44 protein-coding genes (1 of these 44 running past the window's edge) are annotated in these 57,671 nt (G+C 41.0%); 20 read left to right on the top strand and 24 right to left on the bottom strand.

What is annotated here, in order from left to right; translation table 11 throughout:
- Positions 1-2 precede the first annotated feature (2 nt).
- Positions 3-1,436, top strand: coding sequence for an RNA-guided endonuclease InsQ/TnpB family protein (locus tag AB0756_RS14215; protein WP_050046228.1), 1,434 nt, complete (start codon positions 3-5; stop codon positions 1,434-1,436).
- Positions 1,437-1,847: 411 nt separating this feature from the next.
- On the opposite strand, the gene AB0756_RS14210 is transcribed toward AB0756_RS14215, so the two are convergent.
- Positions 1,848-2,009, bottom strand: a complete 162-nt coding sequence (locus AB0756_RS14210) for a hypothetical protein (protein WP_153021512.1) — start codon at positions 2,007-2,009, stop codon at positions 1,848-1,850.
- Positions 2,010-2,289: 280 nt separating this feature from the next.
- On the opposite strand from AB0756_RS14210, the gene AB0756_RS14205 reads away from it, so the two are divergent.
- Positions 2,290-2,934, top strand: a complete 645-nt coding sequence (locus AB0756_RS14205; RefSeq protein WP_038092301.1) for a GNAT family N-acetyltransferase — start codon at positions 2,290-2,292, stop codon at positions 2,932-2,934.
- Between the two features lie 478 nt (positions 2,935-3,412).
- Here the strand turns inward: AB0756_RS14205 and AB0756_RS14200 are convergent, their stop codons facing one another.
- From AB0756_RS14200 to AB0756_RS14190, 3 genes are all read right to left on the bottom strand, one after another.
- The gene (locus AB0756_RS14200) at positions 3,413-4,612 is read right to left on the bottom strand and encodes an alpha/beta fold hydrolase (RefSeq protein ID WP_050046229.1); all 1,200 of its coding nucleotides are present in this window, start codon (positions 4,610-4,612) and stop codon (positions 3,413-3,415) included.
- Positions 4,613-4,687: 75 nt separating this feature from the next.
- A complete protein-coding gene (locus tag AB0756_RS14195; protein WP_237266111.1) occupies positions 4,688-5,290 on the bottom strand; it encodes a Crp/Fnr family transcriptional regulator in 603 nt (200 codons plus the stop codon).
- Positions 5,291-6,223: 933 nt separating this feature from the next.
- The gene (locus AB0756_RS14190; protein ID WP_050046230.1) at positions 6,224-7,846 is read right to left on the bottom strand and encodes a right-handed parallel beta-helix repeat-containing protein; all 1,623 of its coding nucleotides are present in this window, start codon (positions 7,844-7,846) and stop codon (positions 6,224-6,226) included.
- A gap of 437 nt (positions 7,847-8,283) precedes the next feature.
- On the opposite strand from AB0756_RS14190, the gene AB0756_RS14185 reads away from it, so the two are divergent.
- The 3 genes from AB0756_RS14185 (at position 8,284) to AB0756_RS14175 (ending at position 13,397) form a co-directional block, all read left to right on the top strand.
- Positions 8,284-8,565, top strand: a complete 282-nt coding sequence (locus AB0756_RS14185) for a hypothetical protein (RefSeq protein WP_038092304.1) — start codon at positions 8,284-8,286, stop codon at positions 8,563-8,565.
- Positions 8,566-9,852: 1,287 nt separating this feature from the next.
- Positions 9,853-11,571, top strand: coding sequence for a diflavin flavoprotein (locus AB0756_RS14180; RefSeq protein WP_038092307.1), 1,719 nt, complete (start codon positions 9,853-9,855; stop codon positions 11,569-11,571).
- 113 nt (positions 11,572-11,684) lie between these two features.
- A complete protein-coding gene (locus AB0756_RS14175; RefSeq protein ID WP_038092216.1) occupies positions 11,685-13,397 on the top strand; it encodes a diflavin flavoprotein in 1,713 nt (570 codons plus the stop codon).
- Positions 13,398-13,515: 118 nt separating this feature from the next.
- Here the strand turns inward: AB0756_RS14175 and AB0756_RS14170 are convergent, their stop codons facing one another.
- A complete protein-coding gene (locus AB0756_RS14170) occupies positions 13,516-15,978 on the bottom strand; it encodes a DOMON domain-containing protein (protein ID WP_038092214.1) in 2,463 nt (820 codons plus the stop codon).
- Positions 15,979-16,447: 469 nt separating this feature from the next.
- Positions 16,448-17,614 (bottom strand): PucR family transcriptional regulator, encoded by a 1,167-nt coding sequence (locus AB0756_RS14165; protein ID WP_038092212.1) that lies wholly within the window; start codon positions 17,612-17,614, stop codon positions 16,448-16,450.
- A gap of 241 nt (positions 17,615-17,855) precedes the next feature.
- Between AB0756_RS14165 and AB0756_RS14160 the strand changes: the two genes are divergently transcribed.
- From AB0756_RS14160 to AB0756_RS14145, 4 genes are all read left to right on the top strand, one after another.
- Entirely contained in the window at positions 17,856-18,638 is a 783-nt protein-coding gene (locus tag AB0756_RS14160) for an SDR family oxidoreductase (protein ID WP_038092208.1), read from the top strand.
- A 13-nt stretch (positions 18,639-18,651) separates the two neighbouring features.
- Positions 18,652-19,752, top strand: a complete 1,101-nt coding sequence (locus AB0756_RS14155; protein WP_038092206.1) for a serine hydrolase domain-containing protein — start codon at positions 18,652-18,654, stop codon at positions 19,750-19,752.
- Positions 19,753-19,896: 144 nt separating this feature from the next.
- The gene (locus tag AB0756_RS14150; protein WP_038092203.1) at positions 19,897-21,270 is read left to right on the top strand and encodes a DUF2252 domain-containing protein; all 1,374 of its coding nucleotides are present in this window, start codon (positions 19,897-19,899) and stop codon (positions 21,268-21,270) included.
- A 369-nt stretch (positions 21,271-21,639) separates the two neighbouring features.
- The gene (locus AB0756_RS14145) at positions 21,640-22,023 is read left to right on the top strand and encodes an SH3 domain-containing protein (protein ID WP_050046231.1); all 384 of its coding nucleotides are present in this window, start codon (positions 21,640-21,642) and stop codon (positions 22,021-22,023) included.
- A 78-nt stretch (positions 22,024-22,101) separates the two neighbouring features.
- On the opposite strand, the gene AB0756_RS14140 is transcribed toward AB0756_RS14145, so the two are convergent.
- The 3 genes from AB0756_RS14140 to AB0756_RS14130 all read right to left on the bottom strand — a co-directional run bounded on the left by AB0756_RS14140 (position 22,102) and on the right by AB0756_RS14130 (position 25,041).
- Positions 22,102-23,346, bottom strand: a complete 1,245-nt coding sequence (locus tag AB0756_RS14140; RefSeq protein WP_038092201.1) for a hypothetical protein — start codon at positions 23,344-23,346, stop codon at positions 22,102-22,104.
- A 9-nt stretch (positions 23,347-23,355) separates the two neighbouring features.
- A complete protein-coding gene (locus tag AB0756_RS14135) occupies positions 23,356-24,582 on the bottom strand; it encodes a serine hydrolase (RefSeq protein ID WP_038092198.1) in 1,227 nt (408 codons plus the stop codon).
- Between the two features lie 204 nt (positions 24,583-24,786).
- Positions 24,787-25,041: a hypothetical protein gene (locus tag AB0756_RS14130; RefSeq protein WP_408103996.1), complete on the bottom strand. Its 255-nt coding sequence runs from the start codon at positions 25,039-25,041 to the stop codon at positions 24,787-24,789.
- 167 nt (positions 25,042-25,208) lie between these two features.
- Here AB0756_RS14130 and AB0756_RS14125 point away from each other — a divergent pair, with 167 nt between their 5' ends.
- Positions 25,209-26,207 (top strand): RpnC/YadD family protein, encoded by a 999-nt coding sequence (locus AB0756_RS14125; protein ID WP_038092195.1) that lies wholly within the window; start codon positions 25,209-25,211, stop codon positions 26,205-26,207.
- A 66-nt stretch (positions 26,208-26,273) separates the two neighbouring features.
- On the opposite strand, the gene AB0756_RS14120 is transcribed toward AB0756_RS14125, so the two are convergent.
- The 9 genes from AB0756_RS14120 to AB0756_RS14080 all read right to left on the bottom strand — a co-directional run bounded on the left by AB0756_RS14120 (position 26,274) and on the right by AB0756_RS14080 (position 36,378).
- The gene (locus AB0756_RS14120) at positions 26,274-28,553 is read right to left on the bottom strand and encodes a dynamin family protein (RefSeq protein ID WP_038092192.1); all 2,280 of its coding nucleotides are present in this window, start codon (positions 28,551-28,553) and stop codon (positions 26,274-26,276) included.
- 54 nt (positions 28,554-28,607) lie between these two features.
- On the bottom strand, positions 28,608-30,689 hold the full coding sequence (locus tag AB0756_RS14115; RefSeq protein WP_038092188.1) for a dynamin family protein: 2,082 nt from the start codon (positions 30,687-30,689) through the stop codon (positions 28,608-28,610).
- 2 nt (positions 30,690-30,691) lie between these two features.
- Positions 30,692-31,030 (bottom strand): DUF3040 domain-containing protein, encoded by a 339-nt coding sequence (locus AB0756_RS14110; protein ID WP_038092185.1) that lies wholly within the window; start codon positions 31,028-31,030, stop codon positions 30,692-30,694.
- 485 nt (positions 31,031-31,515) lie between these two features.
- Entirely contained in the window at positions 31,516-31,929 is a 414-nt protein-coding gene (locus AB0756_RS14105) for a hypothetical protein (RefSeq protein ID WP_050046232.1), read from the bottom strand.
- 5 nt (positions 31,930-31,934) lie between these two features.
- Positions 31,935-32,090: a hypothetical protein gene (locus AB0756_RS14100; protein WP_202048756.1), complete on the bottom strand. Its 156-nt coding sequence runs from the start codon at positions 32,088-32,090 to the stop codon at positions 31,935-31,937.
- 208 nt (positions 32,091-32,298) lie between these two features.
- Complete coding sequence (locus tag AB0756_RS14095) at positions 32,299-33,498, bottom strand: argininosuccinate synthase (RefSeq protein WP_038092182.1); 1,200 nt, start codon at positions 33,496-33,498, stop codon at positions 32,299-32,301.
- A gap of 343 nt (positions 33,499-33,841) precedes the next feature.
- A complete protein-coding gene (locus AB0756_RS14090; RefSeq protein WP_038092180.1) occupies positions 33,842-35,521 on the bottom strand; it encodes a sodium:solute symporter family protein in 1,680 nt (559 codons plus the stop codon).
- 9 nt (positions 35,522-35,530) lie between these two features.
- Positions 35,531-35,785, bottom strand: coding sequence for a DUF4212 domain-containing protein (locus AB0756_RS14085; protein ID WP_038092177.1), 255 nt, complete (start codon positions 35,783-35,785; stop codon positions 35,531-35,533).
- A 302-nt stretch (positions 35,786-36,087) separates the two neighbouring features.
- Positions 36,088-36,378: a hypothetical protein gene (locus AB0756_RS14080; RefSeq protein ID WP_137986445.1), complete on the bottom strand. Its 291-nt coding sequence runs from the start codon at positions 36,376-36,378 to the stop codon at positions 36,088-36,090.
- Between the two features lie 548 nt (positions 36,379-36,926).
- Between AB0756_RS14080 and AB0756_RS14075 the strand changes: the two genes are divergently transcribed.
- Positions 36,927-37,502 (top strand): pentapeptide repeat-containing protein, encoded by a 576-nt coding sequence (locus AB0756_RS14075; RefSeq protein WP_038092174.1) that lies wholly within the window; start codon positions 36,927-36,929, stop codon positions 37,500-37,502.
- Between the two features lie 170 nt (positions 37,503-37,672).
- The gene (locus AB0756_RS14070; RefSeq protein ID WP_038092223.1) at positions 37,673-39,643 is read left to right on the top strand and encodes a DICT sensory domain-containing protein; all 1,971 of its coding nucleotides are present in this window, start codon (positions 37,673-37,675) and stop codon (positions 39,641-39,643) included.
- 201 nt (positions 39,644-39,844) lie between these two features.
- On the opposite strand, the gene AB0756_RS14065 is transcribed toward AB0756_RS14070, so the two are convergent.
- On the bottom strand, positions 39,845-40,327 hold the full coding sequence (locus tag AB0756_RS14065) for a molybdenum cofactor biosynthesis protein MoaE (RefSeq protein ID WP_038092171.1): 483 nt from the start codon (positions 40,325-40,327) through the stop codon (positions 39,845-39,847).
- Between the two features lie 440 nt (positions 40,328-40,767).
- Between AB0756_RS14065 and AB0756_RS14060 the strand changes: the two genes are divergently transcribed.
- The 5 genes from AB0756_RS14060 to AB0756_RS14040 all read left to right on the top strand — a co-directional run bounded on the left by AB0756_RS14060 (position 40,768) and on the right by AB0756_RS14040 (position 48,945).
- A complete protein-coding gene (locus tag AB0756_RS14060) occupies positions 40,768-43,584 on the top strand; it encodes a PAS domain S-box protein (RefSeq protein WP_038092168.1) in 2,817 nt (938 codons plus the stop codon).
- Between the two features lie 216 nt (positions 43,585-43,800).
- A complete protein-coding gene (locus tag AB0756_RS14055) occupies positions 43,801-45,942 on the top strand; it encodes a GAF domain-containing protein (protein ID WP_408019870.1) in 2,142 nt (713 codons plus the stop codon).
- A gap of 109 nt (positions 45,943-46,051) precedes the next feature.
- Entirely contained in the window at positions 46,052-46,498 is a 447-nt protein-coding gene (locus tag AB0756_RS14050; RefSeq protein ID WP_202048757.1) for a response regulator, read from the top strand.
- Positions 46,499-46,515: 17 nt separating this feature from the next.
- Positions 46,516-48,408: a hybrid sensor histidine kinase/response regulator gene (locus tag AB0756_RS14045; RefSeq protein WP_038076718.1), complete on the top strand. Its 1,893-nt coding sequence runs from the start codon at positions 46,516-46,518 to the stop codon at positions 48,406-48,408.
- 147 nt (positions 48,409-48,555) lie between these two features.
- Complete coding sequence (locus AB0756_RS14040; protein ID WP_038076715.1) at positions 48,556-48,945, top strand: nuclear transport factor 2 family protein; 390 nt, start codon at positions 48,556-48,558, stop codon at positions 48,943-48,945.
- 74 nt (positions 48,946-49,019) lie between these two features.
- Here AB0756_RS14040 and pyrR read toward each other — a convergent pair whose 3' ends face one another.
- The 3 genes from pyrR to AB0756_RS14025 form a co-directional block, all read right to left on the bottom strand.
- Complete coding sequence (pyrR, locus tag AB0756_RS14035) at positions 49,020-49,568, bottom strand: bifunctional pyr operon transcriptional regulator/uracil phosphoribosyltransferase PyrR (protein WP_038076712.1); 549 nt, start codon at positions 49,566-49,568, stop codon at positions 49,020-49,022.
- 161 nt (positions 49,569-49,729) lie between these two features.
- Positions 49,730-50,722, bottom strand: a complete 993-nt coding sequence (gene cbiB, locus AB0756_RS14030) for an adenosylcobinamide-phosphate synthase CbiB (protein ID WP_038076704.1) — start codon at positions 50,720-50,722, stop codon at positions 49,730-49,732.
- A gap of 82 nt (positions 50,723-50,804) precedes the next feature.
- On the bottom strand, positions 50,805-51,248 hold the full coding sequence (locus AB0756_RS14025) for an Rrf2 family transcriptional regulator (protein ID WP_038076748.1): 444 nt from the start codon (positions 51,246-51,248) through the stop codon (positions 50,805-50,807).
- Positions 51,249-51,637: 389 nt separating this feature from the next.
- Here AB0756_RS14025 and AB0756_RS14020 point away from each other — a divergent pair, with 389 nt between their 5' ends.
- The gene (locus AB0756_RS14020) at positions 51,638-52,051 is read left to right on the top strand and encodes an AbrB family transcriptional regulator (RefSeq protein WP_038076701.1); all 414 of its coding nucleotides are present in this window, start codon (positions 51,638-51,640) and stop codon (positions 52,049-52,051) included.
- 63 nt (positions 52,052-52,114) lie between these two features.
- On the opposite strand, the gene AB0756_RS14015 is transcribed toward AB0756_RS14020, so the two are convergent.
- Complete coding sequence (locus AB0756_RS14015) at positions 52,115-54,022, bottom strand: chloride channel protein (RefSeq protein ID WP_038076698.1); 1,908 nt, start codon at positions 54,020-54,022, stop codon at positions 52,115-52,117.
- Between the two features lie 727 nt (positions 54,023-54,749).
- Between AB0756_RS14015 and AB0756_RS14010 the strand changes: the two genes are divergently transcribed.
- A complete protein-coding gene (locus AB0756_RS14010; RefSeq protein ID WP_038076697.1) occupies positions 54,750-55,121 on the top strand; it encodes a hypothetical protein in 372 nt (123 codons plus the stop codon).
- A gap of 44 nt (positions 55,122-55,165) precedes the next feature.
- Here AB0756_RS14010 and AB0756_RS14005 read toward each other — a convergent pair whose 3' ends face one another.
- Complete coding sequence (locus AB0756_RS14005; protein WP_038076692.1) at positions 55,166-56,776, bottom strand: ArnT family glycosyltransferase; 1,611 nt, start codon at positions 56,774-56,776, stop codon at positions 55,166-55,168.
- Positions 56,777-57,005: 229 nt separating this feature from the next.
- On the opposite strand from AB0756_RS14005, the gene AB0756_RS14000 reads away from it, so the two are divergent.
- Positions 57,006-57,671, top strand: partial view of a hypothetical protein gene (locus tag AB0756_RS14000; RefSeq protein WP_038076688.1) — the beginning only. Its footprint extends 891 nt past the window's final position; the window shows 666 of its 1,557 coding nt (coding positions 1-666); it begins with the start codon at positions 57,006-57,008; the stop codon falls past the right edge of the window.

Raw genomic sequence — 57,671 nt, 5'->3', positions numbered from 1 at the left:
AATTGTACAAAACTTTACCAGTTAAAGCAAGGTTTACAGATATTGAAGAAGCTTTTTGGCTCGACCAATGCCAGCACGCTAACAGTTTGATTAATTGCGCTCTTTATCATGTTCGTCAAACTCATTATGCAAGGCTAGAAGAATCGGGTAACGCTTTTACAACTTATTGGCGTGGTGATGATTTACGTCATGGCTGGAAAACGTACAAATGCTTTACCACTTATCCCGAACTGGATAAAATTTTTAAAGACAATCCACATTACAAAGCCCTTGCCGCACAAGCCGCACAGCAAACATTGAAATCTGTGGGTGAGTCAATTACTAGTTACAACGGATTGGTAAACGCTTATTACAGAGGCGAGGTAGACAGACCTTCGTTACCACAATACAGAAAAAGCGGTGGACTTGCAGCAGTCACATTCCCAAGACAAGCACTGACCTATAAAGATGGCTGTTTTTATCCGTCAATTAGCAGAGAAACCAAACCACATTTGTTAACGGAAATTGCTTTACCATTACCAGAATTCATTGATTCAGATTGGGTTAAGGAAGTGACAGTGCGTCCTTGTTACGGTCAGTTGTGGATTGATTGGGTGATTGATGACGGTAAGCAGATTGTCGAAATTAATCCCAACCTTGATTACACTCAAGCATGGAGTTTTGACCACGGTGGTAATAATTGGCTAACAGGTGTTTCAACATTGGGACAAAGCTTAATCATTGATGGTAGAAAGCTACGTTCAATGAATCAAGGTTATTGTCGTTTGGTTGCCAAATGTAAACAAGGCAAATCAGAATTTTACTGGGATGCTAACCTCGACAGAATTCAACGCAAACGTAATAATCAGATGCGAGATGCCATCAACAAAGCAGCAAGGTTCATTATTAATCGATGCCTTGCTGATGCTGTTGGAAATCTCATTATTGGTTGGAATGAGGGTCAAAAAATCGGTTCTGACATGGGTAAACGCAACAATCAGAACTTTGTCCCAATTCCAACAGGTAGATTGATTGAACGGCTTAAACAACTAGTACCAGAATACGGAATTGTTTTGACAATTACTGAAGAAGCGTATACTTCAAAAGCGTCATTTCTTGATGGTGACTCACTACCGAAATACGGTGAAAAACCCGAAGGATGGAAGGCATCAGGTGAGAGAATTGAGCGCGGTACTTACAAGACCAAAAAAGGTTTTTTAATTAATAGTGACTGCAACGGTGCAGCCAACATCATGAGAAAAGTAGCCACACAGCTAGGACTTGTTCTAGTTAAGGTGGGTAGAGCAGCCTTGAGTCTGCCGCATCGGTATGATTTGTTCTGCGATCTAAAAAATTCATTTCGTAATACGTTACGGAGTGCAGCTTTAGGAGGCACTGCGTTGGGCGGCTCCGCCGACTTGAAGCAAGTGCCGTCTCACGGAGTAACATCCATGTAGAATCCCTCGTGTTTTAAACCGAGGGAGAACTCAACAGAGTACGCTCAACCAAAGTTTCCCCAACAAAAAGTTATCTTTCATCTCCTAAAAAGCACATTTTATCAAGAAAGGCAGAGGGCAGCTTTGCTGGAGGCAGAAGGGAATACTGGCTCCGCCCTCAGAGAGTGAGCGAATGTTCAAGGGTCTAAAACCCCACCGTCACTTGCGGTGCGCCCCATTGGTTGAGGTTTGAATCCACGGGCGTAAGTGTACATAGCTGCCCTCTGCCCGATAGCATTGCTGCCTTCTTCAAAACCCTGATACAGCAAGGCTTTCAGAAAATGAAAAAAATGTGTGTCTTAGGAGCGCCCCACTGGCGGCGTTTGCCACCCCCTATAAATGAAACAAACACGAGCAATTTTTGACTAAGCCTTATTTTACAGGCTTTTTGGCTCGTGTTTCTTGAAAGTTATCAGAAAAACGACTGAAAACCCTTGCAGATGTAGCTCTGAGGATGGCGGCGATCGCCATTTGAAAAATCGTGTTTTCTATCTTATTTTTGGCAGATTCTTCAGGACTATTGCTTATTGACAACTTACTTATGACCTTAACTTATCATTTATGATAAGTACCTGGGCAAAATTAATTTCATACTTACATCGCCTGAAATGCTTATCAAACGCTCATTTTAGGTTTTAAAAATGTGTAATTAATTTTGCATGACTACTTAATTGCTTTGTTAATAAACACTTATTGTGCGATTTTTAGCTAAACTCATTTTTCTTTTATTTAAGTCTCATTAAGAAAAATGATTCAGAACTATTTTTTGTGGTATTTTTCCAGATGTGCTGATTATAGTATAGAGATAAAATAAGTGAAAATTTTAAATGAAAAGCAAGGAATAAAATTCCGAATTATTCAACCCAGTGATTTTGAACAAACTGTTGATTTATGTTCTCAAATATTTACAAAATATGAACCCATGACTAGAACTGTGAAAATTAACCATAAAGAGTTTAAAACTTTAGCTGAACCTTATTGCCAAAAAGCTATTGAAGATGAAATTTCTATTGTTGCCACAGATTGTAATGAAAAAGTTGTTGGTTTTACTATATCAAAAGATTTGATGACAGAACCTGCCAATCTTAATGAAATTAACGATAAATTTGAACCAATAACAGCTTTTTTACATGAATTAAATTTCAATTATAAATTGAAAAACTCTTTGCAATTGGGTCAGGTATTGCATATTTTTTTACTAGGAGTTAAAGAAGAATATAAAAATCAGAAAATTGCCAGTACTTTAGTTGAAAACAATTTAAGAATTGCCAAGTTAAAAAATTTTTCTTTAGCAATTACTGAAGCTAGTGGACTCATATCTCAGCATATATTTCGGAAATTAGGTTTTAGAGAAGAGGTCAATTTATTTTACGATTCCTACACGTTTAAAGGAGAGAAAATATTTTCATCTATAAGTGATTCTGCAAGTTGTATATTGATGTCACATTCAATTTTATGAAATTTTTCATTCCTACAAAAGAATTTAGGAGTCTTGACCCCTTGGGCATAGTTTCTGTGTCGGCGACAGCAAATTGACAAGCTTCTTTACGAAGAAATTCGAGAACAACGCTCTAAGGATTCACCCATCTGGCATACAGACTTTTCCAAGCATTTCCAAGCCCCAGGCAATGCTGATTCGATAACGGTAGATCCTTATAAATTCGGGTACATTCCTCACCCAACAGGAGCATTATGCTATCGCTATTCAGCCATACGTGATTTGCTGACCTTCGCTGCTCCTTGTATGTACCACGGCGAAGCAGAACCCACAGTTGGCATTTATGGCTTGGAGGGGTCAGGTCATTTTAGAAGGCTGATGCGACAAACCTCTACGAAATAGAACTGTTTAACCTGTGCGATAGCGTTCCCCTTACCGAGCGACATAAAAACTTTAGACCAAAAGTGCCATTGTGCTGCTTGTCTGGTGTTCTTGCTATTTAAGGAAGTAAGCTTTGTTCCTGAATCATGCGCTCAAGCCAATTAGCAATAAAGCGAAGAGATAAGCCTAAATTGCCAACATGAACATGGTTTTGTGCCTGTTCAGCGCTGGTGAAAACTCTCGTAGTGAGCGATCGCACATTTCTTAAGGCTTCTGCTTGTCGATACAACTGATGGAGTGGGACATAATGATCCTCACTGCCTGCTAGCAATAACACATCTGCCCTAATGCGATTCGATACCTCAATTGTATTGTAGGCTTGGGTAGCTTGAAGAAACTCGTAGGGAGTGGTTGTACCCATTACGTGCATTCCCTGTCGGATTCCCCAATCTAGAATGGGACTTTGAGGCATAAGTTTGTTCAACAACGTATTAAGCTCCTCGGCAGCCTGCTCAGTTAAATACTGTTTAACTTGCGCTGTTAATGTTACAGGAAGCGATCTTAAAAGGACTTCAAGGGAATCACAAAAAATGTCATCTGCAACGACATAGCGAATTCTTGGCTCAAAAGCTGCGGCTCGAATCACCAGTCCCCCACCAAGAGAAATGCCCATAAGAATAATGTCGTTGAGTCCAAAATAATCCAACACTATTTTAACTGGCTCTTCCCAGTTTGGAACCATTGCTAGACCTGCATCTTCTAAAGCACCCCCTTGCCCCGGACCTTCAAATATAACAACTTCGTATCCGGCTTCAACAAAGAAAAAAGCGATTGGAAAAAACTCTTCAATATAGCTGTCATACCCTCCAAAGAGAACAAGGGTGGCTTTGGATTGTTCCACAGTGAAGCGATAAGCTGGGAGAAAGCCTGTTTGGTAAGGAATTTGGTAGTGCTCGTTCTCAGTGATGCCATAGCACTGTCGCATCATTTGAATAAAGCGATGGCGCATGGGACGCTTCTGGGGATCGTCTGCCCAAACAAAGAATTCAGCTGTGCGTAGGTAGTAGGCAGCCGGTAAGGGGCGATCCCGGTCAATGGCTTGCTCGCTAAGAGCCAAAAATTCGCGTCGCAAGTCTGCATAGGTTTTGATCTTTGGTGCAACAGTTTGCATATCTTCTAAAACAGATGCTTCTCCAAGCCATTGAACCCAACGATTAAATTGAAAGTTGAGGCTGATATCGGGATGCAGATCGTAGTAGCCAACATGAGCGATCGCCTTTTGAACGAGTTGTTGACGTGAGAGAGGTTGATCTGTCATATTGACCTTCTTTGCTGGTTTAAAGACTATGCTTCAACCTTATAAAATGGCATAATAGCTTGTCATTGACGTGGGTTAAGATGCACTGAGTTTGGTTTGCGATCGCGACGAGATACGCCGTTTCAAGCGACTTAAAGACTCTGGCTCAAGTCTCAAGTAGGAAGCCAGATAGTATTGTGGAATTCGCTGCAATAACTCTGGCTTAGTCTGAAGCAATTTAAGGTACCGTTCCTCCGGTTTGTCCATGTAAAGGGACAGCAATGAATCACGGAATCTGAAAAAGAGTATTTCTACCACCAACCTTTGAAGTCGTTGCCCGTTTTGCGATTCCTCAAACAGCAGATTGAGGCAAGCGTCGTTCAGAATCAGGAGCTTTGAGGTTTCAACCGCTTGAAAATAAAATTGTGTCGGCTGTTTGCGGAAGTAACTTTCGTAGTCGCAGATCGGCTGATCCTCTACAAAAAAGTCAAAGGTGATTTCCTTGTCATCCTTAAGAATAAAGATGCGGAAACAGCCCTTGATGATGAAACCAATGAATTGGCAAATCTCTCCTGCCGCGAATAAATAATCTCCTTTGTTGAGATCCCGTGTCTTAAGATAGCGATCGACCTTAGCAAGTTCAATCTCATGCTCGGGCAGAAGCTTAGAAATAAAGTCATAAAATTGTTGTTGCATCATCCGCTTTTTAGTTATATTTTGAATCCCAAAGTTTAGTATCCAAACACTTTGCCTCCGCGCTATTAATTTGCGTAACAGCCCGTTTGTAATTCCATTTTGACAGATATGCTCTATTTTGCTTGACCTAACTTTTTTGTATTGTACCCTTGTGAACCTGAAAAGCGAGAAACACAACTAAGCAAAGAAATTCTTGCAGACGTGCTCCAAGAAATAGTAAATATCGTACAAACTCGTACTCGGCGAAGAGATAGTAAAATTCCCTTACCATAATTAAAGCAGAAAAGTAACTAGTACGTAAAGGCAGAAGTACGTAGGCAGAGGGCAGAAGGCGCAAACGCTTATTACTAAATTTTTTCTCTCAATCCTAATGGTATAGTTATTTCCGCCGTCCTGTACTAGTACATAAAGGCAGAAGTCCGCTCGTCAGAGGGCAGAAAGCGCAAAAGCTCTAACGGCAAGCTTTTTGTCTATTACTAATAGTTACCTTATTTACGCCATGCTGTACTGGATCTTTGAGTTTTTTTGGCATTGTCTCGACAACATTTTTCTGTTCCAAAAAATTGGTCTGTAAACTACTATTTTTTAGCGATTGCGCGGAGCGCAGACACCAGAGGCGTATCGCAAAACTTTTCGGTCTACTGAGTGTTGGATGAAGTGCGTTGTTGATATTAGTCAACAACGCACTTTACAACTGGACGGTTAAGATACGCCTGCTACAAAGAAATTTGATGTTTGCCTTGAATTGAAAACAGCCTATTAACGGCAGTCTTATCAATTAAGACTTGAATTTGTAGGCACCAATTAGCGCCCATTACCCTAATTGTGTTCTACACCTTATTGAACTTTGCACACTCGTCAATGTTTTTGCAGCCACTATCAATGACTGGTGAACCTAATGAGAGTAGGCAATTTTTGCCGTCCTAATTGATAAAGTCATATAGAACTCACAGTTTTGTTGTTGGTATTTACGAAGTTGTCAAGACCAGTGCCACCATCATATAGCCTCTCAAACTCATCAGTGAACGTGTTACCATCTAAGGTTAAATTGCTGACATCTTCAAGCGAACCGTTGCGATAGGAGCTATCGGCAAAGGTATTATTACGAATCAAAACGTCTTTAGTTTTATAACCGCCAGTGAAATCGGAACCATCAACTTCAAAGGCTTGGACGTTATTGGTAACAGTATTGTTGAGAATATCAACGTTACGGACATTACTGGTAACGCCAATACCTCGACCAGAATTCATTCCTTCTCGTCCATTGTCACTAACAATGTTGTTATAAACTCGGATGTCTCTGACTTCTCCAATACTAGGAACTTCATCTGCAACTACAATACCATCAGCAGTATTGCCGCTAACGACGTTGTCGTAGACATCAATATTGAACATATCAGCACGATTGCCTTCTATGTAAAGAGCAGGACCGCCTTGATAGCCTTGATATGTACCGGAAATTGAGGCTTGACCTGTAATAAAGTTGTTATGAACACTACCATTGCGAGAACCTGTTTTGATATCAATCCCTTCACGTGTTCCATCTTTCACAGTATTACCTGCTACCTCAAAGCCATCTACACCCCAGATGCTTAAGGACTCTTGAGTTCCTAAGGGGTCATAGATAGAGTTATCACCACCACCACCTTTCCATCTAGCATTGGCTTTTTCGACGGTGTTATTCAGCACTTTGATATCCTTACTAGTTACTTCTTGTTCTCCACCTTGGTAATAGCTGTCAGGCATAACGATGATTCCTGAGGAACCAGTGTTGTAAGTAGAGTTGTTTTGAACAACCATGTTGTTGGCATCACGTAAAGAAATCCCTGCCCAAGAGGTGTTCTCAACGTGGAAGCCATCGATTACCCAATAGCCTTGGCCTACTGACTGAATCACGCCCTCTCTAAAACCACCTTCCACGGGGTCAGGGTCGCGCAATGTTACATCGCCATTGGCTTTGAGTGTGATATGACCGAGCTGACTGTCGCCAGATTTTTCAAGGTTCACTAGTTCTGTATAAGTCCCAGGTTGAACCAAAACAGTATCGCCAGCTTTAACTGGAGAGTCTTCACTGACGGCATAGTTAAGGCTTTTCCAGGGTTTATCGACTGTGCCTGGATTATCATTACTTCCATCTGGTGAAACATAGTATTTTGTTCCATTGCCAGAATAGTTAGATAGAGCAACTGGAGAAGCTGAAGATACAGGCTTTGAGTTCTCCATGAGTGGGTCTTGTTCGCCAACAATTAGAGTATCTTTGCCTCCCACTAGAAGGTCTTGATTGTTGCCATTTTTGCTATCTAACTGATTTCCAGTACCACCAACGAGGCTGTTAATTTGTTGCCCATTGATTGAGTTGTTTTTGGTATCGCCAATAGAGTTGAGATCGCCAGAACCACCTTGGAGCCATGTATTGATGGTATCTTGCGTGCCATTATCAATCGTACTACCCGAATTCTTTGGACTTGAGTTGAAATCTAGAGGGCTGCGTGAATTGTTGTTTGTACCGGAATCTGCCAAGATATTAGCTTGACGCGCATCGAATTGTGTGTAGTCCATTGTTTTTGCCTCCATCAAGTTTTTTGTGAATGCTGCAACTGAAATTGACGAGAACAAAAGCAGAACCCTGAATAGTAAATATGAAACAACGCCATCGGAACCTTAGTAGAAATTCTCTCGTCCTAAATGTAGAGCGTGCTGAAGTGTGCCTTTAACGTAGGAAGCAAATCTTCCCGTACTAAAGGTTCTCACTCATCGGATCGCTTTGCGGTCAATATTAGGTAAATGCTTGATTAGTTCTGAGCTTAGCTATGCTTTCGTAATCTGCAGATGCAATTTCGCTTAAGCACCCTATAGGTTCTGAGGGTTTTTTCTTTACTTCACAAGTAATTGTATCAGCACTTTTGCAAATTGTATCCCCTTTGCAAACTTTTTTTGTTGCGATTGGCGGTCATGCCATAGCAAAAGGGCTGCAATAGCCAATTTTACTTCTATATGTGAAATTGCAGAAACCCTTATCCAAAAAGGATTTTAAGCCTCATTCTCAAGATTTGATCGAGAGTTACCTTGGTCGCAAATCTTTAACATTGTGCCAGTTGAATAACTGTCCATTGAGGTTTGAAAGCCAACGCCAAATCATTTGGAACAAGTTAAAAGAAAGTACGGTTGTAGCACAAGCAAGAGCTTACAGAATGCGATACAGCACCCATCCTATCAGTTCCGCTTATCGCCTCATGCGTTGGAATTGTCAGTACGGGTGGACAAATGATTCAATTTAGCCCGATGCAACAGACGCAAACTAATATAGTGCCTATTGCTTGTTATTAGGTGTTACACCTTCGTTATTGCTTGGCATATAAGACGGACGCAAGCTTATGTAGTGCCTATTGCTTGTTAATATAGAATTTCAAAGAGCCGAGGTTGACCATTAGGATAGTAAACACCCATGGATGAGTAACATATGTACTTTGACTAACTCTGTTACCCGGTTGAATCGAGTTGTAAAACTTTCGATTACCTCAGCAGTCAAACCAATACACTTTTACTAGCTGAGCATGCCGATCGCACAACGTAATTTCAGTAGCAATTAACACGAACAGTATTGCGGATTGGAACGATAAACCAAGAGAAGGATTGCCTTTCAAATGCGATTATAGGTAGCAATTAACACGAACACTATTACGGATTAAAACTGGCGATCGCACATCTGTTGATGGCTACATAGCTTTTAATGTAGCAATTATCACTATTTCCTATTAGAGATTGAAACAAAGTCCCTCAGTAAAGGGGGCGAAATAGTTTCATCTGTAGTAATTAATACAATATATTGCTAGGAATTGAAACTGGCGCTCGTACTAAATCCTTGACAAGAATCTCCACCTACGTAGCAATTAATATAAATACCTATTAGGAATTGAGACCTCTTGCTTATCGAATATACAGCTTTAAATCTGTAGCGATTAATACAAAATTTCTAACAGGGTTAAAATATTTTCATTTAACGCTAACCCATCAAAAATCTGCACGTGGCGAGTGCAAACCCAAGGTTTAAAAATACAGACAAACTATTAAATTTTCTTAATACTTACCTCCGAAACTTATGGCATCGCTGAAGTAGTTACAGGGAAACGTGATAGGAATTGCATTTAACTTACAAGAAAACTTACTTATCTCTGCTTCTGAAGAAAACACCGTTAAACTTTAGTACACAAATGGTAGTGCGCGCGCGAGATTCTACTCAAACTCAATATTGACATACAGGAAAAGTTAGATACAACGGTTGTAAAATTTATGCTTTTCGTTACAAAATATATATGTTCAATATAAGCTTTCTAACAACTCCTACATAAAATAAATTTAAAAAAATCCGAATCTTTGATATAATTTGAAAGCTGATAAAAGACCATGAGTAACAATTTCATAGTAAGAGTTAATGCCAAAAAATAGTTTATTTGGCTACAAAAACTATTTAAAAGAAAATAAAATCTTTAACAACTTTACAAAAGTAATTGTGAGCAAAATAAGAGCAGAAACGACGACTGATGATTCGTGCTCGGAGAGAATTAATGGTTGCGCTCGCAGAGAACGCCCAAAAAAGGCTAACTATACAAACTGTTGAAATAGCTCCTAATACAACTGCCATTCGCTGTCTCGACTGGGACCGCGATCGCTTTGACATTGAATTTGGATTGCAAAATGGTACGACTTACAACTCGTATCTAATTAAAGGTGACAGGATAGCATTAGTTGATACCGCTCACACTAAGTTTCGCGAACAGTATTTAAATACGCTCAAAAGCCTCGTTAACCCTAAGGCCATTGATTACATTATTGTCAGCCATACAGAACCAGACCACAGTGGCTTGGTAGAAGATGTGCTCCAATTAGCCCCAAGAGCGACTGTTCTAGCATCCAAAGTTGCCCTACAATTTTTGGATAACCTAGTACACGATCCATTTTCCAAGCGAATTGTGAAAAGTGGCGATCGCGTAGACTTGGGACAGGGACACGAAATTGAATTTGTGAGTGCTCCCAACTTACACTGGCCCGATACAATATTTAGCTACGATCGTAAAAACCAAATCCTCTTCACCTGCGACGCCTTTGGGATGCACTATTGCAGTGATGACACCTTTGACGTCAATTTAGAGGCAATTGAACCCGACTTTAGATTTTACTACGACTGTCTCATGGGTCCCAATTCCCGTTCCTTGCTCAACGCAATGAAAAAAATGGGAGAACTTGGCAAAATTAGAATCATTGCCAACGGACACGGACCGTTACTGTATCACAATCTTGAAGTTTTGAGAGAGTGCTACCAAAGCTGGAGCCAAAGACAAGTTAAGGCAGAAACCATCGCTGCTTTATTCTACGTCTCTGATTACGGACATAGCGAACGTCTTGCCCAGTCCATTGCTCACGGAGTCCAAAAAACTGGGGCTGGTGTTGAGATGATGGATCTGACCTCAGCCGAGATCCAAGAAATTCAAGAGTTAGCAGGAAGGGCAGCTGGTATCATTATTGGGATGCCTCCAAGCGGGAACCTTGCGGCTCAAGCTGCTATCAGTTCCCTACTCGCTGTCGCAAAAGAAAAGCAAGTCATTGGGCTGTTTGAATGCTATGGTCCCGATGAGGAACCCGTCGATCCACTGCTAAGAAGATTTGTCAATCTTGGCGTTAAAGAAGGATTTCCCGCAATTCGCGTCAAAGAAATTCCTACTGATGCCACATACCAACAATCTGAAGAAGCAGGGACAACTTTAGGACAACGGCTTGTTCGGGAACGCAACATCAAGCAAGTTAAATCCATTGACGCCAACTTAGAAAAAGCTCTAGGTCGGATTAGCAACGGGCTGTACATCATTACTGCTAAAAAAGATGATGTCCAAGAAGCAATGCTTGCTTCTTGGGTTGTACAAGCTAGCTTGCAACCCTTAGGATTTACGGTTTCTGTTGCCAAAGACCGTGCTATTGAATCCTTAATGGAAGTAGGCAATAAGTTTGTCCTTAACGTTTTGGAAGAGGGAAATTATCAAGAATTGAAGAAGCACTTCCTCAAGCGCTTGGTTCCCGGAGTCGATCGCTTTACTGGAGTCAAAACCCAAACAGCCAAAAACGGTTGTCCTATCTTAACAGACGCTCTCGCTTACATGGAATGCGAAGTTACAAGCAGCATGGAATGTAGCGACCACTGGATTATTTACTGCACCGTTTTAGATGGTCGAGTCTCCAAACCCGAAGGAATGACTGCAATTCGTCATCGTAAAGTAGGTAACTATTACTAAAACAGACAAGGAACAGGGGGAAGACAAGGAAGCAAGTTCCCCCTTGTCCCCTCATCCCCCTTGTTCCCCTTGTCCCCCTCGTCCCCTCATCCCCCTCATCTCTCCACGCAACTATGACCAATCCAAATACTCGTGACATACAAGTTTTACCGCTCGCTACAAACACAACAGTATTAAGAGCACGCAGTTGGACGCGGTTGCGATTTGAAATTGAATACGCACTATCTAAAGGTACAACTTCCAATTGCTATTTAATCCAAGGTGAGAAAACTGCAATTATTGACCCACCTCCGGAAACTTTCACTCAAATTTTTCTAGAAGCATTACAACAATCTTTAGATTTAAAACAGTTGGATTATGTCATTCTCGGTCACTTTAATCCCAACCGAGTGCCAACCCTAAAAGCTCTTTTAGATGCTGTACCGCAATTAACTTTTGTTTGTTCTCTTCCTGGCGCTGCAAATTTGCGAGCAACTTTCCCCAATCACGAGCTAAAAATCATGGTGATGCGGGGGAAAGAAACGCTGGATTTAGGTAAAGATCATATCTTACGCTGTCTTCCCATTCCCAGCCCGCGATGGCCTGCGGGGCTCTGTACTTACGACCAAAAAACCCAAATCTTGTATTCAAACAAGCTTTTTGGCGCTCATGTTTGTGGCGATGAAGCTTTCGATGAAGATTGGGACACTATCAAAGCAGATCAGCGCTATTACTTTGACTGTTTGATGGCACCTCATGCAAGTCACGTACAAGCAGCTTTGGAAAAAATCTCCGAACTGCAAGTGAGAATGCTTGGGACTCTTCACGGTCCGTTAGTGCGTTACGGTTTGTTGGAACTGACTCAAGAGTACGAAATATGGAGCCGTTCTCAAACCGATCGCGAAATTACTGTTGCCTTGCTTTATGCCTCCGCTTATGGAAACACAGCAACTTTAGCACAAGCGATGGCTCTTGGTCTGACCAAAGGGGGTGTTGCTGTGGAATCGATCAACTGTGAATTTGCTCAACCGGAAGAGATTAAAGCCGCCGTTGAAAAATGTGAAGGCTTTATCATGGGTTCTCCTACCATTGGTGGTAACGTCCCAACTCCGATGCAAACTGCTCTAGGCATTGTGTTGGCAATTGGGGATAACACAAAACTGGCTGGAGTTTTTGGATCTTTTGGTTGGAGTGGTGAAGCTTTTGATGTTATTGAAGGTAAACTCCGAGAAGCAGGATATAAATTTGGGTTTGAAACTTTAAAAGTTAAGTTTAAACCTGCAGATAACATTCTCAAACAGTGTGAAGAAACAGGTACAGACTTTGCTCAAACCTTAAAAAAAGCTAAAAAATTACGTATGCCACAACCAGCTGCTACCCCTGTTGAACAAGCTGTAGGTCGGATCGTTGGTTCAGTTTGTGTTGTCACGGCAAAACTTGGAGAGGTTTCAACGGGAATGTTGGGGTCATGGGTTTCCCAAGCAACCTTTAACCCACCAGGTTTGACTGTTGCGATCGCAAAAGAGAGAGCAGTTGAATCTTTGATGTATCCGGGAGGTAAGTTTGTCCTGAATATTCTGCCTGAAGGGAATCAGCAGGAATACATGAAACACTTCCGCAAAACCTTTGCACCCGGAGAAGAAAGATTTGCCAGTTTTCCGACAGAAGTTGCACAGAACGGTTGTACTGTACTAACAGACTCCTCCGCATACCTTGAATGTAGCGTGAGCAAACGCATGGAATGTGGCGATCATTGGGTTATTTATGCAACTGTTGATAATGGCAAGCTACTTAAACCGGATGCTCTAACTGCTATTCACCACCGCAAGACAGGGAGTCATTATTAAGGGTTAGTTGTTATTAATTAGTAGTTAGTTGTAGTTAACAATCACAACTAACTACTAATACCAATTTTCTATGAAAATGCATACAATTAGCCTTACTCTACGGGCGTAGTACCCGCCCCTACTTACCATCCCCATTGATGAAAGCCCAACGGCTGATGACTCGTCCCCCATTTGCCAAACTTCCTGATAGCCATTGAGGGACAAAGCCATAACCTCCTTCTTCCCATTGACCTGACTCTATAGTCCAGAATTTTTTCCCTTGATTTCCTCCATTAACGCGCCATGCAAGGTTAGGAAAATAAGAATCTCCTGCTTTTAATCGACTCAATTCTGACTTTAACTCGGGGATTGCGTTTAAAGAAATTGCTCCTTCATAAATTGTCTTATTACCCGAACGGGTAAATTGTATCTTTCCTTCTGCTCCACCTGACGGGCTTGCTTTCATTTTCATTAAAGCTGGATTGAGAGTTGCATTAGTTGGATAATATCCCTGATGGTTTGTACCGGGAGCGCGATATCTCCACAACTCGCTCTTATTTCCCGTACTGTAAGTAGCAAAAAACTCGTAATCTACATCTGCAGCCAAAGCCTTTTCATAGAGTACGTGACCTTTCAGCAGGTCATCGGGATTATTTTTTGTACAGTCAAGATTAATAAATAATCCATCTATATTATCATCACCCTTAGCGCCATCAACTCTATTTTCTCGAAACCATGCAAAACTTGGATCGAAAGGAGGAAATGGAGCGTGCTTATCATCAGCTACCTCAGCTGCAAAGTATAAGTTATTTGAGTCCCATGCTACTTTAAATTTATACGCTCCATTACCCATATTTGTGGCAATAACATCAGACCAGTCTTGTAAATTTCCATCTACATTTATTGTTTTTTTAGGAGCATAAGCTGATTGAATTTTCCAATTACCTGTTTGAGGAGAAGATTTATCTTTTACTAATAACGAATAACTCATTTCATAATTATTGTCATTATTTGCAGTAAAAGACTCTATTGGGAAACTAAGAATTTTTTGCTCTCCCGGTTGGAGATTTTCAAAAGATAGACTTTTTGTAGATAGAGTCCATCCCTTGGGAGGAACGATCGCTACAGTTCCACTCCGGGGTTTATTAACAACATTCTCTATTTTGATATCGATAGTTCGACCCTTCACAACAGGTCCCGATAAAGATAAAGCCGTTACTTTGATTTCGTTTTTTAAATGAAAATCAGCATTTTGCAGTATCTGCTTTAACTGTGCGGTTGGCATATCCGCTATAATATATACCACTTCTACCGGATTGAGAGGAATTTTGCTCAAATTACTTATCCTGTTTCCCCTGTAATCATAGACTTGTATATTTTTTGCATGACTGAGGGAAACAGTACCGGAATATTCATCAGAAGGAATGTTTCCTTTAGCTTGACTTCCTCCCTTGGGGTCCCAAGGATTGCCTATATCACCATAGAATGGGGCGTTAACAAACAACGCTGCTCTAGCACGATTATCGGTTGAATAATCATTTTTAAAAACCATTCCCCATATTGATTTGGAAGTAGGAAATACATCATCAACTATTTTCGTTCCTTCCAGAACGCGAGTCATTGTTCTATATGCATCTTTAGCAGGCTCGTTGTTAGCGATGTCGTGCATCCCGTGTCCGCTCCAGTTAAACCAAAAAGCTCTGACAGGTCTTTGGGCATAGTAACCCGCTAACATATGTATTAAGTAACTTGAGGGTATAGTACGGGCTACCCAAATATCTCGATCTGAGGAGTACATATCCCGAAATGTACCAAATTCTGTTTGCCATGCTCCCGCACGACCTTGTGTTTTAGAAAATTTCTTATCTAAAGTCAACTGCATCAATACACTGTGAAAGGTACTTAAGCTCGGAAAAGCATATGCATGGTTAACAGAGCCATCAGCGTATCCCGTGTCATTTCCCTTGGCATACATAACATCTCGGTTATACGCTAAAGAACCTCCGCCAATTAAATTAACATTCGGATAATCAGCTTTTACTTTCTTCCAAATTCGTTTAATAATATCTCTATATTCCTCAGCAGTTCCGCCGTTCCACGCCCACTCATCAACCCAAGGTTCGTTCCAATGCTCGTAATAAGGCATGAGGTCATGGGTGGCTGCTACCCAGTTATAAAATTTCTGTACGTAAGCATCTACATTTCTTGGCGGACCTAATTTGTCTTTTTCTTTCCAATCCACAGGATAGAAAGGTGTTTGTAATGAAGATACACCATAACTTTTTAAGGTGTTTATTCTATCTCTGAGAATTTTAGGATCGCCATTCCAAGGATCGAATTCGACTTGTATGCCACGAATCCATTTTACTCCTAAGTCTTGAGCGATCGCACCGATAGTCTTGGGATCGCTATAACCAAAATCCAAACCGAATGGTGAGTTAGGTGCTAATCCAGTATATCTTGGCGGTAATTGGGCAGTATTGTTATTTGAAGCTGATTTTGCAGAACAGGTTGCACTTAATAAAGAGCATAGCATTACTGCAACCAAGCTTTTTCTTACGTATCTCAAGGGAGACTTTAAATTTTCTGGTTGTTGTTTCATTAAAAGCTTGCTTTTTCAATTAATGGGTTGTTAGCAGTCGGCACACCCAGAATATCAGTAAGTTCAACCAGTTCAAACGCTATGTGACTTTATAATTTATCAGGGTTAGCTAGAGAATTTACGTAGATTGTCGAAAATCTTTAAATTTATTAACGCGAACTCAGCATATATCCGCAGATATCTGATAGCCTACTATATGAAGGCAGAAGTCCGGAGGCAGCTATGCTGAAGGAGCAAAAACTTACAAAGAAAGCTTTTTGTCTGTTATGCCTTATTTCCGGCATGCTCTACTGGTTAACTGTACTATAGCAATCCTAAATCATTTATAAAAAATTTGGATGGCTAATAGCTAATTGCTTTTTGACCATTAGCTATTAGCAATCTTCACTCTCAATACTGCTTAACTCTTCTTCTACTTTTGGTAATTTTACTGCTATTGAAATTCTCAAATAGCAATCAGCAAGATCTATTATCTCAATCTTCGCATAAGTAAAGCCAAACGAATTTGCACGGCATTATCAAAGCGACGTGGATCGAGACCTGTCAGTAAAGTAATCTTTTCCAAACGATAACTCAAAGTATTGCGGTGAATTGATAGCCGATTGGCTGTTGCAGAAGGACAGCAATCTTCTGCAAAAAATGCATCTAGGGTTGCTAACAATTCGGGTTCGTGGTTCAAGGGGCTTAAAAGATATGTTGCTAATTCTATTTTCGTTTGCTCGTCTGCAACACCAATGAAGGCTGCAATCCCCAATCCATCCAAGCAATGAACTTGGTTGCGATCGTGAAACCGACAACCTAAAGACAAAGCCGCCCGTGCATCTCGATACGATTGAGCATGACCGCGAATTCCAGGATGGTAGCGACCGACTCCAATACTAATTGATGTATCGGTGTCTTTCCGCAACTGTTTTAACAAGGCTTCAGACGCCCGCTTCAATGCTGTCAGATTTGCCCACGAAGAACTGCATTGTTCTGGGACATCACCTTGATTTGCCCAACTTCCTAAATTCTTCGTATCGCTTGCTTTGAGAACTGCTACCTCACCATCACCTAGATAGGCACAAATTGTATCGTTGGGCAGATGGAAAAAAGTGACAACACTATTTATTACTGAAGCTACCCGTCTTCGGAGTTGAGTCTCACAAGCCCCTAAAATGTAATCACTTGCATCAATTAAAATGACTGCACGGGGGGGTGCTAAATCTAAGCTCAACAGTTTGCTGTATTGAAAAACAGTTGTTTCATCTGCCAAACCGTGGAGTAGGTCAGAAATAAACTTATTTTTGAACTGATGTTGGTTGGGCAATGCATCAATAACTGTTGTTTGATTAACCACTAATTCCACAATTCCTTGTGCTAAATGTGGGGAAATTGCCTCGCCATTTGGAGATTTACCAATAATAACTTCACCTAAATGCGTCTCAAAAGTAAATGGTACGCGTAAGTAGTTGAGAGATAGTTTTCCACAAATGCGATCGAAGGAAAGCCCAACTAGCTTGGGATTGCTACTAGCTATTGCGATCGCATGCTGGTCAATCACAAAAACTGAGGCACACAAAAGCTGTGCTACTCTCTCTGCAATTACTTTAGCAACTCGCTCGAATTGTGCGTTAGTAGTTAATAAAGCTGTCATTTACTCTTGTTTCCAAGCAGGGGCTAGTGCTGTCATATCGAAAGAAGTATCGAAGAACAATGCTATAAAGTCATCACTCTTACGATAGAGGATAAATTACGTGTTTTTATATACAAAATAATTTTGATATAAAAGTAAATACCTATGCAATTAGATATATAAAGCTTTATCTACCATTAGCAGTATGATTCAATAGTGTTTTTCATGTTACACAGCAGTTGTAATAAAAATAAAAATATTTATGCAACTAGCAGATAGAGTCGCTCTGATTACAGGAGCAGGTTCAGGTATAGCTAAAGCAGCAGCCAAATTGTTTGCTTTATCTGGTGCCAAGGTTGGCGCACTAGGACGCACAAAGGAAGAACTGGAAGAAACTGTTGCTGAAATTCAAAAGAATAACGGTGAAGCAATACCTTTAGTTGCCGATATTTCAAATCCAGAACAAATGCAACAAGTCACGCAGGAACTTGTTGATAAGTGGGGAAGATTGGATATTGTATTTGCTAACGCTGGTATTAATGGCGTATGGGCACCTATTGAAGAATTGTCTCCTGAAGAATGGGATAAAACAATCGACATCAACCTGAAAGGAACATTTCTGACAGTTAAGTATGCCGTACCTTACTTGAAAAAGCAGGGGGGTTCCGTTATCATTACCTCATCTGTCAATGGTACGCGTACCTTTAGCAACACTGGTGCAACTGCGTATTCTTGCTCAAAAGCTGCACAAGTGGCTTTTACAAAAATGGTTGCGTTAGAACTCGCCCAACATCGCATTCGCGTCAATGTCATTTGTCCTGGAGCCATCGAAACTAGTATTGAAGAGAATACTCAAAGAAGAGATTTAGAAGACATTCAAGAACCAGTTGAGTTTCCTGAAGGGAAAATTCCTTTAACTGATGGTAAGCCAGGAACCTCAGAACAAGTAGCACAGTTAGCCTTTTTCTTAGCTTCTGATGCTTCGAGTCATATTACCGGTACCGAAGTTTGGATTGATGGGGGAGAATCATTGCTAAAAGCTTAGCAAACAATTCTCAATGCCCAAGGTTTTCTCTCGAAGACAATTTCTCCACCACAGCACAAAGGCTTTCATTAGTCTTTCTGCTTTTGGTCTGGTTAGCTTGTACCGCAACCGTTCTGTTTTCTGTGCAGATAAAATCATTGCTAATTTGGAAGCCCAAGTCCCCGCCCTCATGCAAGCTGAGTTAATTCCGGGTTTGGGGCTGGCAATTATTCAAAATGGAGAGTTGTTTTGGAATCGTGGTTTTGGAGTCAGAAATAGATACACCAAAAAACCAGTCACTAACGATAGTGTATTTGCTGCTGCTTCCTTAAATAAGCCTTTATTTGCTTATGCCGTATTGAAATTAGTGGAACAGGGAAAGCTCGATCTAGATGCTCCCCTCTCAAAATATACTGCTAAACCCTATATCTCCGATCCCCGAATCAAACTCATTAATGTTCGTAAGGTGTTATCTCATACAACTGGTTTTCCCAATTGGAGTGGTAACAACCCTCTGACAATTAAATTTCCTCCCGGCACAAAATTTAGTTATTCCGGGGAAGGGTATCTTTACTTACAAAAAGTCGTACAAGACATTACCCAACAGCCTATAGATGAGTATTTGCGCCAACAAATTTTCAACCCTTTGGGAATGAACAGCAGTAGCCTTGTGTGGCGAAGTGATTATCAAAGTACAGCAAGTGACGGACACGATCGCAAAGGCAAACCAATACCCATGAGTCAATCAAAACGGGGAAGCGTAGCTGGGAGTTTGCGTACCACTGCTACTGACTATGCAAAATTTCTCTTGGCTATGATGGGTTCTGGTAAGGTTAATACCCCCATACTGACACAAGATAGTCTGGAAGGGATGTTGCGATCGCAAATTAAAATCAATCAGTTTCTAGATTGGGGATTAGGTTGGGGATTAGAAAGAGTAGAAGGTCACACTTTTTTTTGGCATTGGGGCGATCTCGGTACATTTAAAAGCTTCACCATTGCTTCTCGAGAATTAAAAACAGGAATTGTCATTTTAACTAACAGCCAAAATGGTTTAAGAATCTGCCCCAAAATTGTTTCTCACGCAATAGGTGGAAAACACCCAGCCTTCAACTTCTCGATGATAGATTATTGAGTTCGTGGGTAGAGATTTGGAGTTGCACCAACCCAAGCGGTTTGGCGGTTCCCTGTCGGTGGACTCTCCCCGAGCGATAATCATATAATCCAACTAGTCCAAATTCCCACCAGAGCCATTTTTTTTACTGCGTAAGAAATCTGTATGCTCCAACGAATATTTGCAATCGTTACCGTCTTCATCTTGACTTTGGGTCAAGCATCTCCATCTCAAGCTGCGACTCCCCGTTCAACTTGGGTGGAAAATGAAATTTATCAGTACAACCATCCCTTTGCTTCTCAATTACCTCAAGAACTGGTAAGGAAAATGCAAAAGATGAAAGTTAGCCCCTTTGCCTTTTATCGCGGGACGGCTCACATCTTCTACCGCGATATGCAAACCTTACCCAGTTCTGGCTTTGTCAATTCCTCTACGTCAGCTATTTGGTTAGAGGGAGATATGCACTTGCAGAATCTTGGAGGAATGAGGGATAGCAACGGTAATAACGTCTTTGACACGACTGATTTTGATGAAGCTTATCTTGGTCCCTATGTTTGGGATTTGCGACGTATAGCTGTTTCTATTCTCCTAGCAGCTAAAGAGAACACCTTGAGTTCCAGTGATGCTCGAGATATTGTGCGGACTTTTTTAGATGCTTACTTGAACAAAATGAGTGATTTCCAGGGGACTGACGACGAGCGATCCTACCATCTCGAACAGAGCAATACGAACGGTGTGGTGAAGGATTTAATTCAAGAGGTAGCAGGCAAAAGCCGTTCTAGCTTGCTCAATAAATACACACTGTTAAATAACAGCAATCGTAGAGTCTTCCAGACAACTTCTAAACTCCAAACTGTATCTGGCAATACTTATTCAGCTATTGCTGCTGCTATGAGGCACTACATAGCTTCTATTCCTAGCAGTAAACGATACAGCAATAGTTACTATACGCTAAAGGATATTCGCCTCAAATTAGGTTCTGGCACTGGCAGTCTCGGCAAATACCGATATTACTTGCTGATTGAAGGTCAAAGTTCAGCGACCGATGACGATCGCATTTTAGAAATGAAGCAGGAAGGACCTAGTGCAGTAGCGCTCGCAGTTCCCTCTCTGCTGCCAAGTTCCATTTATGAGGAGCATGAGGGGAAAAGAGTGACCATTGCCACCAAAGCAATGCTTTCTAATACTGACCCCTTAGTTGGTTACACGACTGTTAGTGGTGTTCCTTTTATGCTGCATGAAAAATCTCCTTATCAAGTGGACTTTGACTGCAAATTGCTAACCACCAAGTCAAAGTTCATGGATGCGATGGTGTATGCAGGGAAGGTTGTGGCTAAAAATCATGCCATCTCCGATCGAGACTACAATACTGCAATTGTTGCTGTAAGTGTTGATAAAGAAGTCACTGATATAACAAGTGGTAATAAGGCTGCATTCAAAAATGAAATAGTTAACTTTGCTGTAGATTATGCGACTCAAGTTGATTGTGACTACACTAGTTTTGTCAATGCTTATAACCAAGGGGTGCCACTCTACTAAACATCGCAACATAAAGTTCCAAATTTCCTCAGGCAATATTTCATGTACGAGATGGGCGTAACTATCATGTCCAAACTTTATATTGTTCATTGCAAAATACTAGAAAATATCAAGCTGCCGTTGGAGTATTGAAAGTTGACTGGGTTTAAGTATTTTTTTGGCTAAAGTCACTTTCTCATCTACCAAAACTTTATAATTAGGCTGAAACACGCTAAATACCTAAGTTGGAGAGCATTATTTTCAGAGATCTAACTTCACTAAATTTTTAAAAGCTTTTTCTGGAATGACTAAATATTTTGGAGTAGAACAGAACTAGAGATAAACAATTCCTCCAAAATCGCAAGTTATTAATTAGGAGAAACAATAGAAATGATTCAGCGTATTTTTTCAGGCAGAACTCAATTAGTTGCCTTGAGCGGATTGATTGCAACTTTGACAGTATCAGCGCTTCCAGCATCTGCACAACAATCAAAAATTGCTCGATCTGAGATGTCTTATTGCATGGCAACATTGATAGGTCAAGAGTATGGATCGCGAATTAATTTGCGCTCCGGACCTGGGACAAATTTTCCAGACAAAGGTTACGGGCTTGTAGGCGATCGCGTTCACATTCTACGAGAAGTAGGGGGTAGCCCTCGAGACTTAGCAACTGTGGAACGCCAAGGATCTGTTTGGTATAGAGTTGGCTTTCCAAAAAGCGGAGCACGTGGTTGGGTTCGTGAAGATTTTATATCTCCTGAATGCTTCAATTAAGAATCTTCAAAGCTCTTTTACAGTTAGGGGAGTGAATAGCGCTATTAACTGCGAACGCTTTTGAGTTAAAGTTGGTACTTAATTCATGCCTTCAGCCAACATCAAATTTGAATTATTCGCTCCATACTTATAACCAATACCAAAGTCTAGAGGCTCGATACTCTCATTATTTCGATAGATGCTTCTTAAACTTGGCTGATAGCGATTTGCAAACAACCCTATGGGACTGGTGTATGAACCATAAAACTTTAAATTCCATTGAGAACGATTAAAAGCGGTGAGAGGCATACCAGAATCATCTTGCAATACATGACTGCTTTCAGCTAAAATTTGCTTTCTAATATCGGAGAATCCCTCATTGTACATTAGATAAGATGCTGCTTTTAAATAAGTCACTTTTTCACCTAATTTAGTGATAAACCGACTAAATTCCGGTCTTTTTTCCAACCCATAATTGGATAAGTCATTGGAAAAATAATATAAAGAACGCGATCGCTCTTCTCCTTTGGCAACAAAATCAATTTTTACACCAGGAATTAGTCCCTTTTTATATTGTTCGATATCGGCATTTTTATTCAATCCGATATATTGGATATTAATAATGCGATTTTGAGTACGTGCTAAAAACACGTACAAAATAGGCAATACTCCTTGGTTTCTTAAATCTACCTTCATATCATTAGTCATAAAAAAGCTGAATTGTAGGATGGCGTAGAGAGAACTTCTAATTTCCTGCAATTTCAAATTTCGCTGATTTTCCGAAAGATTTGACAGATTGGGAATTATACCCACTGGTTCTAAACCTACCAGTACATATTTGTCGCCTTTCGGAAATAAAGAATAAGCATATAAAAAATCAGGACCGCTAAAGGGATAAAATATAGATGGAGCAATAGTATTAATTTGGTTGAGTTCTTGTTGCGACCAATTTCTTACCTTTTGCAACTGTCGTGCTTCCAACTTTGACCAGGCATTGTTAAAAAATTGTTGATGCGATCGCCAGCCATCACTTTGTTGAAACTTGGCAAGCGGATTATTTTCGACTTGTATACCAGCAAGGAATTTTGCTGTATTGGTTAAATCTTCAGCTTTGGATTCATCCAACTTTGGTGTAACTTCTACAGCAGCTTTTGGCTTGACTAATTTTGGAGAAGCTTTTGTTTTTGAAATTGAATTAACTCGCAGCCGATCGTTAGAGGCTTGAATTGTGTTATTTGTACTCTCATAGGTTTTGCTAAAATGACAGCTACGCAGTAAAAGAAGACCTCCAGAAATAAGGCAAAAAATAGATAAGAAAGTCTTAAGGTTGGGAATTTTATTCATAATTGAGGATTATTTGTTTGAACTACGGGAAATCATGCGTTTATAAACAAGACGAGAAATTTTTGGGAAAATTTGAACATCATCAGCATATGCTGAAGTGCTAGAGAAAACAACCAAAATATAAGTTGTTCCTTTGTTACCTGTATCAATCATTGCTGTTTCTGTCCGTGCAATAGATGTCCAGCCAGCTTTAGAATAAAGTTGAACATCTGTATTAGACAATCCTTCCCCAAAAAAGGTCCATATAGGATTAAAACCTGAATCTAAATTTTTTTTCCAAACTTTCGGGTTTAAATCTCTTTTGAGCCATTCACACATTTTAGAGCTAGCTTCTTGCGAAACAGCTTGTTTGGCATAACAAATTTCATAAATCAATCGAGATGCGTGTCTTGTAGTTATCTTATTCCAATGTCGAATTGGAACGCCTAATAATTGAGATTCACTTCCTTTAGGTTCTGGAAAATTGATATGGTAGATGGGAAATGTTTTTTGGATAATGTTAATATTTTTGTAACCAGCTTCTTGAAAAAACCGATTGATTTGCTGTCGTTTGTATTTCCAGAGTTCAAATTTTTCTTCTTTCAAGGTTGGGCTAGAACGGGTACTTGTGATTAAGTCAACAATTAAGCTAGCTGCTTCGTTATCAGATTCCTCAATCATTTTGCGGAGGTAGGGAGTAAAGTCATCTTCACTTTCCCAGATATTATTTTCTAGTTGCGCGTATAAAACGACCATCCAAAACATTTTGATGACACTAGCAGGATACCTGGGAGTATCTTGTTTGTATCCCGCTGTTTCACCAGTTTTTGCATCTATCAAAGTTATTGATATTTGCTGTTTGGGCAAATCTCGCTCGCTTGCAAGATTCACAGCATCGTTAACAATTTTTTGTAATTTTGGGCTATATTTGAAATTGGGAGAAGTTTTGAGATTGTAATGAACTTCAGAATCTTCTTGCCCTGGTTGACGGGAGGGAAAAGGCAGAGATTGAGCAATAGCCCAATTCGGTAAGTCTTCTGGAGTTGTACGCGGTTTAACAGTTTTGCGATCGGATGTCTTGATAGAAGCGCGAACGGGAACAAATTGAGGTTCAACAGATGGTCTTAATACTTCTGAATGAAATGGTTGCGTAACGGAAGAATGTACCGAGCCTTTTGTGAGAGATTTAGTCAATCGAATACTCACTGATAAGCCTAAAATTATCAGTAAAACTATTGCAGGATTTAATTTTTTCATTTCTTTTGCAATGCAAGACCCTTGGCTTTCTTATTAAGAAACCTTAGCTAAGCACGATTGCTTGATTATTCGGTTTGTTTATCACCTGTTTAATAGAATACGGCGTAATGTACCAGAGTTATGTTCTCAAGTCAATAGGTTGTATTTAAGGAGTAGGGGATAGGGGCTTAAGGATGTGCGATCGCACAGAGGTAAAATTTAAGTTCACACTGATTGTTTTGGCTTCATCACGAGTGCTACAAGCAAAGCAGCGATACCACAAGTTAGACCTAAAAACAGCCACAATTTTAAAGATCGACCTTTATACCAAGCAAAGACCCCCGCCATAGCACCAACCAACCAATGGGTGAGTAGCAGTAAGTAAAGAGTTTGTTCGCTGCTAAGGCTTAAAGTCATCATGAGGTTATTAAGTATACTAGCAATTCTTATGGAGATGAGACACAAGTTATTTGCGTTCATCTGTAGTGACTGAATTTTGGATAATAGCATCCAGTTAGATATTTGTCACCCAATTGGTCTCAAATGAGACCAAATTGCTCTCAGACGGTCTCAATTTATGTAATCTTGTCATTTATATGTAACTCTGATACAGCAAACCTCTGTGAACAGGAGGATAAGAGTTAAATATGAGCAACCCGCAAACAGAATTTGATAGTCCTTGGAAAGATATACTACAAATATATTTTGAAGACTTCATGCGCTTCTTTTTCCCACAAGCGCATGGGGAGGTGGATTGGACTCATGCACCAGAGTTCTTAGACAAAGAACTCCAGCAAGTCATGCGGGATGCACAACTTGGGAGGCGATTGGCAGATAAACTGGTGAAAATTTACCTGAAAACGGGAAAACAAGTTTGGGTGCTTGTACACATTGAAATCCAAAGTCAAGAAGAAAGCGACTTTGCTCAAAGAATGTTTATCTATAACTACCGCATCTATGACTGTTACAAGCGATCGGTGGCTTCGTTGGCGGTTCTGGGAGATGAACGCAGCAATTGGCGACCGAATCAATTTGGTTATCAGTTATTTGGTTGTGAAGTTGACTTTAAATTTCCGATTGTAAAATTGCTAGACTATCAATCAAGGTGGTTAGAACTTGAAGCCAGCCGCAATCCCTTTGCAGTGGTAGTGATGACCCACTTGAAAGCTCAACAAACCCGTAATAATCGCATAAAAAGGCTTCAGTCGAAGCTAGAATTGACTAAACGATTATACGAGTTGGGCTTCAGTCGGGAGGATATTATTAACTTATTCAAGTTAATCGATTGGATAATGAGCCTCCCTGAAGAATTAGAGCAAGAATTTTGGCAGGAATTTCGGAATTTTGAGGAGTCTAAAAGTATGCCGTATATTACGAGTGTCGAACAATTGGGGATTAAAAAAGGTAAACAGGAAGGTAAACAGGAAGGAAGACAAGAAGGACTGCAAGAAGGACTGCAAGAAGGACTAAAAAAGGGTATATCCTTAGGTTTGAAACTAAAATTTGGTGAACTAGGTCAAACTTTATTACCTGAAATTGAAGCAATTCAAGACATAAGTTTATTAGAAGCAATTCTCAAAGCTTTGGAATCAGTCGATACCCCAGAGGAATTGCGCCAAATTTATCAACCCACAATTGATATTTGATAGTTACAATCGCATGATGGTGCGAAGTGCAAAGCCTAACGCACCATACAAAAACTACAAATTATATTAACCATCCAACAGCGCATAAGCCTCGTTAATTAACCTCATTTTCTCTTGAGCCTGTTTTTGCTGTTGTGGATTATTCATAAATAGATCGGGATGCCATTTTTTCACTAAAGTTCGATACGCCTGTTTCACCTCAGACTGCGAAGCACCAGGGTGCAAACCCAAAATAGTATAAGCATTTTGAATTTTTTCTTTATCTGTCTGTGCTGATGGTTGATTTGGTACTTTGTTACTTTGAGTGGATTTTTGTTGCTGGCTCGCTTGAGAACTCGATGAAGCCATGTTTGCTTTCATCTGTGCTATTTCTTCATCAATTTCCCAAGCACGGAATTTTACTTCTACGTCTTTCACATTAGGAGGTGGAGGTGATGGAATTCGCGCAGATCCAGCAAAATTCCTCTTATCTCCCTTGTCTTCCTTGTATCCCTTATCTCCCCTGTCTCCCTTGTATCCCTTATCTCCCTTGTCCCCCTTATCTCCCTTATCCCCTTGTCCCCTTGTCCCTACTTCCTCCTTGACCCCCTTACCTGATTGACGGTATACCGATCGCAAATCTTGGGGTTTAGGCATTGTCGCTGCCATTTTTACTTCAGGAGGAATGGGAATTTTCAAAGTTTTTTCTAACTGTTCGTGCAACTGATATAATCCATTTTGTAACTGCCATAATTCCTGGCGCTTTTGAGTTATTTCCAAAGGCTCTTGTTCTTTACCTTCTGAAAAATAAATGATTTTGGCAGAATTTTTCTCACATTCACTTAGTATAGATAATCCGCGATCGCTGAGACAAATCAAATAGCTATCAACAGCATCAAGACAAAGTTTTGCAACTTGTTGATGGTAAGATTCCTTTGTTGTTTTTTCACCCTCTTGTTGTATTTTCTTATTCACTAAATAGGAAATACTGCCAACAACAGCAGCACCTATAGGACCGCCTAACAGCCAACCTATACCACCTCCAACAGCTACCGAACCCGGTTCGCTCAAAATCTCAGAACTCCCTGGCTGAGGAGGTAAAATCACTTTTGGTTCATCCGGTAAAGGAATTAGTAAATCCTCTGGACGTTCTTCTTGAAAAAATTCGTATGCTTGGTACAGCCATTTCACTATATCTTGTTGTAACTCTTTCAAATCTTTTTTCAGAGTCTCTCGCTCCCAATTTTTAAAATTACCTTGTGCGAGTGCAACGGCTGCATCAGCCTGGTACTTATCTCGTAAACTGGGTAAAGCTAACCAATCGCGTAACTTAGACAGACTAGCAGCAAAGCCTTTTTTGATGAGTTGTTCTGCACGGATTTTTATTTCATTTTTAGCCTTCTGTTTTTCATCAAATACTTTGATTTCACTTTGCAAGGGAGTTATTTTTACTTGTAACGCTTGTTGAACTTGAAAAGCTAGAGGTTCTACTCTTGGCAAACGTACTTTTTGGCTATTTTGTTGAAAGATTGACACAATATTTTGCAAAGCAGATTCAAAAGTAACTAAACCGCTACTACTAGCGGCTGCAACATCTCCTTTGAGTCTTGCTCTTAACGCAGGTAAAGCATCAACACGATATAAATTGCTAAAACCAGGCGGTAAGTCTGCTCTAAAACTTTCAGCGACAAACCGCAAGCGATTTTGGACTTGTTTTTGGTCTTCTGGCTCGAGTAAATTAATAAAATTAGCAACAAAAATAACTGTTTTAATACCCCGTTCTAATAACCAATCCCGTAAGTTTTCTCTTTCTCCTAAAGTCATTAACTTGCGAGCATCAAGAAGTTGTACGACGAGATCTGCACTCAAAAGTTGTTGGCGAACTAAATTATCTTGTTCTTCTCTGTCATTTGTTCCCGGTAAATCCAAAAATTCTACACCAGTATCTAAGAAGGGATGGGGACAAAAAACTTCTACGGACGCGACATCGCTTCGCATTCGCCTGTCATTATCTAAAACAGCAAATTGCTTTAAAACTTCAGTTCCGTTGCGATAAATTTCTGTTCCATCTGTTAGAAGAATCCGAGTTCTGAGGCTAGTTCCATATCTAACAATAATTGCAGCACCAGTTGTAGGAATCAAATCTATTGGCAAAGCACGATCGCCCAACATAGCATTGATTAGGGTAGACTTACCGTGATTAAACGGTCCAAAGACTGCAATCCGAAACTTGGGATAAGTGAGGTAATTGCAGAGAGCGAGCGTATCTTGATGCAGTTGCGATTTAGAATCTAAATCGAGCAAAGCAGATACCGATTTTAGAGCATCTGCTAGTTGTTGGTAATCTTCTTTTTGCTGTGGTTGCATACTTTTCTTCTCTTTGTTTTCTCGTTCCCAGACTCAACCTGGGAACAAGTAAAGCTAACTGTAGTAAGCTAATAAATTGTTGTAAGCTGACTCAACTGTCTGCATTTGAGCAAAGATGTCTTCTTCTAACTTTTTCAACCGCTTCAATTCAGTTTCGCGATCGATTTCGCGAGTTTCCTTTTGCTTGAGCAAATTGTCCAACTCCGATTTTCGAGCGGAGATATCATCATTAATCCGCGTGCTGACTTCTTTTTCATAAGAGTCAAAGCACTCTTTTACAGCTTTATGAACGGTATGCCATTGCTCTTGGGCGACTTGTGGCAAATACTTCACTAACTCTTTCTTTGCTGTTTTGACTAACTCTTTACGTGCTTGATCTGCTTGCAAAAAGCCAACACCCAACCCCAGCAAAGCAAATCCAATAGGTCCGAGGAAAACACCCGTGACAGCTGTAATTATCCCACCAATGCCAATCACAGTAAAGTAATTTAACAGGATATTTTTCCAGTCAAAACCAGCACCAGCCATGGCTACACCAGCTAGGTTACCGCGAGATAGGGATAACAATCCCATCGCCCACTTCGCCCAACCAGGAGAATTATCTTCTTCAGTTGTGGTATTCGTGTTAACTTTGACTTTTTCTCCTGTCAATTGTTCTGTGATTCTGTCTGTAACTTGATTGTAAGATGCACCATACTGTGCTGCACTTCTGGAAAGTTGGGCAAAAGCAGCACTGATGTCTTTTTCTGCTGTTAAAGTCCACGCAGCAGATTTATCGGTGATATATTGTTCAAAAGCTTTTTGCAATGCGATGTTAAACGCTTCTCGTTTCCCACTGCTAAGAAAATCAAACAGATTTAATTCTGGCTGATAGCGGAGAAAATCTGTTTCAAAAGTATTTCCCAAGCCCAAAACGTAGTCGCGGAACGAATCCGCCACAGCTTTAGATTTGGTGTCACTGGTATTTCTGATTTCTTGCTGAAATTGGTCTCGGATACTGGTGAGTTTTTTGAATTCGGGTTCTACAGAGTTAATTCTTGTTCGCAATTGGTTGACATCTTGGTCAAGTAAGAGGATTCTTCTTTCGATCGCTTCGCGAGTGCGATTGCATGCTTGTCTTGCTAGTGTTCTAACTTGGCGCAGTTCTGCGATCGCTCTTTCACGAGTCAGAAAAGTATTCAGCGAACCCGTAAATTCAGGAATGCCAGTTCCCTCTAACGAAGCCTGAGAATTTTTCAATCTGCGGCGCAGTGCTTGAATGGAAGAAATTTCAAACACTCGTTCATCATAGATATCGTGACCATCCACATAACAGTATTCCGATAAATTAGCCCGGAAAACTTGCCTCAATCTATCCTCAGCAGATTTTAATTCTTCGGCGTCGTCAGGGTCAATCAAAGATTCCTTGACTTGATCCCAAGCATTAATAAGAAAGAAAACTGACAGCCCCCGACCTTTGATATAATTTTCTAGATAGCGTCTTTCTCCAAGAGTACAAGGTTGCGATGCTCTCATCACAAACAAAATGGCATGACAGTTATTAACGTAACCCAACGATAATTCGTTTCTTGCTTCTGTATCATTCAATCCTGGGCTATCAACAATTTCAATCCCCTTTTCAAGTAGAGGCAAAGGATACTCAACCACTGCATAATCAACATCTGGGAAAGCTTGCTTTTTCTCTTGCTCTAGTTTTTTTGCTTCTTGTGGATCGATAGTATATTTAAATTTAAAGTTTTGAAAATCTAACTGTTGCGGGCTTTTGCCATCATTATAATAGACAGTGACTTTTTTTTCCGCTCCATGGCGTAAAACTGTTAATACCGCCGTACAGGGATTGACATCACTTGGTAACAAATTTTCACCTAATAAGGCATTCAGTAAGGTACTTTTACCCCGTTTCATATCTCCCAAAACGAGTAAGCGAAAAACACCAGTGTGGAGATTTTTAGTAGCTACTTTAATATCTTCAATATCGCGTTCTAAACTGAGTTTTCCAGATGTTGTATCTCCAGCGACTTCCGCTCGCTCGATTGTGTCAGCTATTTTATTTAAAGCAACAGCAACTTCTGAGCGAACTTGTACGACACGCTCTAAGTCATTGAGAAATGTATCAGTTCCTACTTGAGCAACCATGTTTATTTTTTCCTAAAAATATTTTTACTTGTTGGGTCGAAAAAGAGTTTATATGTAACAAATCCAAGCAACCCAACAATGACAATTCCTGCTAAAACTGATGCGACCTTGACAGCAACGATCGCTAGAACTCCAAGCGCAAATAATTTAGCTCCTAAAATAGCTTTTTTTTGCCAGGGTTTATCAAACTTGTCAGGCTGATGCTTTACAGTTTGATAAACCTCAGCATTGTCAGCATTCATTTGATTTTCTAACTCACGCAGTCTCAGTTCTGTCTCTTTTTCCCGGAGTTGACGCTCAACCCGTTCTAAGTCTTTATACTTATCTTCTGGAGATTTCACCCTTGGTTACTCCAATCAATTAGGATAATATCAGCACTAAAAATGGATGATAAGTAAAATAACTTACAAACAGTTAGAGTAACATCAGTGCAAGTACTGTTTTTGTTCTCATGAGATCCCCGGCTTCTTCCGAAACCAGAGATATTGCAATCCTATTTGAAATCCGGACAAGGGAGACAAGGAAGACAAGGAGGACGAGGAAGATGTGTTTGTAACTCAGTGAGGACTGCTGCAGAGTATCAGAGACAAAATACTAGCACCACAAGAGATTTTAAGATATTTTTTATTCACAAGCCTCCAGTCGCAACAGGAACAACCCTGACAACGACAACATCAATATCGATTTTCGGGTTGTGTAAAGAAAAGAGAAAAAAATTAGTCGCTTGTAGTTACGATGCATGGGTCCGCCACCTTTGCGTGCTACAGGCACAGACAGCACAACTACAAACGGCATATCAGTGTTGACCAAAACACGATTTCAGTTGTTAGCGATCGCTGTTGCGAAATCTCGCTAACAAATCTTCACGCGACAAGTTAGGCAATTGTAATAACAAAGCAGCATACTCTTGTAAAGGTAAATCAACGATTGGCTGAATTACAGCTGCTAATTCCTCATCCACGGTTCCAAACCGCCCTCTCAGCACAGTATCTATTGTCAGGCAACGGTCTGCTTGAACTCCTTGTTGGATTCCTTGTTCTCTAGCTTCCGCAAGCCGTTGTTCGTAAACAGGTGATAACTGCATAATTAATTCCCTCTCCTCTTGGTCTAAATCTTGTTTGAGTTCTAGAATTGTCTTCAGACTACTTAATAAATCTAGCGCCACTTCTCGCAAGGGATTATCCTCAGATAACGCTTGCAGTTCTTGGATAGCTTGTTGCTGTACCTTTCCTTTCCCCAAAATCCTCAGCCATGTGTTTCTTCCGTAGGTGGTAACTGATGAATTGCAACAATTGCTGCTCGATACCACTCGCCAAACAAATAAACTTTTTGAGATAATTTTTGGTAAATTGGTCGTAAAGAAATCTTGTCATGTTTTTGTCGTAGGAAAATTGCTATCAAACTTTATTGAGGACATCAGTAAATTGTGGCAGTTTCCTACGATTTTATTACACAGTGTATCTGTAGTTCTTTCTCGCCCTGCATAGCTAATGCGAGGCGGAGCCTCTGGATGTACATTCCCAGGCGGAGCCTGGGAACGAGAGGAGGGACGTACTTTGGGAAACTTTGCTGTGAAAAAGGAACATTCCCAACTCCCTACTCCCTTTGTCTACCTTTCCTGCTGCGCCCAAATACGTGTTGGAAGCCCCCAAACGTAAATGAAACCTTCAGCTGCTTTGTGGTCAAATTTATCCTCAGCACCGTAGGTAGCCAAATCAGGAGTGTAAAGGCTATTCTCGGAGGTTCGCCCAACAATAGTGGCATTCCCTTTGAAAAGTTTTACCCGTACAGTTCCAGAAACCCGCTCTTGTGTCTTCTGAATGAAAGCATCTAAGGCTGTTTTGAGTGGACTGTACCACAGACCATTGTAAACCAATTGGCTGTATGTCTCTTCAATACCACGCTTGTAGTGCGTTACATCTGCGGTTAAAGTTAAGCTCTCCAAATCCCTATGTGCTTGAATTAACACGGTCATGGCAGGAGCTTCGTATATTTCCCGCGATTTTATACCTACCAAGCGGTTTTCTATCATGTCAATGCGTCCAACTCCGTGGTTTCCTACCACCTGGTTTAGTTGTTCGATCAACTCTACTGGATTTTTGGGTTCGCCGTTGATTGCAGTAGGTATACCCCTAGTAAAACTAATTTCAACATACTCTGGCTCGTTGGGAGTATCTGCTATTGCCTTCGTCATCGCGTAGATTTCTTCAAGTGGTTCTACATTAGGGTCTTCCAAAACCCCTGCTTCTATACTCCTTCCAAGCAAGTTACGGTCAATGCTATAGGGTGAAGATTTTTTCACTGGTGCAGGAATACCATATCGTTCGCCATAGGCAATTGTTTCCTCACGGCTCATTCCCCATTCTCTTGCTGGTGCAAGTATCTTAAGATTGGGGTTGAGAGCAACAGTAGAAACATCAAAGCGCACCTGGTCGTTTCCTTTCCCAGTGCAACCGTGTGCGATCGCATCCGCTCCATATTTCACTGCTGTCTCTACTAACACCTTCACAATCAACGGACGGGCGAGAGCTGTTGCTAGGGGATACCGATTTTCATAGATAGCATTCGCTTGAATGGCTGGAAAAGCGTAATCCTTGACAAAACTTTCCTTAACATCCGCCACCAAAGATTCACTTGCACCGGATTTCAGTGCTTTTTCTTTGACTGGAGCTAATTCATCACCTTGTCCTAAATCTACGGCGAGAGCGATAACTTCTTCGACTCCCCACTCATGCTTGAGGTAGGGAATGCATACGGAAGTATCAACTCCGCCAGAATAAGCCAAAACCACCTTTTTTGCGCGACCCATTTATCTCTCCAGTTAGCAAATTAAAAGCAAAGCAATGAGTCATTATTTTACGTAATAAATTTTGCTTTTATACAAATTAAAAAATTTTAAGTATTTGTCATATAATATACATCAATAATTAGTATCATATAATACTCTACAGAAAGTCATCTTCGCCCGTATCCTCACTCTCTTCTCTTACCTCTGCGCCCTCTGCGCCTCTGCGGTTAAATCAATTATTTTTTAAACCACAGAGACACGGAGAGCGCAGAGAAATAGACGAACAATGCTCTCTAGAGCAAAATTTTACAAGTTATCTTGAAAGGGCTAGCAGTGCTAACCTCCTACACCAGTGAAAGAAGTGTTAATGAACGGTTCTAACTCCTTGTTCTTCTTCAATCTCCGGGCTGCGTAAATCTTCTACCAATGCTTGAATTTCCAAGGGTGGTGGGGGAGTCAAACGAGAAACCACAAGTGTGACAATCAAGTTGATAATCATGCCTAAAGTCCCAATCCCTTCTGCAGAAACTCCAAAGAACCAAGCTGGCATACCGAGAAACTTAACACCCACAATGTATACTATTGTGAAAATTAAACCAGTTAGCATACCTGCAATTGCGCCTTCTTTGTTGGTTCGCTTGTCGAAAATGCCCAGAATAATGACTGGGAAAAAGCTAGAGGCGGCTAAGCCAAAGGCGAAAGCAACAACTTGACCGACAAATCCGGGTGGATTGACCCCAAAATATCCAGCAAGGACGAGGGACAAACCTACCATGATGCGTCCAACAAATAATCGTTTTTGTTCTGAGGCTTGCGGATCGACTATCCGATAGTAGACATCATGAGCAATGGAACTGGAAATAACCAGCAACAAACCTGATGCTGTGGACAACGCAGCTGCCAAACCACCGGCTGCTACAAGAGCAATCACCCAAGGTGCTAGTTTGGCAACTTCTGGGGTGGATAGCACAATAATGTCTGGGTCAATTGTAATTTCGGTTTTGTCTTTTTGTGGGGCTAACTGAAAACGTCCATCACCGTTCTTATCCTCAAAAGACAAGAGTTTTGTCTTTTCCCATTTGTTTGCCCAGTCTAACTGCCTCACTTGCTCAATTGTAGTGTTGTGCAGAGTATTGATGAGATTGTAACGGGCAAACATGGAAAGGGCTGGAGCAGTGGTATAAAGAATGGCAATAAATAAGAGCGCCCAACCTGCTGAAAATCTAGCCGAGCGCACGTCAGGTACTGTATAAAAACGTACTATCACATGGGGTAGTCCGGCAGTCCCTACCATCAGTGCAATAGTAATGAATAGTACGTCAATGGCGGACTTGTTCACAAATGCCTGGGTATACTCCTTAAACCCAAGGTCAACCTGGAGTTGATTGAGTTTACTGGCAATATCACTGAAGGTAAACGCAAACTGAGGAATGGGATTACCTGTCAGTAACATGGCAATTGCGATCGCCGGAATCAAGTAAGCAACAATCAAGATGGCATATTGTGCAACTTGCGTCCAGGTGATGCCTTTCATACCACCTAAGACGGAGAAAAACCCCACAATTACCATACCGATAATGACACCTGTATTGATATCCACTTGCAGAAAGCGGCTAAATACAATGCCCACTCCTCGCATTTGTCCGGCTACATAAGTAAGGGAGACAAATATGGCTGCTATCACCGCCACCAAACGAGCAACATTGGAGTAGTAGCGATCGCCTACAAAATCGGGGACTGTATACTTACCAAACTTTCGGAGATATGGTGCTAACAGTAATGCCAGCAACACATATCCTCCTGTCCAACCCATGAGATAAATAGAGCCGTCATAGCCCAGAAAACTAATGAGACCCGCCATGGAAATAAACGAGGCTGCGGACATCCAATCAGCAGCTGTCGCTGCACCATTAGCAACGGAAGGAACCCCTCGATCTGCTACAAAAAAACCCTGACTATCCTTAACTCGTGATTGCCATCCAATGTAAAGATAGAGCAGGAAAGAAAGCCCGACTATTATAATCGTCCAAATTTCAACTGACACAGTTTTTCCTCACCTTTTAATGTTGTATTTGCGATCGAGCTTGTCCATTTGAAAGGCATAAATGAAAATCAACACCACAAAAATCAGGATCGACCCCTGCTGTGCCATCCAGAAGCCAAAAGGTACGCCAAAGAACCGTATTGCATTCAATGGTTGTACCAGTAAGATACTAAAACCAAGGGATACTAACGCCCAAACTATTAAAAGATTGCGGATTAAAGCAGTATTGGCACGCCAGTATGAGCGACTCTTTTCTTTATCCATTTTTTTTACTATTTATGTAATAAAAAATATATCAGGTCACTCCAGATTTATACCTTTATAAAGGTAAGAAATTTATGAATTTTCCACACACAATTGCTGTTATTAAAACTTAATATTTTTCTGTAGATAGCAATCTTAATAATGGATACAATGGGGAGTTGACTGAATTTGAAAGTTCCTTATTTAGGTTTTGAGGAAAAGGTAGAGGGAAAAAGGAAAAATACCTTTTTCATGGCAAGGTTTGTGGTATCTTTTCATCACAGATTTTAACAATTCGTCAGAAGTACGAGGGCAGATGGCAGCTATGTATATGCCCTCGTACTTCTCACTTGTTGAAAGGGAGTAAAGGATCTAAGTCCCCCACTATAATCTCCGCCACAGGTGGCTCGCAATTGGTGAGTCCAGAGAAAGTAGGCGGTGAGACCAGTGCTGTACGCGGGTTTCCCGCGCCCTGGCAACTGGCGTACAGCCCTTCGGGCATAGCCTTCGGCATCGCGTTCGCGGAGCGTGCGCTTTGCGCTTAGCGTCTCCGTAAGGAGTACAAGGGAGGGGTCTCCCGCGCTCTGGCGACTGGCGTAAGCCGTTGCGGACATAGCTTTGCATCATGTATAGCCCCTGCAACCACAAGCCATGATAGGGGTTAAACAGCTTCTCCCAATGAGAGCCGTTGTGTACGTTTCCGCACGAGTCCGATCTATCCCCTCAATCCCTACACGTGAAAGGGGGGAAATCCGAAATCAAACTCTCTCCTGTTGACAAGGAGCAGTCTGGGGTAAGTAAAATTACTCGATTGCAATCTGTGAACCATTTCTGACTTATGTAGGTCTCAGGCAAAAAGTGCTAGAAACCCAGAGCTATCGAACAGCCAATACGAGTCAGCCTAGCCCTGACTCTAGGGAAAGTACGAGGAAAGACCAATCCAGGAAGAAGGATAACTTGATTTTATCTACTAATAGTAAGAATTTATAAAAAAAATATGAGAATAACTTGAATGGAGTTAATAATTTGTTACATTATTTAACATAGGTCTACAAAAGATATTCATGCACTGCACCAGTGAATAGCGAACATTGGTGGGAGGTGAATGTTTTATTACTAACCTATCTCGGCGCTGAAGTTCCCAATCCTTGCAATTTGTAACATGGATGCTAATGAACTCATAACACACTATAAGGCAGGCAACAGAGATTTTTTACAGGTGTCCTTGCAACGCGTTCACCTAAGCGAAGTCTGTCTGGCTAGAATCAATCTGAGTCGGTCGGATCTTACGGGCGCGACTTTATCAGCCGCAAATCTACGCGGAGCAATTTTAAGTGAAGCCACTCTAGCGGAAGCAAATTTGTGGAGGGCAGACTTAACTGAAGCTTTCATGATTTGGGCAAATTTACACAAAGCTAATTTAATCCGTACAAATCTTTGTAAAGCGGATTTACACCGGGCGGTGCTGACAAGGGCAGATTTGCGGTTAGCCGATTTAAGTTTTGCCGATCTCAGTAACACTAACTTAGAAGGTGCGGATTTACGCTATGCTAACTTAAGCGGTGCAAATCTAGCAGGTGCCAACTTAACTAAAGCGAACCTAACTGGTGCGAAATTGAGTCAGGCAGACTTGTACAACGTAAACTTGACAAAAGCAATATTGTTGAGAACTGATTTATGCCATACTGACATCAGTTCTATGACAGTAAGCGGCGACTTACTCTTAAGCGATCGCTGATAACAATTCCCTAATGAGTAGCACCTCCGCAGGTGATGTGATTCATTCCGTAGTTGGTATTGATAAACGCGATAATAGCAAGAGTAGTATTTTGAGGGAGCAAGCTTAGGTTGTAGTTCCTCTGTTTTAGCTGGAAATTTCTTCAGAGAATGCTCTACAGCTTATCGGTGATGAAGACTTCAAATTCCTTACTGCACGATTTACTCCAGGCTTTACCAAATTTAAAATGTCAAGTTTATTTCAAATCTTCCTTGACAGCACTTTCTCATGCAATGGAAGACCTGGTTTTGGTAGGAACTGATAAGCCTCTAGTGCTCGCTAATTTTCAGCAAGAGCGTTACTACCTTCAAGAAACCCGCCGCTATCAAAGAATTGCTCAGCGTACAGACCAAGTTTATGTCCTTGCTGCGGCGGAAGCAAATTTTAAGAAGATTTCAGATTCATTGGTGGCAATTCCCTTCCATCCCGAAGATGCACTAGCACAAGAATGGCATCTCGTAATTATCGGACAAAAATATAGCGCTTGCATCGTTTGCCAAGAATACGCTTCTCCTGTCGATGGTTCATCGTTAGATCAAGCAAGACAATTTAAAGGGATATGGACGTTTGAGCGTGATGTGAGTATTTCTGCAGCTAAACTCTTGATGGAAAGGATTTTGAACTACAGACCGGACTTAGCTGGTAAAGTTGAAGTGGCGCGGCAACGCTACGGTCTGACTCAAGTAAATTCAGAGCGAACCGCAGACAATCGAGTACTGGAAATTGACGCACGATTGTTTACAGATCGATTGGTGACATATTTACAAAACAGTCAGTACAAGCAACTCAAAGCTTACCGCACGATTACAAAAAAAGAACGTCAGGAACGTCTGATCAACACCATTAGCGCGGCTATTCGTCAATCACTCAATCCAGAAGAGATTTTTGCAGTGACAGTGAAGGAACTCGCTCAAGTGTTCAGTCCCTGTCGCTGTCTGCTTTACCTCTACCATCCCAAAGAAAAACCGACACCCATTGAGTATGAAGCCCTAGCTTATGGGTTAGCTTCATTAAAGGGAAAAATTTGGTCTTTAGCACAGCATCCCCTTTTTGAGACGGTTCTATCTCAAGATAAAGCAGTTGCGATCGCTGACACAACCCAAGATTTGGGCATTCAAGCGTACCCGGATTTGAGCCAGCAACTACAAGCGTTTGGCATCAGGTCTTGTCTTGTGGTGTCCATTCGCTATCATCAAAAGTGGTTGGGAATTTTAGAATTGCACCACTGCGGTCTAGAACCACATATTTGGAATGATTCGGACAAGGCATTGGTAGAAGCGATCGCAACTCAAGTGGCAGTTGCCCTCATCCAAGCTCAAGAATACAGCAATTTAGAAACTTTAAATCACCAACTTGCAGCGTTAGAACGGACACAAAGCAACTTGATTGCGATAGTCGGGCATGAATTGCGGACACCTCTATCAACCATCCAAGTATGCTTGGAAAGTATATCTAACGAACCAGATATGCCTATCGAATTTCAGCAAACTATGTTGCAAACGGCTCTTGCTGATTCAGAACGGATGCGGCGACTGATTCAAGATTTTCTTACCCTTTCTCGGTTAGAAGGGGGTTGGCTGAACTGGCATATAGAACCCGTTTCCATCCAAACCTGTTTGGACTTAGTTATTAGTAGCTTGAGAAGAAACCAAGCAGAGCGAACTTTACCTTCCATTCTTCTAGAATTGCCTTCCGAGCTACCTTTAGTTCTTGCTGACGGCGATGGGTTAACCGAAGTTGTAAGCAAACTTTTAGACAATGCGTGCAAATTCACTAATTCCAAAGGAAAAGTGACCGTTCGCGCTCAAATTTTTAATGTAGAAGAGAGCGTGGCTCAAGGAAAGGAAAAAAAATCTCAAATGTTAGAAGTTATTATCGCAGACACCGGACGTGGGATAGAGCCAAATCAGCTAGAAGCTATTTTTGCGCGTTTTTATCAGGAAGAAGGGTTCATGCAACGGACAATTGGGGGAACTGGATTGGGTTTGGCAATTTGCCGCCAAATTGTTGAAAAATTAGGAGGCAAAATTTGGGCAGTTTCCCCAGGAAGAGAACAAGGTGCAGAATTCCACTTTACATTACCTGTAGCACAAGGCGTTTAGCTGAGGTGGCGATCGGCCTGACCTCTCTAAGCATCTCAAAATCTTTTACGACGTCCGTTACTGCATAACCAAATTTTGCTGTCATCTATAAATAAACAACCGTAAGGACAACAACTACAACACCGTGACTCTATCCCCTTTTTCTGATGGAAAAGGGTTTTTTTTGAGTATTAATTACTAGTCACTGAGCGCCATTTGCTATTAATGTTCGCACGCACCAATGCTGACCCAGCTACTCGAACCATCTTCCCAGTGTTCCTTCTTCCAAATAGGGGCATTGTGTTTGAGAGTATCAATTGCGTAACGACAAGCTTCAAATGCTTCGGAACGGTGGGGACAACCTATCGCAACTAAAACGCTGATTTCACCAATATGCAAACGCCCGACACGATGATGAATGACAACACGATTGACATCAGACCATTGCTGTCGAATATCGGCAGCAATTTGGAAAAATACTCGCAATGCCATAGGTTCGTAAGCTTGATACTCTAGAGCGACTACAGGTTTGCCATCTGTTTGATTGCGAACCGTACCACTCATAACTACCACCGCGCCATTTGCAGGAGCGTCTGCTTTTGAATAAACTTCTTCTAGAGACAATGGCGCAAAAGTAATAGCAAAGTTGTCTTCAGCGTTTGGTTTTATAGAAGTCGCAAATGGATCGGTTACAACTGAGTTCATGTGAGTCAGCTTTGGATTACCTACTCTACTTATGTTACATGGATTCTCCTCACCCCCAACCCTTTTACCTAAAGGAGAGGGTAAAATAAATTAAGCTTTGTTACATATTTTTTACAAACACGGATGCATTATTTAGTCTCAGATAAAGTTACTTAATTTAAAAAAAAAACCATGTCATCCTTCTACAGAGGTATTACTATAATTAAAGTGACAAAATTATATAACTTCATCTGAGAAATCAGATAGTCACTCAATTTTCCGTCAACTTTAGCGAAAGTTTGATTGAAAATCCTGTTATTCCCCTGTAACTCCAGCCGTCTCTCCAGTCGGCAGTGCTTTTCAGCAATTATTCTTTAATAATATCCCTGCTGGTCCATCTAACTAACTATAAGCGACGGGTATTCTCAAGCCAGAATTCAGCAGTACTAGGAAACATATCAATGAACTGTATTTTGTCTAAAAATGAAGCTACGAGGCTAAAAGTTCTCTATAAGTATCAAATTCTCGACACTTCACCAGAACAGGCATTTGATGATTTGGTATTCCTAGCTGCCCAAATATGTGCTACACCAATTGCTCTGATCAATTTTATTGACGCTGAACGTCAGTGGTTTAAAGCTAAAATCGGGCTAGATATGAAAGAAATACCGAGAGATGTCGGTATTTGTCCTTTCTGTATCGGACAGTCTGACATCTTAATTATTCTTGATACTTGGGCTGACGAACGGTTTTCCACTAGCCCTGTCGTCACTTCTGCGCCCTACGTAAGATTTTATGCGGGTGTCCCTTTGATAGCTCCAGAAGGAGAAGCGATTGGAACTCTATGTGTTGTTGATAGTGTACCGCGTCAGAACTTTACAACAGAACAAGAAGAGTCACTCAAGGCGCTCGCTCGCTTAGTCATGAGACAATTAGAACTCCGTCGCAATTTAACAGAAGTAGCAAATATAAAAACCGAGTACAAGCAAGCACAACAAGCATTGCGGCAAAGTGAATCTGTCCTCAGCAGTTTCTTTGACAGTGCGCCGATGATGATGGGAGTAGTTGAACTGCTCAATGATGACATTTTACACATTTCCAATAACGCTGCAACAGCTAAATTCTTCTGTCTAGCTCCAAACCAGATGCGGAATTGTCGGGCTAAAGAGATGGGTTTGCCAGAAGAAACCGTGCGCTGCTGGTTGAATTACTACCGTCAGGCAGAACGCACCCAATTACCTGTAACCTTTGAGTATCCTCACCTTACAGTTGAACCTAACAGGTGGCTGAAAGCTACTGTTTCTACGATCGTGGAAAGTTCTACCACAGCACAGCGTTTTGCTTATATTATTGAGGATATCACCGAACGCAAGCAATCAGAAGAAACATTACGCTGGAAAGAAGCTCTTTTGCGCTCAATGACTGGTGTTTCTCCTTTAGCATTTTATGTTGTAGATCGCCGCAATGGAGAAATTCTATATTTTAACGAACGCTTTTGTGAAATTTGGAATATTGAACACCTAAAAACACAAATGGAATGCGGTGGACTGAAACATGAGGATGTGATAGAAGTTTGCTGCCAATTTACAGATATCTCACCTTTTAGCGCATGTCAGCATTTACCAAGCGAGACTTGCGAATGTGAAGATGAACTTTTATTAAGGGATGGTCGGGTGATTCGGCGGTTTTCCAGACGCATCCGCGATGAAAACGACCAGTATTTTGCACGATTGTATATTTTTGAAGATATTACTTCTCGCAAGCTCGCAGAACAGCAAATCCGCGAACAAGCTGCACTGCTTGATATTGCAACTGATGCCATTGTTGTACGGGATTTAAAGAATAAGATTTTGCTTTGGAACAAAAGTGCTGAGAAAATTTACGGTTGGGAAGCAAAAGAAGCAATTGGCAAGAATGCTAGTGAATTTTTATATAGGAAACCCAGCCCGCACCATTTAGAAATTTTTAATAGCGTTTTAGAAAATGGTTCTTGGCAAGGTGAATTACAAAACATTACTAAATCGGGTAAAGAAATAATAGTTGAAAGTCGTTGGACATTAGTTAGAGATGAGTATTCTCAACCCAAATCTATTCTGGTTGTAGATACTGATATTACTCAGAAAAAACAACTAGAAAAGCAATTTTTACGAGCTCAACGCATGGAAAGTATAGGAACTTTAGCTAGTGGAATTGCTCACGATCTCAATAATGTTTTGTCTCCCATTTTAATGTCAGTACAAATGCTGAAGGCCAAATCTCGCGATGAACGCAGTCAGCAAATATTGACAATTGTAGACAATAATGCAAAACGAGGTGCTGACTTGGTGAAACAAGTGCTTTCTTTTGCTAGGGGAATTGAAGGCGATCGCACTGTCCTCCAAATCAGGCATTTAATCTTAGAGATGAAGCAAATTGTCGAGCAAACTTTTCCAAAATCTATAACTATTCAAACACAAGTTGAGCCAGATTTATTACCCGTGCGAGGTGACAGCACGCAATTGCATCAAGTCTTAATGAATTTGTGCTTAAATGCGCGAGATGCAATGCCCAAGGGTGGGACTTTAAAAATTTCTGCGAAGAATATTTTGATTGATGAAAACTTTGCAAAAATGCATCTTGATGCTAAAGAAGGCTCTTATATTGTTCTCACAGTGACCGATACGGGAGTAGGAATTTCCAACCAACTCTTAGATAGAATTTTTGAACCATTTTTTACGACAAAAGAGTTTGGCAAAGGGACAGGTTTGGGGCTTTCAACAGTCATGGGTATTGTTAAAGGTCACGATGGTTTTGTCAGTGTATCAAGTAGTGTAGGTCAAGGAACAAAATTTAAGATTTATGTACCAACTGTTCAAACAGTAGAAACACAGCAGGTAGAAGATTTAAAAGTACCCGCAGGATATGGAGAATGGATTTTGGTCGTAGACGATGAAGCGGCTGTAAGAGAAATTACTAAAGTTTCTCTAGAAAGCCATAATTATAAAGTCATTACTGCAAGTGATGGTATAGAAGCACTGGCAATTTATGCTCAGTATAAAAATAAAATTAGTGCAGCCATTATTGATATGATGATGCCAAATATGGATGGAGCAACGACCATTTGTGCATTACAAAAAATGAACCCACTAATACGCATTGTTGGTGTCAGCGGGCTGACAACGAGCGAACAAGTCCCTTTTGAGACAAATTCTCCAATAACAGCATTTTTGCCCAAACCCTACACAGCACAGGAATTATTACAAACTTTACATAGTGTTATTACAGTGAACCATGATTGATGATTCCCTTTCCTCTATACAATAACCGGAGAAAGGTAGAGGGCAGAAGAAAGAATTGTTAGCTTTTATACAAGATTAAGTCCTCTGTCCTCTGTCAAACAGTTTAAAACCTCTGACTGGATCGCGAAGGGAGTAATTTCTATACGTCAACACTCAAGAAACCAAGTTCATAATTCATAGTTTATAGTCGAATTAATTGCTATTAACCAATGACCAATGACCGGTCACTGGTCAGTGTTAAAAATGACAAATTTAATACTAATTGTAGATGACGATAATATAATAAGGTTACAAATGCGACAGTTACTACAACAAGTAGGATTTCGAGTCGCAGAAGCGTCTGATGGCGAGCAAGCATTAGCTGTTTACAAGGAACAACAACCAGATATGGTGCTGTTAGACGCTATGATGCCAGTTATGGATGGCTTTACCTGCTGTAGCCAATTACAAGCACTTCCTGGTGGTGCAACAACACCCATATTAATGATTACTGGTCTTTACGACCAAGTATCCGTAGATAAAGCTTTTGCTGCAGGTGCCACTGATTACATTACCAAACCAATTCAATGGCAGGTTTTGCGTCAGCGAGTGCGCCGCATATTGGCAGCCCGCCGTGCCATGCAAGAATTGGAAGTCTATGCCAATCGTCAGGCGCTGGTAGCAGAACTCAGTCAAATGGCATTAGCTGGGTTGAATTTGACTGCATTGATGCAAAAAACTGTAGCTCTTGTTTCCCGCAGCCTTGAGGTTGAGTATTGTCATATTTTGGAACTTTTGCCAGATGGTAATACCTTACAAGTAGTGGCAGGATCTAGCTGGCATTCAGAACTTGTAGGACAAGCCAAGGTGAGTGCTCGAAGTGATTCTCAAGCCGGATATACCCTGCGTTCTCAAGAACCGACCATTGTTAACAATTTCCTTACGGAAACACGCTTTGGAAAACCACAACTATTACAGGACGACTCTATAGTCAGTAGTGTGTCATTGCTTATTCACGGTAAAGAGCGTCCTTTTGGAGTTTTGGAAGGTTACACAACAAGAACCCGCACTTTTAGCAAAGAAGACATTTACTTCTTGCAAGCTGTGACTAATGTGCTGGCAACTGCTATTGAACGCCAGAAAGTTGAAGATGTCCTCAGAGGAAACGAACAGCGATCGCAATTATTTTCCGACATTACGCTGAAAATTCGTCAGTCTTTACAAATTGATGAAATTCTTCAAACGAGTGTTACAGAAGTCCAAGATTTGTTGCAAGCAGACCGCGTCCTCATTTTTCGATTGCTGTCTGATGGTACGGGAGTTATCGTGCAAGAAGCTGTTGTACCCGGATTTCTGAAAGTTCTCGGACACAATTTGGAAGATCCCTGCTTTAATGAGGATTACGTTCAACAATACCGTCTCGGACGCATTAGTTCTGTCAGCAACATTGAACAAGCAAACATCGCACCTTGCTACTTAGAATTTTTACAAAAATTAGGTGTCAAAGCTAACTTAATTGTACCGATTCTTTTAAAGAATAAACTGTGGGGATTGCTCATTGCTCATCAATGCGCTCATCCTCGAGAATGGACGAGTTGGGAAACCGAACTTTTAAAACAGTTAGCAGATCAAATAGGAATTGCTCTAGCTCAAGCCCAGCTTTTAGAACAGGAAACTCGTCAAAGACAAGAACTGGCTCGTTCTAATGAGGAACTGCAACAATTTGCCTTTATTGCTTCTCACGATCTGCAAGAACCACTGCGTAAGATAAAAACCTTTGGAGAACGGTTGAAAGCAACTTGTAATGATGCATTGACCGAACAGGGGCAAGATTATTTAGAACGGATGCAAAATGCAACCCACAGGATGCAAGCTTTAATCGAAGATTTACTGACGCTTTCACGAGTTACAACTAGGGCAAAACCTTTTGAGCGACTGGATCTTGCTCAAGTAACGCAAGAGGTGTTATCCGATTTAGAAATACGTATCCTACAAACACAAGCGCTTGTAGAGTTAGGGGATTTACCCACCGTTCATGCAGATCCGCTACAAATGCGCCAGTTGCTTCAAAACCTTATTGGCAACGCTTTAAAATTTCACCGCAAAGGCATTTCACCTATTGTCAAAATTTACGCTCAACAAGATACTGCCGGACACGACCAACTTATTATTGAAGATAACGGTATTGGCTTTGACGAAAAGTATCTTGACCGAATTTTCAACGTTTTTCAACGTTTGCACGGACGTAACGAATATGAAGGAACGGGTATGGGCTTAGCCATTGCTCGCAAAATAGTAGAACGTCACGGTTGGAGTATCACTGCATACAGCCAATTAGGTCAAGGCTCGAAATTTATCGTTTCGCTCGCTTTTCATTGATAAGGTTTATCATACTTCCATAGGTGTAAAAAGATGACAACCTAAATCCTCTATTGGTTGTATTTTGACGGTCGATTAACAATAAACCCTCAAAAGGAGAGAATATAGAGTGAAAGGTCGGCATACAACCATCACAATTTTGATGGCTGAAGATGATGAGGACGATCGTATGTTAGTTCGTGAGGCATTGACAGAAAGTCGATTGACTCATGAATTGCATATTGTCACTGATGGGGAAGAGTTAATGGATTATCTCCAGTGGCGTGGTAAGTACGCCGATAAAAATATTGCACCCCGTCCGGGTTTAATTTTGCTAGATTTAAATATGCCTAAAAAAGATGGTCGTGAAGCTCTCAAAGAAATTAAAGCTGATACTCAACTCAGAAAAATTCCGATTGTTGTGCTGACGACCTCTAGGGCAGAGGAAGATATTCACAGTACTTACGATTTGGGTGCGAATTCGTTCATTATCAAACCGACGACTTTTGCATCTTTGGTTGAGGTGATGAGGACAATAGGAAAATACTGGTTTGACATCGTAGAACTGCCACTATAAAAAAGGAAGGCAGATAAATGAAGCAAATTCCCATAAAAGTTCTTCTTGTTGATGATGACGAAGATGATTACACGTTAACTCGTGATTGGTTTCGAGAATTCCAACTTTGCCACTGTAAGTTGGAATGGGTAAGCAATTATGAGTCAGCAAAGGAGGTAATAACAGCACATCAACATGATATTTATCTTGTTGATTACCGTTTGGGAGCGCAAAATGGTTTAGATCTGTTGCGCGAAGTTATATGTTTGGGCTGTTCTTCCCCAATTATTCTACTGACAGGTAAAGGAGACAGGGAAATAGACATTGAGGCTATGAAAGCAGGTGCAGCGGATTACTTAGAAAAAGGTCAATTGACTGCGCCTCTGCTCGAACGAGCTATCCGCTATGCTTTTGAACGGAAAAGGGCGGAATTAAAAATACGCGAACAGGCAGCTTTATTGGATGTTGCCACAGACGCAATTTTTGTATGTGATTTAGAAAATAAAATTTTATTTTGGAATAAAGCAGCTGAGAATCTTTATGCTTTGCGAGCCACTGAGGCGATTGGTAAGAAAACTTTAGAACTGTGGGAAGAAAAAGATAGAGCCCAAGTACAAGTTGCTATTAATACTTTAATGAATAACGGTTCTTGGGAAGGAGAGTTACATCAAAAAACCAAGTTAGGCAAACAAATTATTGTCGAGAGTCGCTGGACGCTAGTACAAGAGTTTGATAAAAAACCACAAACTATCCTGGTTGTTAATACTGATATTACAGAAAAAAAAGAATTAGAAACACAATTTTTCCGTGCCCAGCGTTTGGAGAGTATTGGGACTTTGGCAGGCGGTATTGCTCATGACCTGAACAATGTTCTTGCGCCTATTTTGATGACCGCGCAGCTTCTGGAGTCACAACTTCACGATGAACGCAGTAAGCGGCTATTACCTATTTTGATATCTAATGCCAAACGCGGAGCCAATTTAGTTAAGCAAGTGCTTTCTTTTACTCGCGGTATAGAAGGCGAGCGTACTCTTTTGCAATTAACTCACTTAATAAGAGAAATCCAGCAAGTTGTAAAAGAAACATTTCCCAAATCTATTGAGTTTTCTTGTCAAGCACCACAAAATCTCTGGGCTGTTTCTGCAGACCCAACGCAACTACACCAAGTCTTAATGAATTTATGCGTGAACGCTCGCGATGCCATGCCCAATGGAGGTTCCCTCGTCATTTCTGCTGAGAATCTTTTTATTGATGAGAATTACGCGAGAATGCACATAGATGCTCGTGTTGGGCGTTTTGTTATCATTTCTGTTACAGATAGTGGAATTGGTATCCCAACCGAGATTGTAGACCGCATTTTTGAACCATTTTTTACCACTAAAGAAATTGGGAAAGGTACCGGTCTCGGTCTTTCTACAGTACTTGGTATCGTCAAAAGTCACAATGGCTTTATCAACGTATACAGTGAAGAAGGCAAAGGCAGCGAGTTTAAAGTGTATTTACCAGCACAAGAAGCCATAGAACCTCTCGAAGACCGAGAAATGGATTTCCCAAGCGGTAATGGAGAATTGATATTGGTTGTAGATGACGAAGATTCAATTCGAGATATTACCAAAACATCCTTGGAGAGTAATAATTATAAAGTGCTCTTGGCGGGTGATGGCATTGAAGCAATTGCCCTTTATGCCGAGTATCGAGATAAAATATCTCTTGTTTTGACAGATATGATCATGCCGTCCATGGATGGGTTGACAACCGTTCGCACGCTCCAAAAGATTAATCCACAAGTGAAGATTATTGCCGTTAGCGGGCTTGCTTCCACTGAAAAAATCAATGCCATTACAGAAGTAGGGGTGAAAGCTTTTTTACCCAAACCCTATACAGCAAAGCAACTTTTATTAAGTATTAAAGAGCTAATAGCTGATGGCTAATGGGTAATAGCTAATTGTTCAGAACTACCATTAGTAGATAGTAGTAGGTAGGGAAGACAACCCACCACATTAAGGAGTATCGCCATTTTGTAAAAATACCTACTATTAGCCATGAACAATTAGCCATTAGCAATTTCTTAAGTAATTATGACTCATCAACGTTCTGAAATTTTAGCGGTGAATGACGCTTTCTATCGAGCATTTGAAAAAAAAGATATTGAAGCTATGGGCGTAGTTTGGTCGCAAGGAACTGGTAGCGTTTGCGTTCACCCCGGCTGGAATGTATTAAATGGTTGGAAAGATATTCGGAATTCCTGGGTAAAAATCTTTAACAATACTGCTTATGTTGAGATTGATACTGACATCATGACCGTAGAAGTTCGCGAGAATATTGCTTATGTTGTTTTGATGGAAAATGTTCTTCAAATTACTAATGGAAGAAAACTGAAAGCTCAATCTATAGCAACAAATGTATTTGAGCTTCTCGGTGGTAAGTGGTACCTAGTTCACCACCACGCAAGCCCAGTTATGCGCTAAGGAGATTGGGGGATAGTGGAAAGACGGTTCTACCTTCTCCCTTGGCTACCTTGTCTACCCCCTCTCCCTTGTTTTTAATCTCCAATCAGCTCCACACCATCTCGTCCATCGAGTTCTTGTAAGAAAACTTTAACAATTTCATCTTTCGCCGTGGGCAATTGCTTCCCAACAAAATCTGGATGAATTGGTACTTCACGATGACCTCTATCCACTAGCACTGCTAGACGAATTGACTCGGGTCTACCATATTCATTGACGGCATTCAAAGCAGCACGAATTGTCCGCCCTTTATAAATAACATCATCTACAAGAACAACTGTTTTTCCTGTAAGGTCAAAAGGAATATAAGTTTTGACGGGTGTCCGCAACCCTATGCGATCGAGATCGTCACGATAAAATGTAATGTCTAATGCTCCTACTTCTGGTGATACACCTTCAAGCGCCTCAATTTGACGTGCTAGCATGTGAGCTAATGGCACGCCTCTAGTATAAATACCTATTAAAGCCAATTGGGATATGGTTGGCGTTTTTTCGACAATTTGAGAAGCAAGGCGATTGGCAGTACGGCGGAGTTCCTGTGGTGAGAGAATTTCAACAACTTTGGCTTGAGTAGATAAAACCATAGATTGATACCCTGAACATAGTAGAGTAAGGGGTCAGGAATCAGGCGTTGTGAATAAAGGAGTTACGGAAAACTCCTCACTCTTCACGGCTCACTCCTCACTTTTAGTTATTCCCTATATTCATAATTACCTGTTTTTCCCTGGGGTGGGTACTGCTCTCGTTACAATTGTGGCATCAACTTTTGGGCTGAGGTTGTAATTGTCATTGCTGCGACACAAGCTATACCCAACCAAAGCAAAAAACACAAGCGGGTGAGTTGTAGGGCGTGATGGATAGAACTTGCGGTAATAGGATTCTTAGCGTCTCCAAGTAAGGGTTTGTGCTTTGCAATGCCACGATACCAATTAGTTCCTCCTACCTGCACGCCCAAAATAGCAGCGTAAGCGCATTCGCTCCAACCAGAGTTGGGACTCGGATCGGCGATCGCATCTCGACGGCAAATTTGCCAAACGTACAAAGGTTTCCCTGAAACAAATGCAAGAGTTAATACTGTTAAACGACACGGAATCCAAGTTAAGCAATCTTCTACACGAGCACTAAACCATCCCAAATATGTATATGGGGCTTCTCGATAACCTACCATTGAATCAAGTGTGCTACTCGCTTTGTATGCTAAAGCAAGGGGAACAGGACCTACAATTGGCACAAATACACCGACAATTGCATAGAAAAGAGGAGCCATGACTCCATCTGTTGCATTTTCTGTTACCGTTTCTAGAATAGCTCGCAATATTTCCGATTCTGTCAATTTATCGGTATCTCGTCCAACATAGTTACTTAAAAGAATGCGTGCTTGAGACAAATTTCCTGTTGTTAAAGCTTGTAAAACTGTTTGAGCAGCATCTCTCAAACTTCTACCTGCAAAACAGCTTGCTAACAGCAAACACTCCAATGTTATTCCTAAAAGTGGATGCAATAATTTAGTCACTAGAATAAGGAAGTACCCAATAATGCCACTACCAATTATTAAGATGATACCGATCGCAACTCCTGCTATGCGTTGTGTCAGAGTATCGTGACAATAAGTTAAAGCTAATTTCGTGAATCGAGAAATTATCCACCCCATAACTTGGACTGGATGTGGCCAACCCCAAGGATCGCCAATCAAATAATCTATAGTAGCAGCGATGAGGAGAATAACAGCAGAGGTCATTTATGATGAGTTAGTAGTTAGTAGTTAGTCGCGAGCGGTCATTTGCCACTAACCACTAACCACTAACCACTAACATCTATAATTAAACAATAAAACTAGCTTCTTCGCCAAGAGAAGCTTGCCAACTACGAGCATCATAATAAAGATCTGCCAGAGTAATACTGTATATCGCTTCTTTCAGTTTTTGGTGCAATCTCTTCCACAGGGTGTGGGTTACCCAATCTTCTGCTTGTGTTGGAGAAGCTTGGTGATGGGGTAAAGGTTCAATTGTTTCACCGACTGCTTCTAAAATTTCTCCCAAAGAAATTTGTGAGGGCGATCGCGCAAGTTGGTAACCTCCGATGCTGCCGCGAATGGATTTTACCAATCCAGCACGACGCATTTCTATTAGTAGTTTCTCCAAATAAGGCGCTGGGATATCTTGACGTGCGGCTATGACTTTAGTTGATACAGGGCCATATTTTGGCTGTAAGCTTAAATCGAGCAATGCTTTTACACTATAGTGTCCTCTGGTCGTTAGTTTCATTTCAGTCATTTGTCAAAAGGTTATTGGTCAAAAGGTCACTGGTGATGTACAAAGGACAAAAGACTAAAGTTCAGTTTTGCTTATCATTCTGAGTGCCAATTATCGCAATTGCTGCAAGTAGCCAACCCTTGTAGCTTCGTTTAGGAAACTTAAACAAACATGGGGTGACGTCTTCAAAAACTTAAAAACTATAGCTATCACCATTATGTATCTTCTTTTGACTATATTGTATTGGGAAAATGAAATGCGAGCGCAAAATTTTGCTCTTAAGATGTAATATACTTAGCTAAGCTAAGAGGAAAATAAAAGGTTTCTGCTCGCATTACCTCAACCTCAGCTAAAATAAAATCGATTAATCCTATTTGACCATTCGTTTGTGAATTAAGTTGATGGCTAAACAGAAAAAAATTGAACCCCTAGTCGGAGAAGATCTGCTCAGAAAAGTCAAAGAGCTAGAGCACCTCAGCAAAGAAGAAAAAGCTAAACAATGCGGCTACTACACCGTAACCAAAAACGGTATCGAGCGCGTCAACATGATGAAATTCTTAAATGCCCTAATTGATGCTGAAGGCATTCAGTTAGATAGTGCTCCTAGTGTAAACGGGCGAGGCGGACGAAGTGCTAGCTATAGAATCAGCGTGCAGTCGAACGGTAACTTATTGATAGGTTCAGCCTACACAAAACAAATGAATCTCAAGCCTGGAGATGAATTTATCATTACTTTAGGCAAAAAACACATTCGTTTGAGGCAAATAGACTCTGAAGACAGAGAAGGTGCTGAGGCAATAGAAGCTTTAGTCTAAAGAGTCCATAAAGGATATAAGGATAAGGATGAAGGAAATTGCTTCGTTTCATCCTTATATCCTTTATACTTCATACTTCTTAACACCTGTTTTTACAGTCATTGGTAAGTAATGACGAAGAGACCTGCGCGTAACAGCAACGTTGCAGGTTAAAACGATTTGCTCGCGTTCTAATAAACCTAAAATTCGTTCTTGGTTATCTCGGGCGACTACAGGTAACTGATGCAAACCTCGACCTGCCATTCGATCTAAAGCTTCAGCAAGAGGTTCATCAAGCCATGCGTAAAGAAGCTCGGTAGTAGAAATATCCATGAGCGTTTGATTTGCTATATCAGCCCGAAGTTCGTTAGACGAATTTGGGTATTTTTCCCAAACAGAAAGAGCACGGTTGATATCTTCTAAAGACACAATCCCAACAAGTTGTCCTGCGTCATTCACAACTAAAGCGCTACGGCATAAGTCTCCCGTCATTTCCAAAGCTGCTTCAATCACTGTCATGGTTGATAATAGCTTTTTGGGGCAAGAGAGCATAGCATCTTCTACTAAAATTTGCCGTAAAATTTCTGCTTGTTCGTCTTTCAATTCAGAAAGACCAATTTGTTGTAAGTTGGAGTTAGAGTTGGAATTTGGCTTCATTCTCTCTACCAACCAAACACTTAGACCTACCGCCGCCATTAAAGGTAAGACAATACGGTAATCTCTAGTTAATTCAAACAGCATTAAAATTGCCGTGAGCGGTGCTCTGACACTGGCAGCCAAAACAGCAGCCATTCCTACCATTGCGTAAGCAGGAGGACCTGCCATAAATTGACCAATTTCAGGTGCAATCCACGCTAAAATTTTGGCATAAGCCGCTCCAAAGGAAGCACCTAAAAACATAGCAGGAGCAAACACACCACCGACAAAACCACTACCTGCGCTAATAGCTGTCATTAGAAGTTTCATCACAAGCAGCACAACAAGCAGTTGCAAAGAAAACTCTGCATCTTGCAGCATCGCTTCTACAGTGCCATACCCGATCCCTAAAATTTGAGGGAGATAGATGGCAACCGTACCAACAATGACCCCACCAATTACGGGATGAATTGGTTCGGGTATGCTTTTCATCCATTGGAAATAAGATACTTTGCCGTGGAAGCAAGCTTTTGCCAAACGGATCGACTGGGTGTAAGCAAGAGAAACTACACTAGCTCCCAAACCCAAGCCAAGATATAAGGGTAATTCCAAAGGGCTGCGGACTTGGTAAGCGGGTAAGGTAAAAGCAGGTTGTGCGCCCAACCCAATTTGAGCTATGAGTGCTGCAACAACTGCAGCTAGTAAAACTACACTAACAGCAGAAGTGGCAAAGGCAGTCGTACCCAAGACCACTTCCAAAGCAAAGAAAACTCCCGCAATTGGGGCGTTAAATCCCGCAGCCAAGCCAGCAGCAGCACCAGCGCCCAAAAGCAAGCGCTGTCTTTCTTGGGACACTTGTTGCACCACAGACAACAGCAAACCAAAATTAGCCCCAATTTCTACACTGGGTCCCTCTGGTCCTAATGAAGCACCACTCCCCAAAGATACAGATGCAGCCAGCATTTTTGTGACCGGTCGTAGTTTTCGCTGGATCTCCCCTGGGGTAGAAGCGGCAATTAGAGATGACAGCCCCGGACCAAAATCAGAGGTACGCCAGCGCATGAAACCGACGATCGTGCCACCCAAGATAGGGACACAAGCTAAAGTCCAAGCCCCCCAAGCCCCAATCGCACCCATAAAATTTTCCAGCATGAGGTGGTGAATGATTTCAATAAGGTAGTGAAATGTGACCACCCCCATTCCACTGCCACCTCCTATAAGGACTGCTAAAAACAGAACAACACTTTCTGGAGATGGCTGAAAACGGTTAAGCAAATCGGTCAACCGGGCAGAAAGGAAGTGAAAAACAGGTTGTTCCACAACCTTCCTCAATTGAGTAGAAGGCAAAAAGCTCATTGGGTAGAGAAGTAAATCTAATAAAAAATTTAAATTTTTATGTCTTACACTTCATTGTGAGCGATTATTTATCAACCGGACAAGTAGAAACTGGGGATCGAAAACTAGAGACTGGGAACTGGAGATGAGCGATCGGTCATTAAGATTGATTTTCTATTTCCCAATCGCCAATTGCCATACCCTTAATCTCCGCTTCGTGGAAACCCCAAGTTGCCCAATCGCCAATCCCCCCTCCCCCCTCATCTACGAAAATTCATCATGCCTCTTTGTTAAATTTACAAAGCTTTGGTTAAAAGATTGCAAGCACTCAAAATTTTTGTGGAGACAATGCTTAAATGAGAAAGAACGGAAGGTCAGTAAAAGGATGAAGTATGAAGGACAAAAGATGAAGTAACCGCCTGTGTGGGGCGCGGCTTGAACTATACGGTAAATACTGAAGTGCTTGAACAGAGATTGCGCCCGCAAGGGGAAGGTTTGAGGTCATTTCTTCACTTTATCCTTCATCCTTTACACTTCACACTTCTTGCGAGTTATAAACTACACACTTCAAACAGAGGCGTGGTCGCTTCTCCAGCACTAAAATTGTAGGGGAAGCCGAAACACGAAGAATTCAGTGACTGATGGCTGATATCAGTACATTGAGTACTCTACGTAAGTGTCACCGGAATTTCTATATAGCTGTTGTTTTGTTATTAAAGCGAGTAAGTAGACTAGGCGGACGAGGTAGATGAATACACACATCTTTGATAAGAATTATTTGACGTGCCCCATTTGTCAGAAAAACGCTGCACGAAAACCGATGAAAGCGTGCATTGGATTGTTTTCTTGTCCGTACTGTCAGGAAAGGATGGTCGTTTGTCAAAGCGGTCATTACGTCCGCGATCCTTTTTCCTACAAACAGCAGGTACCAGTCTCATCTTCCCTGCGCCGTCAAAGCAGACCTATTGCTAGGATTCTACGGGATTTTGTTATTCTCAAGCACCCTTTAGTGGCGCTAGTTCTAGGAAGTGCTATTTTGCTGGGTGCAATTGGTATTACCCAACAACAAACCACTACCTACGACACTCCAGAACCTCCAAAGACAGAAACGCAGCTTTGAAGTTTGCTAATGGCTAATGGCTAATAGCCATTAGCCATTAGCCATCAATTTTTTGTAATCAGTACCCAATCAGATGTCTGACCAATTTGCTTCACAGAATCTAAATGTAAGTTTTTACGTGCAGTTTCATCTAGCAAGAAGTAGGGTTGCTTGTCATTGCGCCAGTAACTATCGAGTTGAGCAACAGATGCTGGCACAATAGTGCGATCGCTATAAAAATCTAATGATGGGCGATGATAAGGGAAAGATGTATAAATCTTTTTTATATCGGGTGGTGCTGCTGTTTGTATCATCTCAGCAACTGGTTTGACAGGATAGGCTTCCCCTAATTCCCAAACCCAATACTTTGAGTACATAAGCAGCACCAGCGACACATAAGTACCCCAAAATAGAACCTTCAAAAATTGCCCGTCACCTCGTTCTGCTAAAACAGCAGCTAAAGCCATTGTCAGCGCGACTGTAGCAAAAAGCAGTTGTAACTCTGATTGGAAGGCTCTGCCTATACTGTAGTATATACTCCCTGCGATCGCGACTAAGGCTAACAGAGCTAAAGAAACTACCCAAGATCGGGGATAAGGTGACAGCAATTGTGAATCTTCAGTTTCTGAGAGTTTTGCCCCAAAAGCTAGGGCTAAGCTGGGGTAGATGGGAAATACGTACCAAGGCAGTTTGGTACTCATTAAAGATATAGAAATCAAGTAAATACTACTCCATACCAGTACCAATTTTGCCCAGCTAAGATTGCGATTTTCCCAAGTTAAACGCAAACTTGCAGGTAAGAAAATTAGCCAAGGCCAAGTGTACTTAAAAATTTCCAGTAGATAGTACCAAGGCGGTCCGGAATGACCCTCAACAGATTCCCAAAGACGGCTGAAGGACTGATCTACCACACCAACTTTGGTAAATATCTCGCCGTAATGTACCCATTGAGCACCGTACCAAAATGCTACGGGTACAGTGCCAATGAAAATTCCCAGCCACATATACCAACTGCCCAACAGCCTTGGGGTATCCCAAAAAAGAAATAACAGAGCTATCCCACCTAATAATAAACCAAGTATACTTTTTGTCAGGCAAATTAACCCAAAAGCAATGCCAACTCCAAGACAGTAACGTAAGTTGCGACGCGATCGCAACAAACATAACATCATCAGCATAAAAAAACAGACAACAGCGCCATCCAACATAGCTAATCGTCCGTGGCGCACGACAGGTAGCATGGTGAGGTAAATTAAAGAGCTGTATACTGCTGCACGACGTTTGCGAAATATTTCTCTACCAATGTAATAAAGCAAAGGTACTGAAACAGCCGTCAGCATAGCCCCAGGTAAGCGGGAAGCCCATTCATCAATCCCCCAGATAGAGTAAGCCCCAGCAATCAGTAAATGCACGAGCGGTGGTTTGTTGTGATATGGTTCTCCGCCAAGTGTTGGATAAAGCCAAGGCATTGAACCATCAGGCGCACGAGTGATTTCACGTGCTACTTGTGCCACAGTACCTTCATCCCAATCTCGTAGTGGTAATTCTCCAAGATTTATGGTAAAGAGTAATACAGCCGCCAAAAGCAACACGATCGCCCACACCCAATCGATCCACTGTTCCGTTGACCGATACTTTTTTTCCAGACGACCCCAAAGAAAGCTTCCTTCTTGCATAATCTAGGATAATTACTGTGATTGCTGGTTATTGAATGAAACTCCTGACGCAATGTAGACTTGAATGTTGCATTTCATCAAAGCTCCTAAATTTTAAGTTAACTTATATTTCCTCGTAAAGATTTTTTTACAGCTTTTTTTGGTTTATCTATTTTTCTTAATCAGAGAGTGAAAGCGGTTCCGATTCCGATTAAGATCGTGTATTAATCTCTGTTTGGAGAAGAAATTTATGAACCTACCTGCTATGTTTGACTTAGTACTCGGCTTAATATTTATTTATTTAATTTTTAGCTTGCTAGCATCAGAAATTCAGGAACTGATTGCAACCTTATTGCAATGGCGTGCAGCACACTTAAAAAAGTCAGTTGAAATTTTCTTAGCAGGTGATGTCACCAGCCAAGATCGACAGCATGAATTAAAGTCAGTCATCGAATTAGCTAATAAACTTTATGACAATCCCTTAATTAAAAATATTAATCAAGAAGCAAAAGGATGGTTTGAGTCTTTACCTCGAAAATTTACTTGGGCAATTGCTTCGTTTGTTCGTTCCCTAATTTCATCAAAAGATAGAGGTAAACAAACTATCTTTGGAAAAGGTAAACATACCGGACCATCTTATATTCCTGCAGATATTTACGCAACAACTTTGTTAGAAGTCTTAGAACTTCCTAAATTAGTTCGGTGGTTAACCGAAGCGAGACTAGAAAGATTTAAAACCGCACGAATCAACGAAATCAGAGATATTTTAAATCAATTGCAACAACAACCCGTTCAAGATGAAAAATTACGGAGATTTTTTAACAAACTTGCAATCAATCTTCAAGATTTAGAAAAAGATTACAATGAAATTATTAAAACATATAAAGAAAATAGAAATAGTCTAACTGCTAGTGTT

This window comes from Tolypothrix campylonemoides VB511288_2, from assembly GCF_045999855.1.
Lineage (GTDB): Bacteria > Cyanobacteriota > Cyanobacteriia > Cyanobacteriales > Nostocaceae > Scytonema > Scytonema bouteillei_A.
This window is presented reverse-complemented; position numbering and strand designations above follow the sequence as displayed.

What these genes read in the sequence shown, in the direction of transcription:
- AB0756_RS14195 (WP_237266111.1), bottom strand. Translation starts at nt 5,290, where the DNA reads ATGATGCAACAACAATTTTATGACTTTATTTCTAAGCTTCTGCCCGAG.
- AB0756_RS14055 (WP_408019870.1), top strand. Translation starts at nt 43,801, where the DNA reads ATGACCGGTCACTGGTCAGTGTTAAAAATGACAAATTTAATACTAATT.
- AB0756_RS14025 (WP_038076748.1), bottom strand. Translation starts at nt 51,248, where the DNA reads ATGAAACTAACGACCAGAGGACACTATAGTGTAAAAGCATTGCTCGAT.
- AB0756_RS14095 (WP_038092182.1), bottom strand. Translation starts at nt 33,498, where the DNA reads ATGGGTCGCGCAAAAAAGGTGGTTTTGGCTTATTCTGGCGGAGTTGAT.
- AB0756_RS14140 (WP_038092201.1), bottom strand. Translation starts at nt 23,346, where the DNA reads ATGAATAAAATTCCCAACCTTAAGACTTTCTTATCTATTTTTTGCCTT.
- AB0756_RS14190 (WP_050046230.1), bottom strand. Translation starts at nt 7,846, where the DNA reads ATGGACTACACACAATTCGATGCGCGTCAAGCTAATATCTTGGCAGAT.
- AB0756_RS14080 (WP_137986445.1), bottom strand. Translation starts at nt 36,378, where the DNA reads ATGTCCGCAACGGCTTACGCCAGTCGCCAGAGCGCGGGAGACCCCTCC.
- AB0756_RS14150 (WP_038092203.1), top strand. Translation starts at nt 19,897, where the DNA reads ATGCTCCAACGAATATTTGCAATCGTTACCGTCTTCATCTTGACTTTG.
- AB0756_RS14170 (WP_038092214.1), bottom strand. Translation starts at nt 15,978, where the DNA reads ATGAAACAACAACCAGAAAATTTAAAGTCTCCCTTGAGATACGTAAGA.
- cbiB (WP_038076704.1), bottom strand. Translation starts at nt 50,722, where the DNA reads ATGACCTCTGCTGTTATTCTCCTCATCGCTGCTACTATAGATTATTTG.
- pyrR (WP_038076712.1), bottom strand. Translation starts at nt 49,568, where the DNA reads ATGGTTTTATCTACTCAAGCCAAAGTTGTTGAAATTCTCTCACCACAG.
- AB0756_RS14015 (WP_038076698.1), bottom strand. Translation starts at nt 54,022, where the DNA reads ATGAGCTTTTTGCCTTCTACTCAATTGAGGAAGGTTGTGGAACAACCT.
- AB0756_RS14130 (WP_408103996.1), bottom strand. Translation starts at nt 25,041, where the DNA reads ATGAACGCAAATAACTTGTGTCTCATCTCCATAAGAATTGCTAGTATA.
- AB0756_RS14180 (WP_038092307.1), top strand. Translation starts at nt 9,853, where the DNA reads ATGGTTGCGCTCGCAGAGAACGCCCAAAAAAGGCTAACTATACAAACT.
- AB0756_RS14175 (WP_038092216.1), top strand. Translation starts at nt 11,685, where the DNA reads ATGACCAATCCAAATACTCGTGACATACAAGTTTTACCGCTCGCTACA.
- AB0756_RS14155 (WP_038092206.1), top strand. Translation starts at nt 18,652, where the DNA reads ATGCCCAAGGTTTTCTCTCGAAGACAATTTCTCCACCACAGCACAAAG.
- AB0756_RS14115 (WP_038092188.1), bottom strand. Translation starts at nt 30,689, where the DNA reads ATGGTTGCTCAAGTAGGAACTGATACATTTCTCAATGACTTAGAGCGT.
- AB0756_RS14020 (WP_038076701.1), top strand. Translation starts at nt 51,638, where the DNA reads ATGGCTAAACAGAAAAAAATTGAACCCCTAGTCGGAGAAGATCTGCTC.
- AB0756_RS14160 (WP_038092208.1), top strand. Translation starts at nt 17,856, where the DNA reads ATGCAACTAGCAGATAGAGTCGCTCTGATTACAGGAGCAGGTTCAGGT.
- AB0756_RS14125 (WP_038092195.1), top strand. Translation starts at nt 25,209, where the DNA reads ATGAGCAACCCGCAAACAGAATTTGATAGTCCTTGGAAAGATATACTA.
- AB0756_RS14085 (WP_038092177.1), bottom strand. Translation starts at nt 35,785, where the DNA reads ATGGATAAAGAAAAGAGTCGCTCATACTGGCGTGCCAATACTGCTTTA.
- AB0756_RS14060 (WP_038092168.1), top strand. Translation starts at nt 40,768, where the DNA reads ATGAACTGTATTTTGTCTAAAAATGAAGCTACGAGGCTAAAAGTTCTC.
- AB0756_RS14070 (WP_038092223.1), top strand. Translation starts at nt 37,673, where the DNA reads ATGAAGACTTCAAATTCCTTACTGCACGATTTACTCCAGGCTTTACCA.
- AB0756_RS14045 (WP_038076718.1), top strand. Translation starts at nt 46,516, where the DNA reads ATGAAGCAAATTCCCATAAAAGTTCTTCTTGTTGATGATGACGAAGAT.
- AB0756_RS14200 (WP_050046229.1), bottom strand. Translation starts at nt 4,612, where the DNA reads ATGACAGATCAACCTCTCTCACGTCAACAACTCGTTCAAAAGGCGATC.
- AB0756_RS14165 (WP_038092212.1), bottom strand. Translation starts at nt 17,614, where the DNA reads ATGACAGCTTTATTAACTACTAACGCACAATTCGAGCGAGTTGCTAAA.
- AB0756_RS14010 (WP_038076697.1), top strand. Translation starts at nt 54,750, where the DNA reads ATGAATACACACATCTTTGATAAGAATTATTTGACGTGCCCCATTTGT.
- AB0756_RS14145 (WP_050046231.1), top strand. Translation starts at nt 21,640, where the DNA reads ATGATTCAGCGTATTTTTTCAGGCAGAACTCAATTAGTTGCCTTGAGC.
- AB0756_RS14005 (WP_038076692.1), bottom strand. Translation starts at nt 56,776, where the DNA reads ATGCAAGAAGGAAGCTTTCTTTGGGGTCGTCTGGAAAAAAAGTATCGG.
- AB0756_RS14135 (WP_038092198.1), bottom strand. Translation starts at nt 24,582, where the DNA reads ATGAAAAAATTAAATCCTGCAATAGTTTTACTGATAATTTTAGGCTTA.
- AB0756_RS14075 (WP_038092174.1), top strand. Translation starts at nt 36,927, where the DNA reads ATGGATGCTAATGAACTCATAACACACTATAAGGCAGGCAACAGAGAT.
- AB0756_RS14040 (WP_038076715.1), top strand. Translation starts at nt 48,556, where the DNA reads ATGACTCATCAACGTTCTGAAATTTTAGCGGTGAATGACGCTTTCTAT.
- AB0756_RS14065 (WP_038092171.1), bottom strand. Translation starts at nt 40,327, where the DNA reads ATGAACTCAGTTGTAACCGATCCATTTGCGACTTCTATAAAACCAAAC.
- AB0756_RS14120 (WP_038092192.1), bottom strand. Translation starts at nt 28,553, where the DNA reads ATGCAACCACAGCAAAAAGAAGATTACCAACAACTAGCAGATGCTCTA.